Below are 56346 nucleotides of genomic sequence, written 5' to 3' on the forward strand. Positions count from 1 at the left end.
ATGCTGGACCGGCTGGTCCAGCTGCGCTGGCTGCGCCGCGAGGGTCGCGACTACGTCCTCGGCATCCGCCTGGTCGAACTGGGGTCGCTGGCCGTGCACCAGGACCGGCTGCACCGCGCGGCCATGCCGTATCTGCACGAGCTCCATCGCGCGACCGGGTTCCTCGTGCATCTGGCCGTACTCGACGGACCCGACGTGGTGTACCTGGAGAAGATCGGCGGCCGCCTCTCCGCGGCCGTACCCACCCGCATCGGCGGGCGCAGACCCGCGCACTGTACGGGCGTCGGCAAGGCGCTGCTGGCGTACTCGGGCGAGGATCGGCTGGCGGCGCTCGGCACCGATCAGCTCAGCCGCAGCACCAAGTACTCCATCGCCAGCACCGCCCGGCTGCGCAGCGAACTCGACAAGATCCGCTCCTACGGCATCGCGCACGAACGCGAGGAGTCGCTGCCCGGCTTCGGCTGCGTGGCCGCGCCGATCGGTGAGGTCGGCGAGGCCGTCGCCGCGGTGTCGGTGTGCGGACCGGTGGACCGGCTGGCCTTCGACCACCGGCTCACCGCGCCGGTGCGCACCACCGCCCTGGCGATCTGGCGCAATCTCGACGACGGCATGTCACGGGTGCATCCGACGCTGCAGCAGGCGCGGCCACTGCCCGGCGGGGTGGCGCGCGCCGCGATGCCGTCTGCGCGTCCGCTCGAATACGCCTGACCGGCGTCAGCCCCGTCCGGGCCGCTCGTCCTGTTCCTTGACACGCTGCTCGACCTCGCGCCAGCGGCCCGGGGTCGGGCTGGCGTAGCGGCGGCGCTCGTCGTGCTCGGCGCCGCGCAGCACCGCGTCGGCGGCGTCGATGCGGTCGATCAGGTCCAGGGCGAGCTCGCGCTGGGTGGCCCAGTACCGCTCGGCCCACTCCAGCACGATCTGCGAATACGCCCAGCCCGCCTCCATCTTCGCGGCCTCGGCGTCGACGGCGGCGCGCTTCTCGATGGCGTCCACGTAATCGATGTGCTCCCGCAGAATCTCCTTCAGCCGCTCCGGGGAGCTGAGATGGCCGAACATGATCCGCAGCATCACGTGGTTCTTGAGCACCGGCTGATCGACCGGGGTGGTGTTGTGCCAGGCCGTGACGGCCTCGCGCCCGGCGTCGGTGATCCGGTAGAGCCGCCGCCCGCGCATCGCGTTGTCGGCGTCCACGCGGGAGGTGGCCAGTCCGTGCTGCTCGAGCTTCTTCAGCTCCGAGTAGATCTGGCTGTGCGAGGGGCTCCAGTAGAAGTACCGCAGGCTCCAGTCCGCCCACTTCTTCAGGTCGTAGCCGGAGATCTCCTCCTCGTAGGAGAGCATGGCGAGCACGGCCCAACTGGTCGGGGGGAGGTTGACCAAGGCTGGTTCCGGTTCGCTCGTCGGCACCGGGAAATGCTAGCAATCAGGCAATTCACCCGTCCGAGCCCAGCCACTCACCGGGATACGGCACCCGTCCCGGTGACCGGGACGAACCGCCCCGCCGGGGGCCGTACCCGGCTTAGCGTCGCGGTCGAGCATTCGCATGGGAGGACACACAGTGGTGGACTGGAACGACGAGGTCGACGTGGTGGTCGCGGGTTCGGGCGGCGGCCTGGCCGGTGCCTATACCGCGGCCCGTGAGGGATTGTCGGTGGCGGTCGTCGAGGCGACCGACAAGTTCGGCGGCACGACCGCCTACAGCGGTGGCGGCGGCGTGTGGTTCCCGTGCAACCCGGTGCTGCGCAGGGCGGGCACCGACGACACGATCGAGGACGCGCTCACCTACTACCACGCGGTGGTGGGCGACCGCACACCCCGCGAACTGCAGGAAACGTATGTCCGCCGGGGCGCCGACCTCATCGAGTACCTCGAGCAGGACGAGCATTTCGACTTCCAGATGCTGCCCTGGCCGGACTACTTCGGCAAGGCGCCCAAGGCGCGGCTGGACGGGCAGCGCCACATCATGCCCACGCCGCTGCCCGCCGCGGCGCTGGGCGAACTGCGCGAGCAGCTGCGCGGCCCGCTGGACACCGACCGGCTCGGCGCGCCGCTGCCGGATCTGCTGATCGGCGGCCAGGCGCTGATCGGGCGGTTCCTGCTGGCGCTGTCGTCGTTCCCGCACGTGCGGCTCTACCGGGAGACGCCGCTGGTGGAGCTGGTGGTCGAGGACGGTGCGGTGATCGGCGCGATCACCGAACGCGCCGGCGAGCGGTTCGCGATCCGGGCCCGCAAGGGCGTGGTGCTGGCCGCGGGCGGCTTCGAGCAGAACGACGAACTGCGCACGCAGTACGGCGTGCCCGGGCAGGCCCGCGACACGATGGGGCCGTGGGGCAACCTGGGCAAGGCCCATCAAGCGGGTATCGCCGCGGGCGCCGACACCGATCTGATGGACCAGGCGTGGTGGTCGCCGGGCCTGACCCACCCGGACGGACGGTCGGCGTTCGCGCTGTGGTTCACCGGTGGCATCTTCGTCGACCAGCACGGCGAACGGTTCGTCAACGAGTCCGCGCCCTACGACCGGATCGGCCGGGCGATCATCGAGCGGATCGAGTCCGGCGCGATGACGCTGCCCTACTGGATGATCTACGACGACAAAGAGGGCGAGGTGCCCCCGGTCAAGGCCACCAACGTGTCGATGGTGGAGACCGCGAAGTACGTCGAGGCGGGGCTCTGGCACACCGCCGACACCCTGCCCGAACTCGCCGCGAAGATCGGCGTGCCCGCCGACGCCCTCGTCGCCACCGTCGAGCGGTTCAACGGTTTCGCCGCCGAGGGCGTCGACCCCGAGTTCGGCCGCGGCGACGAGGCCTACGACCGCGCCTTCTCCCAGGGCGAATCGCCGCTGGTCGCCATCGACAAGGGCCCCTTCCACGCCGCCGCGTTCGGCCTCTCGGATCTGGGCACCAAGGGCGGCCTGCGCACCGACACCGCCGCCCGGGTGCTCGGCCGCGACGGCACCCCGATCCCCGGCCTGTACGCGGCCGGCAACACCATGGCCGCGGTGAGCGGCACCGTCTATCCCGGCGGTGGCAACCCCATCGGCGCGTCCATGCTCTTCAGCCACCTGGCCGTGCGCGACATCCTCGGCCGCTGACCACCTTTGACCAGTAAGGAGCCACCCATGGCATCCGCAGACGACATCCGTGCCGCGGTCCGCCGCTATCTCGACACCGTCGCCACCGGCACCGCCGCTGAGATCGCCGCCCTCTACGCCGAGGACGCCACGGTCGAGGATCCGGCGGGCACGCCCGCCCACGTCGGCCGCGCCGCCATCGAGAAGTTCTACAGCGCACTCGAATCCACCCGCCGCAGCACCGAACTGCTGACCGTGCGGGTGGCCGGCGACAGCGCCGCCTTCGCCTTCCGCGTGGTCACCGAGACCGGTGACCAGCGCATCACCATCGACCCCATCGACGTCATGACCTTCGACGAGCAGGCCCGCATCACCAGCATGCGCGCCTACTGGTCCCCCGACGACATCACGATGGGCTGAGCACCCCACCGAAGGAGAAGCCATGCATGAGATCCGCTGCGCCACCTGCGCCAACCGCGTCCTCGTCGAGAAGTTCAGCCCGAGCCACACCAGCGTCCAGTGGCTCGACGAGGCCGAAGCCGCCTGCCCGGAGTTCGCCCGGCGGGCGGCGCTGGGCGAATCGAGCAAGTGGATCCCGACCTGCGGGGCGCTGCGCGATTCCATCGACCGGGCGGTGCTGGACGGGGTGTTGTCCACCCGAGAACTGCGCCACGAACCGGTGCCGGGTCGCCTCGGCTGAACCCCGCCGTCGCCTCGGCGGCACCGCACTCCGCGGAGCCGTCGGTGTGTCGGCGGGGTATATCCACCCGCCCGGCGCCGTTCTCGCAACCCGAGACGGGACCGCGCGCACCGCGCCGCTGGTGGTCGCGCCGATCGCCGCGGTGACCGGGCTGCCGGGCCGTCGATCGGCGTGCCGCTGTACATCTACCTCGGCGACCAGGAGTTCTGGCTGCCCGCCGAGGGCGCCTGCACCCGGCATCGGGAACAGTGCGCCCTCGGCGCGGCGTCGGTCCATCGCGGGGTGCCGAAGCACCGCACCGGACGCACGCGGAGCGTGGAGCCGAATACCCGTGTGCGGCGGCGGCTCAGCGCTGGGTGCTGCCCGCGTCGATGGGGAGGGCGACCGCGGTGATGTAGCGGGCCTCGTCGGAGGCCAGGAACAGCGACGCGTTGGCGATGTCGAGCGGATCGACCCAGGGGATCGGCAGCATGTTCATGCTCACCGCGGCTTCGGCGAACTCCGCGCGGGTCGGGTTCTCCCGGTCGGGGCGGAAGACCTTGCGCACCATGTCGTTCTGGATCATCGGCGTGTCCACGTTGGTGGGGTGCACGGAATTGACCCGGACATGGTGCGGCGCGAGCTCTTTCGCCAGCGAACGGGCCAGCCCGACGACGCCGTGTTTGGCGGCGGTGTAGTGCGCCACGCCGACCAGTCCGCGCAGGCCGGCGATGGAACTGGTGAGGATCATGGCACCGCCGCCGCGCTCGATCAGGTGCGGGGTGGCGGCCTTACAGGTCTGCCAGACGCCGGTGAGGTTGACATCCAGCATGGTCTGCCAGGCCTGCTCGCTCAGCTCGAGCGCGGGCGCGCTGGAGGTGATGCCCGCTGTCGCGCAGACGATGTCGAGACCGCCGAGCTCGGCGACCGCCGCGTCGGTGGCCGCGCGCAGGGCCGCGCCGTCACGCACGTCGACGGTCGCCGCGACCACCCGGGCGCCTGTCTTCTCGACCGCGCGCGCCGTCTCGTCCAGATCCGCCCGGGTGGCCGGTGGGATGATCACCGTCTCCACGGGTCCGCACAGGTCGAGGGCGACGATGTCGGCGCCCTCCTGTGCCAGCCGCACCGCCTGGGCCCGACCTATGCCCCGCGCCGCGCCGGTGACCAGCGCGACCTTGCCCGAAACTCGTCCCATCTCACACCTTCTGGGTCAGTCCGGCATCGACGACGAGCTCGGTCCCGGTGACGGTCCTGGCCTCGTCGGATGCGAGAAACAACACGGCATTGGCGACATCGACCGGGTCCACCCAGGGCACCGGCAGCAGGGTGCGCTGGGCCAGCACGGCGGCGGCGTCGTCGATCGTGGGCTGCGCGAGATCGGGGCGCAGCTTGGCGTACACGGTCTCGTTGAGGATCATCGGCGTGGCGACCGAGCCCGGGTGCACGAGATTCACCCGGATGCCCCGCGGGCCGAGTTCGTTGGCCAGGGTGCGGGCCAGACCGACGACGGCGTGCTTGCTGGCCGCGTAATGGGCCGCGTTCGCACCGCCGCGCACACCGTTGGTGGAGCCGACGATCACGATGGCCGCACGCTCGGCCAGGTGCGCCGCGGCGGCTCGGACGGTGTGCCACACACCGGTCAGGTTGACGTCGAGGGTGCGCTGCCAGGCCGCGTCGGTCAGCTCCCAGGAGGGCCCGAGATCGGTGTAGACGCCCGCATTGGCGACAACCACGTCCAGCGTGCCCAGCGCGCGCACGCCCGCGGCGATCGCGGTGTCGAGCGCGGTCTGATCACGGACGTCGGCGACCGCGGTGACACATCGCCGCCCCAGTTCGGTCACCGCCGCGGCGGTGCCGTCGAGGTCGGCGCCCGCGACGTCGAGGGCGATGATGTCGGCGCCCTCCTCGGCCAGCCTGCGGCAGTGCGCGCGGCCCATTCCCCCGGCCGCGCCGGTCACCACCGCGACCTTGTCCTGCATGCGATTCATCGGGTTCTCCCGGTCTGTCGACTGCTCACGCCGTGACGCTAGGGGCGCGCCGGTCCGGGCGGTCCCGGCTCGTCCCGGTGAGTGGACGCCTCCCGCGGGCGTCCCGGCCATCGGGGAGCGGCGGCCGCGGCGGCCCGTCCGTGGCGGTCCGGTCAGTGCGGCCGCGCGCCGAGCAGGTCGAGCGCGAATTCGCCGTATTGCGCGGCGATCTGCTCGGGGGTGGCGGGGCCGCGCTCACGGAACCACTGGGCGATGCCCGTGCACATGGTCGCGATCGCGCGCCCGGCGGCCTTGGGATGCGGAGTGGTGATCAGCCCGGCGGCGCGGCCCGCCTCGATCTCCTCGTCCAGCAGGTGTTGGAGTTCGGTGCGGGAGCGGGCGATGCGGGCGCGGTCGGCGGGCAGCAGACTGCGCATCTCGCTCGCGCCGATGAAGCCGAGTTCCCTGCGGTGACTGTGGAACAGCGCCAGCGCTTCGACGATCAGCCGCACCCGCTCGACCGCGTCGCGCCCCTCGGCCCGGGCGGCGCGCACCCGCCAGTGCAGTTCGCCCATGGTGAGGTCGAGGATGCGCACCAGCAGGTCCTGCTTGTCGCGGTACCGGTGGTAGAGGCCGGGCACGCTGGTGCCCGCGCGATCGGCCAGCGCGCGCACCGTGGTGCCGTGGTAGCCGATGTCGACGAAGGAGGCGATGGCGGCGGTCAGCACCGGGTCGGCGTCGAGCGGACCGAATTCGCGCCACGCGCCGTGCTCGGCGGGCGCAGGCCGGCCCGGCGCGACGGCGGGTGGACCGCCGAGCAGCCGGGCCGGGGACACCCCCAGCGCCTCGGCCAGCCGCGCCAACCGGGCCACCGACAATCCGGTGCGGCCGTTCTCCACGGCGCTGAGGGTGGCCGGGCTGACCTCGATGCGCCGGGCCAGTTCGCGCAACGACAGCCCGGCGGCCCGGCGGGCGGCCCGGATCGCCTCGTGCGGCGGCAGCGTCGGCCGGTCATCCATGTGTTCAGAATATCCGAACACCCGGCGACCTCGGTCGACGGCGTTCGAGGCCGGTCTTCGAGGGCATTTGACACGAAACCGGTACCGGTGGGACTGTTCACTCGGAGCGATCGCTCGGTCTCCGGACAGCGGTCCTCCCTACCGCGAGGAGGAGTTGCGATGCCGATCGACCTGACCTATTCCGCCGACGTCGAAGACCTGGTGGAGCGCACTCGCGCGTTCGTGCGGGAGACGGTGCTGCCGGTCGAGGACGAGCACGGCGGCGACATCACCGCGGCCGGTGGCGACGAACTGCGGGTCCGGTTGCAGGAGCAGGCGCGTCGGGCGGGCGTGTTCGCCCCGCACGCACCGGTCGAGTACGGCGGGCTCGGGCTGTCGATGTCGGATCGCGCGCCGGTGTTCGAGGAGGCCGGATACTCGCTGTTCGGGCCCACCGCGCTCAACATCGCCGCGCCCGACGAGGGCAACGTGCACATGCTCGCCCACATCGCCGATCCGGACCAGAAGGCGCAGTACCTGGAACCGCTGGCGCGCGGCGACCTGCGCTCGGCCTTCGCCATGACCGAACCGGCGCCCGGCGCGGGCTCCGACCCGGCCGCGCTGGCCACCCGCGCCGACAAGGTCGCGGGCGGCTGGCGGATCAACGGCCACAAGCACTTCATCACCGGCGCCGACGGGGCCGGGTTCTTCATCGTCATGGCGCGCACCTCCGGCGAGCCGGGCGTGCGCGGCGGCGCGACCATGTTCCTCGCCCCGGCCGACACCCCCGGCCTGCGGGTCGGCCGCCACATCACCACCCTGGACCGCGCGATGATCGGCGGCCACTGCGAGGTGTTCTTCGAGGATGTGTTCGTCCCCGACGCGGCGGTGCTCGGCGCGGTCGACCGCGGTTTCGAGTACGCGCAGGTGCGGCTGGGCCCCGCCCGGATGACGCACGTGATGCGCTGGCTCGGCGCCGCCCGGCGCGGCCACGACATCGCCGTCGCGCACGTCGCCGAGCGTGCCGGTTTCGGATCGCGGATCGGCGATCTGGGCATGGCGCAGAAGATGATCGCCGACAACGAGATCGACATCGCCGCGACCCGTGCGCTGCTGGTGCGCGCGTGCTGGGAGCTGGACCGGGGCGAGCACGCGGGCAACGCCACCTCGATCGCGAAGACCTATGCGGCCGAGGCGATCTTCCGCATCGTCGACCGCGCCATCCAGCTGTGTGGCGGACTTGGTGTCTCCGACGACCTGCCGCTGGCCCGGCTCTCCCGCGAGGTGCGTCCGTTCCGCATCTACGACGGGCCCTCGGAGGTGCACCGCTGGGCCATCGCCAAGCGCGCCGTCGGGGCTGCCCGCCGCGCCGCCGGCTGACGCCGCGCGCTCACCGGGCCGTCGCGGTCAGATCAGCCCGAGCTTGCTCGCCTCGTAGACCGCACCGGCCCGGGTGGACGCCGAGAGTTTGCGCATGATGTTGCGCACGTGGAACTTCACGGTGGTCTCGGAGATGTAGAGCCGCCCGCCGATCTCGCGGTTGCTCATCCCGCGGGCGAGCAGCTCGAGCACCTTCGTCTCGCGGTCGGTGAGCGTCGGTTCCTCCGGTGCGGTGCGGATGGTGCGCATCATCACCGAGGCCGAGCGCGGGTCGAAGGCGCTCTCGTCGCGGGCGACCGCGCGGATCGAGGACACCAACGCGGTGGTGTCGACGTCCTTGAGCACGTAGCCCTTGGCGCCGCGGTGGATCGCCTCGAGCACCAGCGCGTCGTCGAGGAAGGTGGTGAGCACCAGCACCCCGGCCTGCGGGAAGCGGCGGGTCAGCTCCGAGCACACCTCCAAGCCCTCGATGTCGGAGCCGGTGCTGAGTTTCAGGTCCAGCAGCACGATGTCGGGGTGCTGCTGGGCCACCACGGTCATCGCCTCGGCCGCGCTGGACGCCTCACCGACGACATGCATGTCCTGTTCCCGGTCCAGGATGAACCGCAGGCCCTGCCGCACGATCGCGTGGTCGTCGATGAGCACGATCCGCAGCCGGCGCGTCTGCGGGCGGGTGACGGCCGCCGCCGCACTCACTGCCATGCCTGGCTCCTTCCGTCGGTGGGGATCGGCAACGGGATGTCGAACCGCAGCATGATCCCGCCCAGCGGGGACCGCCGGATCGACATCACCCCGCCGAGTTCCTCGGCCCGCACCCGCATGTTCGCCAGCCCCCGGTGCGCACCGGCCAGGTCCGCGGTCGCGGTGACCCGCAACATCTTCCGCAACTGCGCCGGGTCGCCGTCACCGTCGTCGGAGATGGTGAGCACCAGCCGGTCCGGGTAGTAGCGCAGCCGCACGTCGGAGTGGAAGGCGTCGGTGTGGGCGACGGTGTTGAACAGCGCCTCCCCGGTGATCCGCAGCAGCGAGTGCTCGGCCTCGCCGGGCAGCGGCACCGGGTCACCGACCACACTGACCTGCACTTTCAGATCGCTGGGCAGGTGCACGCCGGACAGCTGCTCGAGCAGCACCGGCAGCGAGCCCGGCTGTTCGTCGGCGGTGCGGTGCAGCGCGTAGATGGCCGCGCGCAGCCGCTCGACCGCGTGCCGGGTGAGATCGCGGGCGGCGGAGAGCTTTTCGACGATCTCGTCGTCCACCCCCGGGGTGCCTGCCAGTTCGGAACGGCAGATCTCGATGGTCATGCCCGCCGACAGCACGTCCTGGGTGACGCTGTCGTGCAGTTCGCGGGCGATGCGGTGGCGCTCGTCGTCGAGGGCCTGCCGCTGGCGGGCGTCCACCAGCCGCTGCTGCACCTCGGCGAGTTCGGCGTCCCGGGCGGCCAGGTCGCGGGCGCGCTGGGCGGCGGCCTCGCTCAGTTCGGCGGTGCGGCCGCGCAGCCGGGTGGTGGCGTGCAGGAGGAAGGCGTTGTGCAGGGCGACCGCGACCTGGTTGGCCAGCACCCGCAGGATCGCCAGGTCGGTGTCGCCGATCTCCACATCGCGGCCGGGCAGTCCGGCGATGCCGCCGATCGGTTCGCCGTCGAGGGTCATCGCGACCCGCACCACGCAGCCGTCGGCCAGGTCCTCGGCCTCCCACGGGCGGGTCCGCAGCACCCGCAGGTGCGGGATCACATCCGGTGGCAGCGCGTGCTCGTCTTCGATGAGGCCGTCGCCGCCCAGCAGCAGGAACCGGGGGCTGGCCGCGCGCAGCGCGCCGTCGGAGACCGCGACCAGCAGCCAGTCGGCCTGCAGATGGTCGGCGGCGGCGCGCAGCACCGCCTCGACCAGGCCGCGCGGGCCCTCGGCGGTGCGCACCAGGGCGCGCGAGATCCGGTCCAGCGCGCGCACCGCGTGCTCGAGCCGTTCGGCCGACCGCACGTAGGCCGGGTAGTAGGTGCGTTTGCCCGAGCGCACACCGGTCAGCACCCCGAGGTCGGCGGAACCGTGCAGCCCCGTCATCGCCGGCCTCACAACGCCTCGCGGAACAGCTCCGCGATGCTCTCGGCGTCGGGCACGCGCGGGTTGGTCGCCAGGCAGGCGTCGTTGAGGGTGGTGCGGGCCATCGTCGGGATGTCGGCTTCGGTCACACCCAACGCGGCCAGCCCGCGCGGCACCCCGATCTCGTCGGCCAGCGCGCGGATCCGCTCGGCCAGCAGCTCGGCCACCTCGGCGGCGGGCTTGCGTGCCACGTCGATCCCGACGGCGGAGGCCAACGGCACGTACGGGGTCGGGTCGGCGGCGGCGTTGAAGCGGATGCAGTGCGGCAGCAGGATGCCGTTGAGCACGCCGTGCGGGGCGTCGAGCAGCCCGCCCACCTGGTGACTCATGGCGTGGGTGATCCCGAGGATGGCGTTGGTGAAGGCCATGCCCGCCTGCAACGCGCCGTGCGCCATCGCGATGCGCGGTTCGGCCAGGCGCGGATGCGTCATGGTGCGGCGCAGGTTGCTGGTGATCAGGTGCGCGGCGTGCAGGGCGTGATGGTCGGTGAGCTGGTTGTGCGCGCGCGAGACGTAGGACTCGATCGCGTCCAGTCCGGTGGCGGCGTTGAGGTCGTCGGGCATGGTGATCAGCAGCCGCGGGTCGACGATCGACACGTCGGGCACGAGTGTCCGGCTGATGATGGTGATCTTGGTGCGCTGGGTGGTGTCGGTGACGATGGCGAACTGCGACACGTCCGCGCCGGTGCCGGAGGTCGAGGGCACCATGACCAGCGGCGGGATCGGCTGGGTCACCCGGTCCACGCCCTCGTAGTCGAGAATCGCGCCGCCGTTGCCGGCCAGGATCGCCACCCCCTTGGCCGCGTCGATGCTGGAACCGCCGCCGACCGCGATCACGACGTCGCTGCCGGTCGCCAGGTAGTGCTCGTAGGCGGCGGTGATCTCGTGGTCCTTCGGATTCGGCGTGATCGTCGACCACACCACCGGATGCAGGCCGACCTGCTGCAGGTGCCCGGTCGCCTCGGCGACCCACCCGGACTCGATGATGCCGGGATCGGTGACCAGGAACGGCCGCCGCGCGCCCACCCGCCGCGCGCAATGCCCCAGTTCACCCATCGCGCCCGGCCCGAACACGACCTCGGGGGTGTGGAATTTCGCCAGCTGCGGGGCGGCGGTGGCGCTCACCGTGTCCGGCTCCCACGGCCCGCTCAGTTCCACCTCGGAGGCCGCCGGATCGGCGGCGGGGAGGTCGGTGCGGGTCCGGGTGCGCAATACCGGATCGGTCGGAACACCCGGTACGGGTCGCGTCAGCTGGGCCACGACAACTCCTCACTCCACTCACCCGGCGTCCCTGCCGGGCGATACCAGGCTAACCCCGATGTGAGAGCGGACACACCGTGCGTCCGTCCAGGCCGCACCTACCCGATCGGACAGGGAGGCCCAGCACCCGGACCCGCGCCCTCCGGTGGGCGGGGCGGCGGCCCCCTACGAACGGGCGGGTTCGCGTGGCGATCGGATGGTTGCGCGCCGAGGCGGTTCTCCCCGGCCCGACCCGGCCCTAGCGTCGTGCTCGTCGTCACATCCAGCGAAGAAGGAGCAACCGTGAACGAGCACGTGAACACCGAGTCGATCGAGCAGGACCTGCTGGTCGAGGACGTGTCGATCGACGGAATGTGCGGTGTCTACTGAGGCCCGCCGCTTCGATCCGGCACAGCCGTACCGCCTCGCGCCGTCGGTGGCGGTACGGCCGGAGCCGTTCGGGGCGCTGCTCTACGACTACACGACCCGGCGCCTGTCGTTCCTGAAGACGCCGACGCTGGTGCGGGTGGTCCAGTCGCTGGCCACCCAGCCCGCGGCCTCGGCGGCGTTGACCGCGGCGGCGATCCCGGTCCCCGAGCGGCCGCGCTATCTGGCCGCACTGGCCGAGCTGGCCGCGGCCGGCACCATTCAGCTCCGCTCTCCGGCGTGAGCGGCACAGGAGGAATGCCATGAGATTGGTCGAGCACTTCAAGCACGGGCTGGCGGCGCCGATCTGCCTGACCTGGGAGCTCACCTACGCCTGCAACCTGGCGTGCGAGCACTGCCTGTCCTCGTCGGGCCGGCGCGACCCGCGCGAGCTGAGCACCGAGGAGTGCAAGGCGGTCATCGACGAGCTGCAGCGGATGCAGGTCTTCTACGTCAACATCGGCGGCGGTGAGCCGACGGTCCGGCCGGACTTCTGGGAGCTGCTCGACTACTCCCTCGACCATCAGGTCGGGGTCAAGTTCTCCACCAACGGTGTGCGGCTGACCCCGCAGCGGGCGCGCATGCTCGCCGCCACCGACTACGTCGACGTGCAGATCTCCATCGACGGCGCCACCGCCGAGGTCAACGACGCCGTCCGCGGGCCGGGCTCGTTCGCGATGGCCTATCGGGCGATGGGCAACCTCGCCGACGCCGGGTTCGAGAACTTCAAGATCTCGGTGGTGATGACCCGCCACAACGTCGGCCAGCTCGACGAGTTCAAGGCCATCGCCGACCGCTTCGGCGCCCAACTGCGCATCACCCGGCTGCGGCCCTCCGGCCGCGGCGCCGACGTCTGGGACGAGCTGCATCCCACCGCCGAGCAGCAGCTGCGCATCTACGACTGGCTCATCGACAACGGCGAGAACGTGCTGACCGGAGACTCGTTCTTCCACCTCAACGCCCTGGGCTCCACTCCCCTGCCCGGATTGAACCTGTGCGGGGCCGGCCGGGTGGTGTGCCTGATCGACCCGGTCGGCGACGTCTACGCCTGCCCCTTCGCCATCCACGACGAATTCCTGGCAGGCAACGTCCGCGACCCCGGCGGCTTCGAGTCGGTGTGGAACACCTCCGAGCTGTTCGAGCGGTTGCGGCAACCGCAGACCGGCGGCGCGTGCACCGCCTGCCCCGCCTACGACTCCTGCCAGGGCGGCTGCATGGCGGCGAAGTTCTTCACCGGCCTGCCGCTGGACGGCCCCGACCCCGAATGTGTGCGCGGCAACGCCGAATTCGCGCTCGCCACGGTCGGCGCCGACAGCGCGCCCAAGCCGGACAAGGACCACTCCCGGCGCGCGCCCGCCCGGCCGCGCGCGGTCGCCCTCGGCCTGCCCGGCCTGCGCGTCCCCGACCGCGCCTGCGACACCAGCCCCATTTCCGGAATCCACTGAACACGAGGACTTTTCATGGCAAGCACCAAGGACTGGTTCGAGACCGTCGCCGAGGCGCAGGAACGCGCGAAGAAGCGCGTGCCCGAGCCGGTGTACCGCGCGCTGCTGGCCGGCTCACAGGCCGGGGTGACGCTGGCCGACAACACCGCCGCCTTCGCCGAACTGGGTTTCCGCCCGCACATCGCCGACCTGCCGCCCGTGCGTTCCCAGGCGACCACGGTGCTGGGGCAGGAGATCTCGCTGCCGGTGATCATCTCCCCCACCGGTGTGCAGGCCGTCGACCCGCACGGCGAGGTCGGCGTGGCGCGGGCCGCCGCGGCCTCCGGTACCGCGATGGGCCTGTCGTCGTTCGCGTCCAAGCCGATCGAGGACGTGATCGCGGCGAACGAGAAGGTCTTCTTCCAGATCTACTGGCTCGGCGACAAGGACGCGATGCTGGCCAGGCTCGACCGCGCCAAGCGGGCCGGGGCCAAGGGCCTCATCGTCACCCTGGACTGGGTGTTCGCCACCGCGCGCGACTGGGGCAGCCCGCCGCTGCCCGAGCGCATCGACGTGCGCACCGCCATCCGGTTCGCCCCGCGGGTGCTCACCCGACCCGGCTGGCTGTGGCGGTTCCTGCGCGCCGGCGCCCTGCCCGACCTGACCACCCCGAACCTGGTCGGCGCGGGCGAGACCGGCCCCACGTTCTTCGGCGCCTACGGCGAGTGGATGGGCACGCCGCCGCCGACCTGGGCCGATCTCGCCTGGCTGCGCGAGCAGTGGAGCGGCCCGCTGCTGATCAAGGGCATCACCCACCCCGACGACGCCCGCCGCGCCGTCGACATCGGCGCCACCGCCATCTCGGTCTCCAATCACGGCGGCAACAACCTCGATTCCACGCCCGCCGCGATCCGCCTGCTGCCCGGGATCGCCGAGGCCGTGGGCGATCAGCTCGAAGTGCTGCTCGACGGCGGCGTGCGGCGCGGCAGCGACGTGGTCAAGGCCGTGGCGCTGGGCGCGCGGGCGGTGATGATCGGCAGGCCGTACCTGTGGGGCATGGCGGCCGGCGGCGAACGCGGTGTGCACAACGTGCTCGAAATCCTGCGCCAGGGCATCGATTCCACGCTGTACGGGCTCGGCCGCGCCGACATCCACGATGTGCGCGCCGAGGACGTGCTCGTGCCGGACGGGTTCCGCCGGGGGCTGTGACGGTGGGAGTTCTCGCGCGGCGGATCGTGCTCGACCGCTCGGTGCATCGCTTCGACCGGGGCCGGGTGCTGCTCGGCGGGTCGCCGATGCGGTTGGTGCGGCTGTCCGCCGCCGGGGCGCGGCTGCTCGCCGGGTGGGTGGACGGCGGGCCGATCGGGGCGGACGAGGGGTCGGCCCGCTTGTTGCGCCGCCTGCTCGACTCCGGGCTGGTGCATCCGGTCGCGGCGCCGGGCAGCCGCTCGCCCGACGAGGTCACGCTCGTCGTGCCCGTCAAGGACAACCCGGCCGGACTGGCGCGGCTGCTCGCCGCCACCACCGAGTTCGCGCATCGGGTGATCGTGGACGACGGGTCGGCCGACGCCGTGCCCACCGCCACGATCCGGCACCCGCGCCCGCTCGGACCCGCCGCCGCGCGCAATGCCGGGTGGCGGCGGGCCACGACCGAGTTCGTCGCCTTCGTCGACTCGGATGTGGTGCCCCGGCCGGGATGGCTGGACTCGGCGCTGGCCCTGTTCGACGATCCGCGGGTCGCGGCGGTGGCGCCCCGGGTGACGAGCCCGCCCGGCACCGCCGCACCCACGAGCGTCGCCGCCTACGAGGCGAGCCATTCCAGCCTGGACATGGGCGCCGAGCCGGCGGTGGTGCGCCCGCTGAGCCGAGTCGGCTACGTGCCCACCGCCGCCCTGATCGTGCGGCGGGCGGCCCTGGCCGAACTGGGCGGCTTCGACGAGCGACTGCGATTCGGCGAGGACGTCGATGTCGTCTGGCGGTTGACCGACGCCGGACATCTCGTCCGCTACCACCCCGCGGCGGTGGTCACCCACCGCCCGCGCGCCACGCTCGGTTCCTGGTTGCGCCAGCGCTACGACTACGGCACCTCCGCCGCCCCGCTGGCCCGCCGCCATCCCGGGCGGCTCGCCTGCGCGCGGGTGAGCGCCTGGCACGCGCTGTCGTGGGGCGCGCTGGTCGTCGCGCTCGGCCCGGCCCGCCCCGACCGTGCCGCCCGCGGATTGCGCCGCGCCGCCCGCTCGCCCGTGCTGCGCGGGTCGGCCGTCGTCGTCCCGGCCCTCGTCGCCACCGCGCTGCCCGCCCGGCGGTTGCGCGGACGCGGCGTGCCCACCGCGGCGGCGCTGGCCGTGGGTGCCGGCGGTCACCTCGCGGCCGGACTCGCCCTGGCCGACGCCGTGCGCCGGACCTGGTGGCCGGTGCTCATGGGCACCCGGCTCGGCCGCCGCCTCGTCCTGCTGAGCCTGCTGCCGTGCCTGGTGGAGGCGCTGCGTGGGCGCCGGGGCCCGGCGTGGTTCGCGATGCGGCTCGCCGACCAGGCCGCCTACTCGCTGGGCGTGTGGGCCGGTTGCCTGCGGGCGCGGACCGCGGCACCGCTGCTGCCCGACCTGCGTGTCGGCACCGGCGCGCGTCCGGGCAGGGCCGCGCCGTCGACCCCGCTGCGCGCGAGCGCATCCCGTCCTCGCGTCGACCGACCGGCACAGGCGGCGTCGTAGCCGCGCGTGGTTCCACCCGGGTCACCGACCGCCGAACTCGTGCTCACCGCGCCGCCGAGGGCGGCACCCCGTAGCGCCGGCGATATGCCGCCGCGAACCGGCTCGGGCTGCTGAAGCCCCACCGCGCGGCGACGTCGGCGACCGTACGGCTCGTCCCGGTGCGCAGCTCGGCGTGCGCGCGGGCGAGCCGGATGTCGCGCAGCGCCGCGGTCGGTGTCGTGCCCAGGTGTTCGGCGAACGCCTCCTGCACCCTGCGCACGCTCGACCCGGCCAGCTCCGCCATCTCGGCGAGTGTCCACGGCCGCGCCGGATCCTCGTGCAGCGCGTCGAGCACCCGTTTGACCGTGCGCGGCCGCATCCGGCCGACCGGATCGTTTTCCTCGGGCATCGCGGCCAGCAGGAATGCGGTCGCCAGGGAGCTGGCGAGCCCGTCGGCCACCAGCGGGTTGGCCAGCAGCTCGGCGGGCTCGTTGAGCTGGGCGGACAGCGTGCGCACCAGACGCAGCCAACTGCGCCGCTCCGGTGTCGCGAAGTCGAGCTGGTGCGGCAGCCGCAGCCGGCCGCGCACGGTCGAGGCGTGGATGCGCTCGGCCTCCCGTTCGAGGAAGTCCGCGGCGAACTTCACCCCCACCACCCGGCAGTCCGCCGACCAGGTCTCGATGAGCGCACGCCGGTCGGCGTGGAAGACGGTCGCCTGCCCGGGCTCCGACCAGATCTGCTCGTCACCGGCGGTGGAGACGAGCCTGCCGGTCACCGGGATGTTGATCTCGTACGCGCCCGGATACTCGCAGTCGATGGCCACCTCGGTTCCCCAGGTCAGCCGCCCCACGGTGACCGGGCCGAGGTCGAGACTGCGCATGGTGAGGCCGAGCCGGTCGGGCCGGGCCAGCGGCTCGAGCCGGTGCGGGAAGTACACCTGCTCCACCGCCGCGTGCGCGAGCTCCCAGTCGTGGGTGGCGGTGATGTGGGTGTGCTGCGGCATTGCTCGATCCTCGGCGTCGATCCACTTCTCGTTGGCTGTGACCTGGAGGACATTGTGACCGAAAGGAGACTGCAATCACAGCCGGTCGCGCAAACCGTCTCGGCGTCGCGCAATCGGTGTCGATCCTGTGCGCCCGCCGCGCCAGTATTCCTCCGCACGCCGGATTCGGCAGCCCACGCCGATCGAATTCGACACCGAGGAGAAACAGATGAGCGCCGCGACGAGTTGGATCGAAGACATCACGATGGAGGAACTCGAGCGAAATCCGTACCCGTTCTACGAGCGGCTGCGCCGGGAGGCGCCGCTGGCGTTCATTCCGATTCTGGGCACCTACGCGGCGACCACCAAGGAATTGTGCCGCACCATCGCCAACAGCCCCGATTTCGAAGCGATCATCACCCCCGCGGGCGGGCGGACCTTCGGTCACCCGGCCGTCATCGGCGTCAACGGTGAGATCCACGAGGATCTGCGCTCGATGGTCGACCCCGCCCTGCAGCCCTCCGAGGTCGACCGCTGGGTGGACGGCTTGGTCCGCCCCATCGCGCGGCGCTACCTCGCCGAATTCGAGAACGACGGCCACGCCGACCTGGTCGCCCAGTTCTGCGAACCGGTGAGTGTCCGCGCGCTCGGTGATCTGCTGGGGTTGCGCGACGTCGGCTCCGACAAGTTGCGGGAATGGTTCCACAAATTGTCGAACTCCTTCACCAATGCCGCGATGAACGAGGACGGCACCTTCGCCAACCCCGCCGGTTTCGACCAGGGTGACGAGGCGAAGGCCGAGATCCGCGCGATCGTCGACCCGCTGATCGACCACTGGATCGCCCACCCCGACGACAGCGCCATCTCGCACTGGCTGCACGACGGCATGCCCGAGGGCCAGGTCCGCGACCGCGACTACATCTACCCGACCCTGTATGTGTTCCTGCTCGGCGCCATGCAGGAACCCGGCCACGCGATGGCCTCGACCGTCGCGGGGCTGTTCACCAGGCCCGATCAGCTGGAGCGGGTGATCGACGACCCGGCGCTGATTCCGCGGGCGGTCGCCGAGTCGCTGCGCTGGACCTCCCCGATCTGGTCGGCGACGGCGCGCACCAACACCGTCGACGTCACCATCGACGGCGTCTTCCTGCCCAAGGGTTCGGTGGTCATGATGGCCTACGGTTCGGCCAATCACGACGAGAACGACTACAACGCGCCCTCCGCCTACGACATGGACCGCCCGCCGCTGCCGCACCTGGCCTTCGGCGCCGGCGACCACGCCTGCGCCGGAACCTATTTCGCCAACAAGGTGTGCCAGATCGGCCTGGAGGAATTGTTCGAGGCGATTCCGAACATCGAGCGCGACGACCGCAAGCCGATCGACTTCTGGGGCTGGGGTTTCCGCGGCCCGACCGAACTGCACGTGACGTGGGAGGTGTGAGGCGATGGCCGAATTCCGGGTCACCGTCCCCACCGCCGGAAATCCGGTGACCTGCCGGGACGACCAGACCATTCTCGACGCGTTCCTCCGCAACGGGGTGTGGTTGCCGAACTCGTGCAATCAGGGCACCTGCGGCACCTGCAAACTCCGCGTCGTGGCCGGCCACGTCGATCACGCGGGCTCGCCGGAATACACCCTCACCGCCGAGGAGCGTGCGCAGGGCCTGGCCCTGGGCTGCCAGAGCCGCCCCCGGTCCGATCTCGTGGTCGAGCCGCTCGCCGACACGACCGACGCGGTGGCGCGCTTCCCCCTGCGCGATCTCACGGCCACGGTGGTGTCGCTGGATCCGATCGCGCGCGACACCCGCCGCCTGGTGCTCGAGGTGGACGGCGCACTGGATTTCCTGCCGGGTCAATACGCGCAGCTGCACGTGCCGGGCACCGAATGCTGGCGGCCGTATTCGATGGCGAACTCACCGGCGCGTCCCCATCGCCTCGAATTCCACATCCGCTACAGCGACGGGGGCGTCGCCACCGGCTGGATCTTCCACGGCCTCACTGTCGGCGACCGGGTGGAGTTGCGCGGCCCGCTGGGCGATTTCGTGCTCGACGACGCCGACCACCCGCTGCTGCTGCTCGCCGGCGGCACCGGTCTTGCCCCGCTCAGCGCGATGCTGCGCGCGGCCCTCGAACGCGGGCACCGCTCGCCCATCCACCTCTACCACGGGGTCCGCGAGGAAGCCGACCTCTACGACGTCGAGTGGCTGAGCGAGCTGTCGCGGTCCCACCCGGATTTCCACTACACCCCCTGCCTGAGCCGCGGCGAGTGGAACGGCCGCACCGGTTACGTCGGCGACGCGGTGCTGGCCGACTTCGACAACCTCCGCGACTACAGCGGCTACCTCTGCGGCCCACCGGCCATGGTGGAGGCGGCAGGCCGAGCACTCAAACGCCGCCGCATGGCTCCCCGCCGCATCTTCCGCGAGAAGTTCACCGACGCGGTCACGGTCGGCCAGGAACTCGCCAGCGCGTAGCCGCGGGGTGGGCGGTGGATTCTCACCGGGTGTCGAGGATCAGCCATCCGCCGTGGTATTCGGCGACGGTGAAGGGGAGACCGGTTTCGATGCCGAGGACCGACAGTTCGCCGGTGTCGAAGGTGCGGATGTGGCCGTAGGAGGGGTCGGGTTCGTCTTCGAAGGGCACCGCGACGATCACGCGTTGGGCGGCGAGCCGGACGGCTTCGGCGAGTACGGCGCGGCCGTGGGCGCGGTCGAGGTGTTCGAGCAGGTGCAGGACGGTGACCGTGTCGACGCACCGGTCGGGCAGGGGCACCGCTGCCGCGTCGCAGGACATGGTGCCGACGGCCGAACCGCGGGCCTGGGCGATGGTGCGCAGCAGGTTCATGCTGCCGGGGACGAGGTCGGTGGCCAGCACCCGATGCTGGCCCGCGTCGGCGAGCAGCAGGGGGAAGAACCCGAAGCACGAGCCCATGTCCAGCACGCGGCCCGGCGGCACCAGGCCGAGTGCGCGGCGGTAGACGGGCGCGATCTGCGCGATGTGGGTGGGCGGCGGGTTCGGGCTGTCCCAACACCGGCGGATCTGGGCGAGGGTGTTGTCGTAGAACAGTCTCCAGGCCGCGGCGGGGTCGTCGGCGCAGGTGCGCACGACCCCGACGAACACCCGCTCGAACATCTCCGGCGCGATCAGCTCCGCGTGGATCAGCTCGTCGACGATCATGCCGCCGAGGTTGTTGTCCAGCCGCTCCGGTGGCAGCCGGTGCACGATCTCCACCCGTCCCTCGGTCTCGCGCACGGTGAAGTGGGCGGTGCGCACGCCGGGCACCCACCAGCCCGCGCTCTGCTGGCTGCGGACCCGGACCGCACCGTCGTCGTAGCGGGTCCCGCCGGCCGGCGCGAGCGGGTTGAGCGGCCGCAGCGTCAGGCCGGTCATCGCCGCACCCCGGGAGCGGTGAATTCCTCGGCCACGGCGCCGAGTTCGCGCAGCCCGCGCACCACCTGCACGCGGTCGCACAGTTCGGCGTAGGCGGGCATGTCGCAGCCGCCCAGCCGCCAGGAGTACCGGGGTTCGGGGGTGAGCCAGATGGTTTCGCGGGCCCGGCGGGTGAGGTCGGCGAAGTCGGCCAGGCCGGGATCGTTGCCGTTGTTGCGGCCGTCGCCGAGGATCAGCAGGGTGGTGCGCCGGTTGACAGTGTGGGCGTGGTCGGCGACGAACTGCCGGAACACCGCACCGTAGTCGGAGTTGGCGTCGAGATCGATCAGGTCTCCGCCGAACAGCAGCCCGAGGGCCGATTCGGCGTGCTGTTCGGCGAACAGCGCGGTGGTCTCCACCACGTCGGCGACGAACGCGAACGACTGCACGCGCGCGAACATGTCCTGCAACGAGTGCACCAGGGTGAGCATGAAATGCGCGGTGGCGCGGACCGACAGGCTCACATCGGCGAGCACCACCACGCGCGGGCGGTCCTCGGCCGAGCGCACCGTCACCGGGGTGAACGGCACGCCGTCGAAGCGCATGCTGCGGCGCATGGTGCGCGCGGCGTCGACACGGCCCGCGGGGGCGACGGTGCGCCGGTGGGTGCGCGCGCCGTGCAGGGAGCGGGCCAGCCGCCGCAGGGTCGCCTCGAGTTCGGCGCGTTCGGCACTGCCGATGTCCTCGACCGGCGCCCGGCGGCGGGCCTGTTGTCCGCTCCGACGTTCCAGCGCCAGCAGTGCCTGCGCGTGCCTGCGCACCGCCTCGGACAGGTCACCGACCACGGTGGCGGCCTGGATCTGCGCGTCGACGTCGTCCTCGGGCGGACCCAGCCAGCGCAGCAGCGCCTCCTGCTCGTCCAGGGTGAGCCCGGCGTCGACGCCGGCCGCGCCCGGCCCGGCCAGTTGCCCGGGGGCGCCGCCGGAACGCAGGCGTTGCGCGTCGAGCTGGATGCGGTAGCCGTCGCTGCCGACGACCTGGTTGCCCTGGGAGAAGGCGATCTCCTCGGTGGGCGCGGACAGGTCGATCATGCCCTCGTCCTCGGTGAGGTTGAACCGCGACGCGAGGTTGTCGGTGTCGAACAGATGCCGCACGTCCTCCGGACGCGCGCCTTGGCTGCCCGCGGTCTGCGACGGCAACCCCGAGAGGGTGAGCTCCTCCCAGTCGCCGGCGTAGGAACCGAGGTCGTCGGGGATGTCCGCCTCGCCGTCGACACCGGTCCGCTGCTGCTCGGCGCTGCCGATGCGGACCAGTCCGAAGAAGGCGTCGAACAATTCGCCGAACACCTCGGCGTCGCGCTGGTCCTTCACCAGCGCGGCCCGCAGTGCCCAGCGCAACCGGCCGCGATCGGTGAGCACACCGGGCTGGCCCGCGCACCGGATCGCGTCGATCGTCTCCGGCACCGACACGCGCACGCCGCGCGCACGCAGCAGGTGCACGAACCACTGCAGGGTCGCCTCCACGACTGCCCCCTACACGCCGCGCCTGCGCGCGAACGATCGCGCGCCCTGGCTGGAGGTCACGGTGGCGCGGGTGAGGGTCGCGGTGTGCGCGCCGTAGTAGCCGTCGTCGAATCGGCCCGCGTCGTCCTTGGCGGCCCGCACCGCGCGGCCGTCGTCCTCGGGCGCCGCCGCGGGCCGGGTGGGCGCGGTGCCGTCGAGCAGGCGCGGCAGTTCCTCGAGCGCGGTCCGCAGATCCTTGTCGTATTTGACGACCACCGACATGGTGTCGGAGAGCACCTGCCGCGACAGCGCCCGCACCTGCAGCACCGCCAGTGTGCGGGCCCAGTCCACGGTCTCGGAGATGCTCGGCGCCTTGCGCAGGTCGAGGCCGCGCAGCCCGCGCACGATCTCCACCAGTTCCGCGGCGAGGGAGTCGTCGAGTCCGGTGTTCTTGGACCGGATGATCTCGAGTTCGCGCTCGGCGTCGGGATAGTCGGCGAACAGGTGCAGGCAGCGCCGCTTGAGCGCGGCGGAGAGGTCGCGGGTGTTGTTGGAGGTCAGGATCACCAGCGGGGCCTGCCGGGCGGTGAAGGTGCCCACCTCGGGCACCGAGATCTGGTACTCGCCAAGGATTTCCAGCAGCACCGCCTCCAATGCCTCGTCGGCGCGGTCGATCTCGTCGATCAGCAGCACGACCGGTTCGGTGGAGCGGATCGCCTCGAGCAGCGGACGCGGGCTCAGGAACCGCTCGGAGTAGAAGACGCTGTCGTGCGCGCCGATGCGGTCCACGGCTTCGCCGAGATCGGCGGTGTCGGCGACGAATTGGCCGATCTTCTCGCGCAGGATCTGGGTGTAGAGCAGCTGCCTGCCGTAGTCCCATTCGTAGAGCGCGCGGGTCTCGTCCTGGCCTTCGTAGCATTGCAGGCGCAACAGCTTGCGTCCGGTGGCCGCGGCCAGCGCTTTGGCCAGTTCGGTCTTGCCGACACCGGCGGGGCCCTCGATCAGCAGCGGCTTCTCCAGCCGCGTCATGAGGAAGACGGTGGTGGCGAGGCGTTCGTCGGGCAGGTAGCCCACGGCGGCCAGTGCGCTGTGCACGTCCTCCGTGCTGGCGAAGTGGTTCATCGGCGGTCCTTCCTGGCACGAGGGAAGCCCGGCTGTGGGACGAGCGGGGCGCACTCGTCCCACAGCCGGGGTCGGGATGGGTCAGCTGAGCAGGTCGTCCAGGCTGCCGTGCATGCAGTGCTCGACGACCGGGCGCACGGTCTCGAAGGTGCATTCCTTCGGGTTGCCCGGGGTGCAGGCGTCACCGAGGACGTGCCGGGTGATCCGGTCGATGTCCTCGTCGTTGCCCTTGATCACCGAGGCGTTCTCGTAGTACTTGGTCGGGCCCTGGCCCAGCCGGTTCTTCGAGTAGGTGTCCTTGGTGATGTCGGTGAACTTCTCCGGGATGCCCACGTCGCGCAGCAGCCGCACGGCCGCGCCCAGTGCCGCGTCGGCGGCCTGCACGTCGGTCATGCCGTAGGTGTCCACGCCCATCGCGCCCGCGATCTCGGCGAACTTCTTGTACGCCACCGGCATGTTGAACGCCCACACGCGCGGCAGCGCGATCGCGTTGTTCAGGCCGTGGTGGGTGTCGTAGAACGCCGACACCGCGTGCGAGATGGAGTGGATGATGCCGAGGCCGCCGGAGTTGAACGCCTGCGCCGCGATGTACTGGGCGTACATCATGCCCTCGCGGCCGGACAGCTCGGTCGGGTTCCAGGTGGCGGTGCGCAGGTTCTCCGCGACCAGCTTGATCGCGTAGAGCGCGTTGCCGATCGACGGGGTGAAGTTCAGCCGCGAGACGAACGGCTCCGAACCGTGCGCGAGCACGTCGAAACCGCACTGCGCGGTGTAGTCGGTCGGGCAGTCGAAGTACAGCACCGGGTCGTCGATGGCCAGGGTGGCGACCGAGGCGTCGTCGAAGGCGACGTACTTGTGCGGGTTGTCGGGATCGGTGGTGGTGTCGGTGATGACGTAGGCCCAGGAGGTCTCCGAGCCGGTGCCCGCGGTGGTCGAGACCGCGATGTGCGGCGGGTTCTTCGGGTTCTCCGACTTGTTGAAGCCCTCGAACTCGTTGATGTTGCGCCCGTCGTGGGCGATCGAGATGCGCGCGCCCTTACAGGCGTCGTGCGAGGAGCCGCCGCCGATGGACACGAAGCTGTCGCAGCCGTGCTGCTGGTACAGCGCGACCGCGTCCATCACGTTGTAGTCCTTGGGGTTCGACTCGACCTTGTCGTAGAGCACGACCTCGAGCCCGTGGTACTCGAGCGAGCCGACGATCTTGGGCACGATGTCGGTGCCGCGCAGGCCGCTGGTCATCACCAGTACCTTCTTGAAGCCGAGCTTCAGCGCCTCCGGCCCGATGATCTCGTGCGAGCCGGGGCCCAGCAGCGCCCGCGGGAAGGGGTGGAACTCCTTGATGGGGAATGGCTTGAGCAGCTCGTCTACCTGCATCGTGCGGTCCTTTCGCCTGATGATCGCGTTCCGGTGATCCGGTGCCAGCGACCGTATGGCGCCCGTCACAGGGGCCGGAAGCGATTCGGGCCGAAACTGCTCGGATGAAACGCGCAGGGTGTACCGATCGGCGGGACGCGCACTGACCGTTCGGACAGGTGTCGCGGACTACGACGGTTGCGCGCCGCCGCGGAGACGCGCACCGCACGGGCGGGGCGGGGACGGTCTCAACCGTCGAGGCGGTCCAGCAGATCGTCGGCGGCCGCGCGTACCGCGCCGAGGGCGTCGTGGTGGCCGAGCAGGTGCAGGATCGCCTCGGGGATCAGTCGTTCGGCGTAGTCCGGCGCGGTCCCTTCGTCGGAGCGCATGTTGATCACGCTCTCCACCATCCGGAACGGCAGCAGTTCGGCGCCCTCGGCGTGGGCGGCCCGGGCGGCGGCCAGCACCTCGGCGGCGAACCGTTCGTAGTGGCCGCGCAGGTCGTCACGCTGGCGACGGAAGGCGGCGAAGCGCGCCGAGCGCAGCTCGGGCAACAGGTACAGGGCGCCGAGATTCCACCGCGCCGAACACAATTGGCGCACGTCGAACCGGGCCAGCGCGTACAGCCGCACCGCGGGGGCGACAGGTTCGGCCCGCAGCCGTTCGGCCAGGGCGAGCGGGCCGCTGACCGTCTCGGCGAGCAGCGCCTCGAGGATGTCGTCCTTGGCGGCGAAGTGGTGGTACAGGGAGGCCTGGCGGATGCCGACGGCGTCGGCGACCGCGCGGGTGGAGGTGCTGGCGTAGCCCTGGGTGGTGAACAGTTCGGCGGCGGCGTCGAGGATCTCCGCGCGTGGGGTGCGGCCCTGGCGGCGCCGCGGCGCGAGACGCGGACGACCGGGTCCGAGGGAGGTCACCTCCCCATTCTGGCGCATCGCCGGCGAGGGCGGCGACGACGGCCCGCGGCGCGTCCGCAATACCTGTCATATGACAGAAACATCGGAAATCCAGAAGTTACCGGGGGCAACGAGACGGAGACGTCGCCGTCACCGGCGATGTCATCGGGGTCGCAAAACTATCAACCGACAGATATTGGCCGCGACGCCGAAGGAAGCCCGCCCATGGCCACCACTCTCACACCCCCGTCGGACACCACCGACAGCACCGACAGCACCGACCTGCAACGGTTCGGTTATCAGCCCGTCCTGCACCGCAAGCTCGGCCGATACGCCTCCTTCGCGGCCGGGTTCTCGTTCGTCTCCATCCTCACCACGATCTTCCAGTTCTTCGGTTTCGGCTACGGATTCGGCGGCGCGGCCTTCTTCTGGACCTGGCCCGTCGTGTTCGCCGGGCAGCTGCTGGTGGCCTTGAACTTCGCGGAACTGGCTGCCCGGTATCCGATTTCGGGCTGCATCTACCAGTGGTCGCGGCGCCTGGCCGGGGAGACGATCGGCTGGTTCGCGGGCTGGATGATGATCATCGCCCAGATCGTCACCGCGGCCGCCGCCGCCATCGCACTACAGGTGGTGCTGCCCTCGATCTGGAGCGGGTTCCAGATCATCGGCGAGGACGCCGCGCTCACCTCGCCGTCGGGCGCGATGAACGCCGTGCTGCTGGGCAGTGTGCTGCTGATCGTCACCACCCTGGTCAACGTCGTCGGCATCGAGTGGATGTCGCGCCTGAACACCATCGGGGTGACGATCGAGATCGTCGGGGTGCTCGCCGTCATCGGCGTGTTCTTCACCCACGTCGAGCGCGGCCCCGGCGTGGTGCTCGACACCACCGCCGCCGCGCCCGGCCCGTACTGGGCGGCGTTCCTGGTGTCCGGTCTGATGGCCGCCTATGTGATGGTCGGATTCGATTCCGCGGGTGAGCTTTCCGAGGAGACCAAGAACCCGCGCCGGGTCGCGCCGCGCACGATTCTGACGGCGCTGAGCGTGTCCGCGCTCGGCGGCGGGCTGATGCTGCTGGGGGCGCTGATGGCCGCGCCGAGCCTGACCGACGGCATGCTGGCCGCCGACGGACTGGCCTACGTGATCTCCGCCAAGCTCGACAGCCCCGCGGGCGCCCTGCTGCTCGGCTGCGTGGCCGTGGCGATCCTGGTGTGCACGTTGGCGATTCAGACCGCGGGCTCACGGCTGATGTTCTCGATGGCCCGCGACGGCAAACTGCCGTTCGCCGCGCAGCTGGCGGCGGTGCATCCGCGCTTCGGCACACCGGTGCTGCCCGCGGTGGTGATCGGCGTCCTCGGGATCACGCTGCTGCTGGTGAATCTCGGCAACGCGGCGATCTTCTCGACGCTGGCCAGCGTCTGCATCGTCACGCTGTATGTCGCCTACCTGCTGGTGACCGTCCCGCTGCTGGTGCGGCGCCTGCGTGGCTGGCCGGCGGACGAGACCGCGCCGGCGGGGCTGTTCCGGCTGGGCCGCTTCGGCATTCCGGTCAACCTGCTCGCGGTGGTGTGGGGGCTGGCGATGGTGGTGAACCTGGCCTGGCCGCGACCGGAGGTCTACACCCCCGAGGGCGGCGGCTGGTGGATGCTCTGGTCCGCGCCGCTGTTCCTGGCCGCGACCGTGGGCGTCGGCATCGCCGTGCAGCGCCTGGTGACCATGAGCGCCGGACGCCGCGCCGTGCCCGCCGTCGCCCCCGCCTGACCCCGCCCATCCGACCCGTCGAGTCGGGCTCGCCGAGTCGGGCTCGTCGAGTCGAGAAGAAGGACTTTCGATGACCGCATCCACCACGCTGGCCAGGGCGCACGCCCGTGCCCAGGAGGCCGCCGCCACCGTCGCCACCCCGGACCTGCCCGCCGACGTGCCCGCCGAGGCGATCACCTTCGCGCGGCGGATTCCGCCGGGTGGCTACGCGAACGTCGTGCTCGGCCGGGGCACCCGGGTGCGCCTGGCCGATCCCGCCGGCAACGCGTGCGCGCACCTGTTGCTGCTGCGGGCCGAGGCGCCGTGGGAGCGGCTGAACGTCGCCGACACGGTGAAGGTGCCCTGGCAGGCCTACCTGGGCCAGGGCCACCCGCTGCTGTCGGACCAGGGCCGCCTGCTCGCCACCGTGCTCGCCGACGGGTCCGGCCACCACGACGCGCTGTGCGGGCCGGGCCCCGCGGCACGGGCGGGGCTGCGGCTGGCGGCGGCCAAGCACGGACTCGGCCCCCGCGACGTCGGCCCGAGCCTGTCGTTCTTCCGCGGCGTGCGGGTCGCGGCCGACGGCGCGCTGACGCCCACCGGCGGCGCAGGCGCGGGCGCGGCGGTGGACCTGCTGATCCATCTGCCGGTCACGCTGCTGGTCGTCGATGCCGAGCATCCGCTCGACCCGGCCCCCGTCACCGATCTCGACGTCGTCGCCTGGGCCGCACCCGAACTGCTCGCCGAAAACCACAGCGACGAACCGGAATACCGCCGCGCCCGCCACAACACCGAGGAGGCGTGGCGGGCCGCCCGTTCGAAGGAGAACCAGCGATGAGCACCCGCGCGCGCACCGTCGTGCTGGACGAGACCGTGCCCGCCCGCGCCCCCTGGTCGGCGGTGGTGGCGGCGGGCGATCAGCTCGAGATCATCGATCTGCACGGCAACCAGGCCGTGGACTGCCTGCTCTACGCCGCCGCCGACCACAGCGACCGCTACAGCGCCCAGGCCACCGTCGCCGCGCAGCGCAACATCTTCCTGACCACCGGCAGCGTGCTGCGCACCGACAACGGCACCGCGCTGATGACCGTCGTCGCCGACGACGTGGGCAACCACGACACCGTCGCGGGCGCCTGCTCCCAGGAATCCAACACCCTGCGCTACGGCCACCACACCCGCGACCAGCACGCCTGCGTGGAGAACTTCCTCACCGCGGCGATGGCGTGGGGGCTGGGCAAGCGCGATCTGGTGTCGAACATCAACTGGTTCATGAACGTGCCGGTGGAGCCCGACGGCACGCTCGGCATCGTCGACGGCCGATCGGCGCCGGGCAAGAAGGTCGTGCTGCGCGCCGAGATCGACACCCTCGTGCTGGTGTCCAACTGCCCGCAGATCAACAACCCCTGCAACGGCTTCGACCCGACGCCGGTGCGGATGGTCGTCACGCGCTGACCGCGCACCGCTCGAACGGAGGTACCCCGATGAACCCTGGCACCGTCCTCGCTCCGGCCCCGGCCGTCCATCCCGCTCCCACCCCGCGGTGCGAGGTGGTGCGCCCCGGCATGCTGACCACCGTGCAGGACTGGCCCGGCCGGGTCGGCTACTGGCATGTCGGGGTGCCGCCCTCGGGTCCGATGGACGACCTGTCGTTCCGGCTCGGCAACCGGGCGCTCGGCAACGCCGAGGGGGCCGCCGGCCTGGAGTGCACACTCGCCGGGCCCGCACTGCGGTTCCCGGTGGCGACCCGGGTCTGCGTCACCGGCGCACCCGCCGACGTGCGCGTCGACGGGGTGCCGGTGCCGCAGTGGCGGCCGGTGGTGGTGCCCGCGGGCGGCGTGCTCGACGTGGGCGCGGTGCGCGGGCCGGGCATGCGGTGCTACGTGCTCGTCGCGGGTGGGTTCGCGGTGCGGCCGTATCTGGGCAGCGCGGCCACGTTCACACTCGGCGGATTCGGGGGCGGCACCGGCGCGGCCGTGCGAGCCGGTGACCTGCTGGATCTGACTCCCGACCACGGCCGCCCTGGCACCGCCGTCCCGACCGAGGCACGGCCGGCGTTCACCCGCCGGTGGGAGCTGGCGGTCACCGAGGGGCCACACGGTGCGCCGGAGTTCTTCACCCGCGCCGACATCGACACGATCCTGAGCACCGACTACGAGGTGCACTTCAACTCCGACCGCACCGGCGTGCGGTTGATCGGACCCAGACCGCGCTGGGCCCGCGCCGACGGCGGCGAGGCGGGCCTGCACCCGTCGAACATCCACGACACCGCGTATTCGATCGGCGCGCTGGACTTCACCGGCGACACCCCGATCCTGCTCGGGCCGGACGGGCCGAGCCTGGGCGGCTTCGTCTGCCCGGTCACCGTGGTCGCCGCCGAGCGCTGGAAGCTCGGCCAGCTGTGCCCCGGCGACCTGGTCCGGTTCGTCCCGGTGCGGGCGGAGCGGGCCGCCGCCCTGCGCGAGCTGGGTCCGGCCCGGCGGGCGGCCTGGCCGGTGGTGCTCTCCGACGGCGGCGACGGCGACGACGGGGTGCTGGGCAGGGCCGACGGCGACGAGCACACCCGCGTCACCTACCGCCGCGCGGGCGACGACGGCGTGCTCGTCGAGTACGGCGAGATGACCCTCGATCTGGGCCTGCGGGCCCGCGTGCACGCCCTGCACCAGCATCTGCTCGCGCGCGCCGAACCCGGCATCACCGAACTCACCCCGGGGGTGCGGTCGCTGCAGGTGCGTACCGACCCGGACCGGCTGCCGACCCCGAAACTGCTGGACCTGCTGACCGAGGCGGAGGCCGCCCTGCCCGCCGCCGACGACCTGGTGGTGCCCAGCCGCACCGTGCACCTGCCGTTGTCCTGGGACGACCCGGCGACCCGTGAGGCCATCACCCGCTACATGCACGGCGTGCGCGCGGACGCGCCGTGGTGCCCGTGGAACATCGAGTTCATCCGCCGGATGAACGGTTTGTCCTCGGTGCGCGAGGTGTTCGACACCGTGTTCGCCGCCGAATATCTCGTGCTCGGGCTGGGCGATGTGTATCTGGGCGCGCCGGTGGCGACGCCGACCGATCCGCGGCACCGGCTGGTCACCACCAAATACAACCCGGCCCGCACCTGGACGCCGCAGAACGCGGTCGGTATCGGCGGCGCCTACCTGTGCATCTACGGCATGGAGGGGCCCGGTGGCTACCAGTTCGTCGGCCGCACCACCCAGGTCTGGAACCACCGCGGCACCGACGGGGCGGACCCGTGGCTGTTGCGCTGGTTCGACCGGATCCGCTGGTATCCGGTGTCGGCGGAGGAACTGCTCGACCTGCGCGCCGACGTCGCCGCCGGGCGCGGGCGGCTGCACGCCGAGGACGGCGAGTTCCGGCTGGCCGACTACCGGCGGTTCCTCGCCGAGAACGCCGAGTCCATCGCGGAGTTCCGTGCGAACCAAGCGAAAGCCTTTGCCGCCGAGCGCCGTTCGTGGCACTCGTCGGGTGAGTTGACGGGAGACCAGCAGTGACCGTGTGGATCCACCGCCGCGCCGACGCCGAGGTGGCGGCCGAGCGCGCCGCCGCGACCGGACCGCTGGCCGGGTTGCGGCTGGCGGTCAAGGACAATGTGGACGTGGCGGGGCTGCCGACCACCGCCGGGTGCCCGGCCTACGCCTACCTGCCCGACACCGACGCCCCCGCCGTCGCCGCTCTGCGCGCGGCGGGCGCCGTGGTGGTCGGCAAGACCAACCTGGACCAGTTCGCGACCGGGCTGGTCGGCACCCGGTCGCCCTACGGCGCGGTACCGGACGCGCGCCGTCCCGAATTCGTCTCCGGCGGTTCGAGTTCCGGCTCGGCGGTGGCCGTGGCGCGCGGGGAGGCCGATCTCGCGATCGGTACCGACACCGCCGGTTCGGGCCGGGTGCCCGCCGCGTTCCAAGGGCTGGTCGGCATCAAACCGACCGTCGGCGTGGTGCGCACCGACGGAGTGGTCCCGGCGTGCCGGTCCTACGACTGCGTCACGATCTTCGCCGCCGATCCGGCGACGGCCGACCGCGCGATGGGGGTACTGGCGGCCGGGGCCGCGGGGCGGCCGTGGCCGGCCGATGCGCGGCTGGCCGCGCCGCCGAACCCGGTCGTGGCGGTATTCGACACGTTGCCCGAACTCGACGAGGTCTGGCGGGCGGCGTTCGCGCGGACCGTCGACGCGTTGCGCGGGCGGGGCGTGACCGTCGTGCCGATCGACCCCGCCCCGTTCCTGGCCGCCGCGCGGCTGCTCTACGACGGCGCACTCGTCGCCGAACGTTATTCGGCGGTGGGCGAATTCGTCGATGCCCACCCCGGGGAGGTCGACCCGACGGTCGGCGCCATCATCGGCGCCGCCCGCACCCATCCGGCCCACCGCCTGGTCTCCGATCTGGCGGAGCTGGACCGGCTGCGCGACCTGGCGATGGCGAGCCTGGCCGGGGCCGACGCCCTGCTGGCCCCGACCGCGCCGGGCCAGCCGACCCTGGCCGAGGTCGCCGCGGACCCGATCGGCGTGAACGCCCGACTCGGCACCTACACCAATTTCGCCAACCTGCTCGATCTGTGCGCGGTGGCCGTCCCCGCGGGCACCGCCGGCGCGGCGCAGTTCGGCGTCACCGTCTTCGCCCGCGCCTTCGAGGACGCGGTGGCGCTCGACATCGCCGCGCTGATCCGGCCGGACGCCGCGCTCGCGCCCGTCAGCTGGCCCGCCCGGGTCGCGCCGACGCAGGAGCTGATCGTCTTCGGCGCCCACCTGCGCGACCAGCCCCTCGCCTCGCAGCTCACCGACCTCGGCGCGCGCTGGGCGGGCGAGGTGCGCACCGCCCCGCGCTACCGCTTGGCCGCGCTGAAGACGACCCCGCCGAAACCCGCGCTGACCCGGGTCGGCGAGGCCGAGACCGGGGTCGCGATCGCCGGGGAACGCTGGCTGCTCTCCCCCGCCGCGCTCGGTCGCTTCCTGGCCGCCCTGCCCGCCCCCATGCACCTGGGCGCGGTGGAACTCGCCGACGGCAGCTGGGCCACCGGCTTCGGCTGCGAAGGCGCCGCCGCGGCCGCGGCCACCGACATCAGCGCGTACGGCGGATGGCGGGCGGCACTGGCGGCGAACGCGGTCTGAGCGCCCGGAAAATGCGTTGAACGCGGCGGCCGCACCGGATACCAAGATCGCGTGAACGAATCGAGCGACGGCACCGCCGCGGTGCACCTGCGCAGGATCACCGCCGACAACGTCTACCGGGTATGCACACTCAGCGACACCCTGTCGGCCGACCAGCGCGGCATGGTGGCCGACAACGGGATCTCCCTCGCGGAGGCGCACTTCGCGGACGCGGCCTGGTACCGCGCCGTCTACCTGGGCGAGGAGCCGATCGGCTTCCTGCTGCTCGACCTCGGCATGGACCCCGACGAGCCCGGCGTCTCGCTGTGGCGGTTCATGATCGCCGGGCCGCACCAGGGCAGAGGCTACGGCCGCCGGGTCCTCGAGACGGTGGTCGAGCACCTGCGCGCCCGCGGCACCACCAGCCTCTACACCAGCTACGGGCAGGGCCCCGGCAGTCCCGAGGGCTTCTACCGTTCCCTCGGCTTCGAGCCCACCGGAGAGCTGGTCGAGGACGAAATCGAGGCCGTGCTGCGCTGGTGATTCGGCGGCGGTGTCACACGGCGGGCGTGGCCGGTGTCTGGATGGGCGAACATCCGTCACCCAAGGAGTACTCGATGAACCTCGCCCTGTGGATCGCCGCCGGACTGCTCGCCTTCGTCGCGCTCGGCGGCGGTGTCGGCAAGACGTTCTTCCCGGTCGAGAAGCTGGCCGCCGCGCCGGGCGGCGGCTGGACCGCGGCCGTGCGTCCCGGCTTCGTCAGGACGCTCGGCGGTGTGGAGCTGCTGGCGGCGGCCGGCCTGATCCTGCCGCCGCTGCTCGGCATCGCCCCGGCGCTGGTGCCGGTCACCGCCGCCTGCTGGGTGGTGCTGATGATCGGTGCGATCATCACCCATGTCCGGCACGACGGGTGGGGCGTGTTCGTCGCCCTGAACGTGACCTACCTCGTCCTGGCGGCGTTCATCGCCTGGGGCCGGTTCGGGCCGCAGCCCTTCGCGGCCTGAGCACCCCGCCGGACAGGAAGGAGACCCACCGTCATGAGCACCGCCGACGCCGCGACCGACGCCTTCGTCGCACACCGCAACCTGCTCTTCACCGTCGCCTACGAGATGCTCGGTTCGGCCGCCGATGCCGAGGACGTGCTCCAGGAGACGTGGTTGCGCTGGCGCACGGTCGATCGTGACCAGGTGCGCGACGACCGCGCCTACCTGGTGCGGATCACCGCCCGCCAGTCGCTCAACCGGCTGCGCACCCTGCAACGACGCAAGGAGTCCTACGTCGGTCCGTGGCTGCCCGAGCCGCTGCTCACCACGCCCGACATCGCCGAGGACGCCGAACTCGCCGAGAGCCTGTCGATGGCGATGATGCTGGTGCTGGAGACGCTGGCGCCGACCGAACGGGCGGTGTTCGTGCTGCGCGAGGTCTTCGACTTCGGCTACGACGAGATCGCCGCCGCCGTCGGCAGGGTGCCGACGGCGGTGCGCCAGATCGCGCACCGGGCGCGCAAGCACGTCGAGGCCCGTCGCCCGCGGGAGGCGGTGTCGGCGAGCCGGACGCGGGAGGTGCTCGAACAGTTCCAGCGGGCGATCGAGACCAGGGACCTGAGCGGCCTGCTCGAACTGCTGGCCCCCGAGGTCGTGCTCGTCGGCGACGGCGGTGGCGTCAAGCAGGCGGTGCTGCGGCCGATTCTCGGCGCGCGCAAGGTCGCCACCCTCTTCCTCGGCGGACTGCGCAAGGTACCGGGGGCGCTGACCCTCGGTCTCACCCACGTCAACGGAAGCCCGGCGCTGGTGGTGTACCTCGACGGCGAGCTCGACGGGGTGATGGCCGTCGACCACGACGGCGCGCACATCACCGGTATGTACTACGTCCGCAATCCGCACAAGCTGACCCATCTCGGCGCGGAGACGCCGCTGACGGTCAGCCGCGGGTGAAGGTGCCCATGCCGTCCTGGTCGTAGTACTCGAGGGTCAACCGGTCGCCGTCGAACCGGGCCTGCGACACCGTGCCCGGGTCGGCGCCCTCGCCGGACGGGGTGAAGGCGAAGGTGTCGCCGTCCCAGTGCCGCAGCGGCACGACGGTGCCGGCCGGGCCGAGGGTGACGGTCAGCTCGTCGCCGCGGACGGCGACGGTGGCGGGGCCGTAGTAGGCGTTGGCGTAGGTGCCCGCGTAGTCGGTCAGGGGACGGGCGGGTGCGGGCGCCTGCGGCGGCTCTTTGCCGACCAGGTCGCCCTTCGGGGCGTCGAGTTGATCGAAGGCTTCGGTGTAGAGTCCGCGCCAGTCCTCACGCACCTCGCCGAACTGCACCAGGTCGGCGAACTCGGCGTTGAGCGTCTCCGGGACACCGCGCGGCGCGGCGTTGGTGAGCGTCACGATGCCGACACCGGCCGAGGGGATCATCGTGAACGCGGTGCCGGCGCCGAGATTGAACGCACCGGAATGGCTGAGCACCACCCGGCCCGCCGGGGAGGTGCCGACGTTGAAGCCGAAGCCGTAGAACCCCGCCCTGGCGTCGGGGTTCGCGGGCGGCGCGGACATCATCTGCGGGGAGACCGCGGGCAGCAGCGCCGCGGGCGGCACGATCTCGCGACCCTCGACGCTGCCGTCGCCCAGCATCATGGTCAGCCACCGCGTCATGTCGCGGGCCGACGAGCTGACCCCGCCCGCGGGCGACTGCGCGTCCGGTCGGCGCGGTGGATCGGCGGGCCGGTAGGCGCCGTCGACGAGAACGTGGCCGACCGCCCGGTCGCCGCGGGCGACGAAATCGGCGTAGCGCGAACTGGTCGCCGTCATCCCGAGCGGTTCGTAGATCTCGCGCTGCGACAGCGTCTCCCAGTCGGTGCCTGCCGCCTGCGCGACCGCGGACGCCGCCGCTGTCAGGCCGAAGTTGGTGTAGGCGTAGGAATCGCGGAACGGCGCCAGCGGCAGCTGCCGCAGCCGCGCCAGGATCGCCGCGCGGTCGTAGCCGAGATCCTCCAGCAGATCACCGGCGTGGTCGGGCAGCCCCGAGCGATGCGCGTACAGATCCCCCACCGTGACGTGGTCGCCGACGTAGGGGTCGGCGAGGGTGAACTCCGGCGACAGTCGCCGCACCGGCGTGTCCCACGCCACCCGGCCCGCGGCCACCTCCCGCGCCACCACCGTCGCGCCGATCGGCTTGGACAGCGAGGCCAGCTGGAACACCGTGTCCGGGCCGACCGGCTCCCCGGTCGTGACGTCCCGGACGCCGAACCCCTTGCTGTAGACCACTTTTCCGTCGTGCACGACGGCCACCGCCATGCCGGGGATCTTCGTGGCGTCCATGAGTTCGCCCGCGATGCGGTCGAGCTCGCCGACCGCCCGGTCCACCTGGCCGTCCGGGATCGCCACCCCCGCGACCTCGTTCGGCGGTAGTTCTCCCGCCGCGGCCGGAGATCGCGGTGCCGAGCTGGTCGTCGCCGCGTCGCCGCCGGAGTCGTCGGCGCAGGCTCCGACGACGAGCCCCAGCGCCAGCAGCCCCACGGCCACGCGTCGACGACCCGGCACGGCCCTCACCTCCTCGGACGAGTTGCACGGCACAGTGCGTCGAGCCTAGCCCCGGCAACCGCCCGGCAACGCCGAATCGAGGAAGACCGGAGGTTGCCGGTCAGTTCCCCTCGAGCCCCGCACCGTGATTCGGATTCGTGCAGATCGTCCCCTCACACGGCACCTGACCGCCGTCCCCGTTCGGGTTCGGCATCTCGGCACCACCGTTCTCCGCCGGATCCGGCCCCGCACCGTGATTCGGATTCGTGCAGATCGTCCCCTCACACGGCACCTGACCGCCGTCCCCGTTCGGGTTCGGCATCTCGGCACCACCGTTCTCCGCCGGATCCGGCCCCGCACCGTGATTCGGATTCGTGCAGATCGTCCCCTCACACGGCACCTGACTGCCGTCCCCGTTGGGGTTGGGCATCATCGGCACGGACGGCGCGGGCGGCGCCGGATTCGATCCCGGATTCGGCCCGGGCGCGGGATTCGGCTGCGACGCGCCGTGCTCGTCGTGCGGCGCCGCCGAGGTCGGGGCGGTCGGCGGCGGTGTGGACACCGATGTCGCGGTGACCGTGGTGCGGCTGGTGCCGGTCGTCGGGGTCGGCGACGAATCGTCCGAACATCCCGCGGCCAACACGCCCGCCAGCGCCACGGCGACGACCAGCTTCTTCATCGGAACCCTCCCCTTCAGGCGGCCGGTCGCCCGGCAGCCAAGCAATTGATCGGCAAATCTCCGGTCAGCGTAACGCCCATCCCGCGCGAATCCGGGGCACTCCGCTCCCGGCGCGCCCGAGCGGCCGAACATCGGCCGCTCGGACTTGTCTTGGAGTGCGCTCCAGGTCTTAGCGTGAAGGCACACGCTGACCGGCAACGAGGAGACCTCATGGAGCTCGGCTTCCATCTTCCGATCTTCGACATCGACGGCGGGACCTCCGCCATCGCGGGCGAACTGGCACGGGCGGGCGCGGCGGCCGAGGCCGCGGGAGCCACCTGGCTGTCGTTCATGGACCACTACTTCCAGATCGAGCCGACCGGCCTGCCCGCGGAGGCCAACATGTTGGAGGGCTACACCGCGCTGGGCTTTCTCGCCGCCCACACCGCCACGGTGGAGCTGGGCCTGCTGGTCACCGGGGTGACCTATCGCCATCCCGGCCTGCTGGCCAAGATCGTCACCACCCTCGACGTGCTCTCCGGCGGACGCGCGGTGCTCGGGCTCGGGGCGGCCTGGTACGAGCGCGAACACCGCGGGCTCGGCGTCGACTACCCGCCGCTGGCCGAGCGTTTCGAGCGCCTGGAGGAGACGCTGCGGATCTGCGCGCAGATGTGGGACCCGCAGAACAACGGCCCGTTCGAGGGCAAGCACTACCGCCTGGCGGAGACACTGTGCGCACCACAACCCCTGCACCGGCCGCGGGTGCTGATCGGCGGCGGCGGCGAGCAGAAGACGTTGCGGCTGGTGGCGCGTTACGGCGACGCCTGCAATCTGTTCGGCACCTCGCCGCAGGACGTCGAACACAAGCTGGACGTGCTGCGCAGGCACTGCGAGGCCGAGGGCCGCGACTACGACCGGATCCGCAAGACCATCCTGGCGAACAATCCCCGCCCCGCCCCGGAGACCCGCGACGAATTCGTCCGGGCGATGGCCGACTACGCGAAACTGGGCATCGACCAGGTGATCGTCACGCCGACGACCGGCTCCCCCGCGGCCTGGATCGAGGGCATGGCGCCGGCCGTGCCGCAGTTGGCCGACCTGGGCTAGTCCGCGCCTGCCTGGTCCACGGTGACCGGCAGCGGTTCGCGGGCCTCGTAGATCCGCTTGTGCCCGGAGATCGCCGCCAGCCGGAAGTGGCGACGGGTCTGGGCGGGGAGGGCGTGATACCGGCCGTCGGTCGGCGTGCCCGCTTCGTGCAGCGCCCGGTACTCGTCGTACCCGAGCGGCTCGCGGGTGGCGATCGCCGCGCGGGTCGCCTCGGTGCGCAGATGCCGCCGATAGCCGGGGACGACGACGCCGCCGAAGAACTCGGCGACGCTCCCGGACCCGTAGCTCACGAAGGCCAGCGGACGGCCGGACAGGTCGTCGGCGTGGTCGAGCAGCGACATCAGCCCGAGGTAGAGGGAGGCGGTGTAGCTGTTGCCGACGGTGCGGTTGTAGTGGGTGGTGTGCGCGACGGCGGACTCGATCGCGTCGGGGTCCGCGCGGTGGCCCTGGCTTTCGAGCAGGTGTCGGTGGGCTTTGTAGGCCATCCTGGTGAACGGCTGGTGGTAGCAGAAGGCCGCGAACTCGCCGAGGTCGCGCCCGCCCCGGCGCCGGTAGTCGCTCCACGCCTCCTGCGCGGCCTTCTGATAGGCGTTGACCGAGGTCTTGCCGTCCACCAGCGCGGCACTGCGGTAGTTGGGCCGCCAGAAGTCCATGATGTCGGCACTATAGAGCCCCGAGGGCATTTCGAACGCCACGATGCCCGGATCCGCGGTGACCAGCATCGCGACCGCGGCGGCGCCCTGGGTCGGCTCGCCGGGGCTGTCCAGGTCGTACTTCGCGACGTCGGCGGCGATGACGAGCACCCGTTGCGCCGGGTCGCGCGCGATCAGGCCGGCGGCGAACTGAAGCCCGGCGGTGCCGCCGTAGCAGGCCTGTTTGAGTTCCACCACCCGCGCGGAATTGGGCAGCCCGATCAGCGGATGCAGGTACAGGCCGGCCGATTTCGACTGGTCCACCCCGCTTTCGGTGGCCAACAGCACGGTCCGGATGTCCTCGGCGCCGTGCCGCTCGAGCACCGGCGCGGCCGCGGCCGCGGCGAGGGTGACGACGTCCTCGTCGGCGGCGGCGACGCTCATCGTCTCCTGGCCGATGCCCAGGCGGAACTTGTCGACGTCGACGCCGAGGCGGTCGGCGAGCAGGACGTGATCCAGGGCGTAATGGGTGGTGGCGAAGCTGAGGTCGTGGATTCCGACCGCGGTGGTGGTCATGGCTGTACTCCAGTGCTCGTGGTCGACCGTTCGAATCGGGTGTGGGAGCGCATCAGTTCGCCGCGGTTGGTCTGCGCGGCCAGCAACGACAATTCCCCGCACAGCACGGCCGCCGCGGCGATCACGGCCAGGCGCCGGGCGTTCTCGCCGTCGGAGCGTTCGTCCCGGCAGCCGAGCCGGGTCAGGACCTCCTCGACGAAACCGTGGTGCTTGCCGTTGCCCACGGTCCCGACGACGAGATTGGGCAGCGTGCAGGAGAAGTAGAGATTCCCGTCGCGGTCCTCGGCGTGGGTGACGCCCTGTGAGCCCTCCACGATGTTGGCCGCGTCCTGACCGGTGGCCAGGTAGAAGGCGAGCAGCATGTTCGCGTAATGGGCGTTCGCCGAACGGATTCCGCCCGCCAGCAGGGTGCCGATCAGGTTCTTGCGGATGTTCAGTTCCACCACCTGCCGGGCGGTGGTGTGCAGCCGTTGTCCGACCACCTCGGCGGGGATCAGGATCTCGGTCACCACGTTCTTGCCCCGGCCGAGGATGCCGTTGACCGCGGTGGCCTTCTTGTCGGTGCAATAGTTGCCCGACACCGAGACGTGGCGCAGGCCGGGCACGGTCGCCACGATGTGGTCCATCAACCGGTCGGCCGCCAGCGTGGCCATGTTGTGGCCCGCGGCGTCACCGGTGCTGAACGCGAACCGCAGGAACAGCAGGTTCCCGGCGATCTGATGGTGCAGGTCGAGCAACCGCGCGTAACGGCTGCTGGCCTCGGTCACCCGCTGGAGTTCGGCGAACCGGCCGGTCAGGCCGCGCACGGCCACGAGCGCGGTGTAGGCGTCGTCGGCTTCGAACAGCACCGAGCGGGTCATCCGGTCGTCGATCACCGTCGCCTGCACGCCGCGCTCGGTGAGGGTGGTGACGCGCGCGCCCCGGCCCACCGAGGGCCACAGCGGTGACTCGTAGGTGGCCAGCGGCACCTCGACGGCATCGTCGACGACGGCGCCGGTGATGCGCACCGGCCCCACCCAGCGCAGTGGGACCGCCGCATACGACAGGTCGTTCACAGGAGACTCCTTCGTTCCGAGGGGTGCCACCAGTGGCTGCGATGGGCGTAGGCGGCGGCGTCGATGCCGCGCAGCCGGCAGAACGCGGCCACCTCGCCGGTGATCAGCAGGTCACAGCGGCGCAGGTCGGCGGGGGTGGCGGCGCCGAGCACGGTGGCGATGCTGCGCAGTTGATCGAGCCAGGCGCGGATGGTCTCGATCAGTCCCTCGGCGCCGCGGTCGAGCAGCGTCGCGAGGAACCGGCCCGCGACACCGGTCGCGTCGGCGCCCAGGGCCAGTGCCTTGGCGACGTCGAGGGGCGAGCGGATGCCGCCGGAGGCGACGAGCGCGATGCCGGTGACCTCCGCGCTGTCGAGCAGGCAGGCGGGCGTGGACTGGCCCCAGGTGTCGAGGAAGGAGAAGTCCGCCGCCGGGCGCCGGTCGTTCTCGATGCGGGCGAAGTTCGTGCCGCCCCGCCCACCGACGTCGGCGACGGCGACCCCGGCATCGCGCAACCAGGCGACGGTCGGGCGGCTGAGCCCGAACCCGACCTCCTTGACGATCACCGGCACCGGCACGCCCGCCGCGAGGTGCTCGATGCGGCGCGGCCAGGACCGGAAGGACCGGTCCCCCTCCGGCATCACGATCTCCTGCACCGCGTTGAGGTGGATCTGCAGGGCGTCGGCCGCGAGCAGGTCGACGGCCCGGCGCGCCTGATCCAGCGTCGCCGTCGCGTTGACGTTGGCGATGACGACACCGTGCGGGTTCTCCTCCCGCAGCACGCGGAAGCTGCCCGCCAGGCCAGGGTCGCGGAAGTAGGCACTCAGTGAGCCGGAGGCGACCGGCAGGCCCGTCTCGCGGGCGGCGATCGCCAGCCCGCGGTTGATGTCCGTGGCCGCCGCGCTGCCGCCGGTCATCGCGTTGATGAACAACGGTGTTTCCCATCGCTTTCCGGCGATGTCGACGCCGAGGTCGACGTCGGCGGCGTCGATGCCCGCCAGGGCGTGGTGCTGGAACCCGATCGCGTCGAAGTCGTTGACCGGGGTCCGGTCGCGGTGCTGGTCGACGGCGTGACGGACGTGGTCGTCCTTGCGGTTGCTGCTCATGTGTCCGCCTCCTGCCGTGGGTGGGGGCGCACCGTCAGCGGCTCGATGCCCGCGGCTCGCCACCGGTCGGCGAGTTCGGCCAGCGCCGCGGTGTCGGCGGGGTCGAGGAAGGCGATGCCGCAGTCGCCGCCACCGGCGCCCGACGGTTTGGCGGCGGCGCCGACCGCGTCCCCCGCGGCGCACAGCGCGCGCAGCCGGGGCGTCATGATGCCCGCGCGGGCGACGCTGTCCAGGTGGACGAGAAGCTCACGGGCACGCAGGATTCCGGCGTGCACGGCGCCCGGCTCGTCCGCCTCGAGCGCCCGGGCCAGGGCGCGCACGCACTCCTCGGTGGCGGCCACGAAGGCGCGGTAGTCCCCGGCGCGGCGGTCGCGGCCCCGGCGCACCGACCGAACCAGTCCCGGCGTGGCAACGGGTGTGCCGGTCCAGCCCACCCGCAGCGCCGATCGCGCGGGCGGCGGCAGCCGGTGCACCGACAGCCCCGGCCACGGCCTGCTCAGCAGCTCGGTCACGCTCCGGGTGGCGAGCGTCTCCGACACCCACCGCCGATCCGGCGAGCCGTAGACGAGCCAACCGCCCCAGGTGCTCGCCGCCACGTCGCCACCGGACGCGGCCGGATCGACCGACAGGGTGGCCAGCATCGCCAGCCGGTACCGGTCCATCCGGCTCAGGCCCAGCCGGTGGAAGCGCCCGAGCGCCGCGACGGTCGCCGCGGTCACCGCCGCGCTGGCCCCGAGCCCGAACTTGCGGCCGGACCGGTCGGCGAGATCGGCGGTGACGGCGACCCGGCAGGGCAGCACCGGATGTCCGCGTTCGATCAGCAGCCGTTCGACGACCGCCGCGGCGGCGAAGACGTACGCCAGCTCCGCGGGCGGGCGCGCCCGCCCGTTCGCCGGAACCAGTCCCGTGCCGGCACGGCGGCAGGCCAGCTGCACCCCCTGCCCGAGGTCGGTGCACAACGTGACGGCCGCGTCGGTGTGGCTCGCGCGCACCGTGGCGGTGGCGTACCGGTCCACCGCGGTCAGGATCGCGTGGCGGCCCGGATCGACGACGGCGTACTCGCCCGCGACGAACAACTTGCCGGGTGCCCGTTCGCTGATCACCGCCCACCCCCGACGGTCACCGCGACACCGGGGCCGGCGTAGCCGATCCGGGTGGTCACGAAATCACCGACCGCCCGCACCGCCGAGGCCACTCGCGCCGCGTCGGCGCGCGCGCACAGGATCTTCACGTTCGGTCCGGCGTCCATGGTTGCGTAGGCGGGCACCCCCTCGGCGCGCAGCGCGAGCACCCGGTCCAGGACCGCGAGCGAATGCGGGGAGAGATAGCGGATCGCGGGCCGGGCGGCCAGCATGGTGGCGTGCATGCCCAGCGCGTTGCGCTCGGCGATCTCGCCGACCTCGGCCAGATCGCCGCGCGCCAGCGCGGCGCGCATCCGGGTCAGGTCGGTCGCCGAGGAGGCCGCCCAGGCCCCGTACAGCGGTGAGGTCGCGCGCGTGCGTCGCATCGCCTCCCGGCTGGACACGGCCTTGGCGGCCGCGTCCACGACGGCGACCACCAACGCCGGGTCGAGCCCGCCGTCCTCGACCGGCTCCGCGTAGGAACCGAGATCCCCGGCTTCGCCGAGCCCCTCGCCCGCGTGCCACACCGCGAAGCCGCCGAAGATCGACCGGCAGGCCGAGCCGGACCCGCGGCGGGCGAGCCGCGAGAGCGAGCGGGCGTCGCGGTCGAGCCCGAACACGGTCGCCGCGGCCGCCGCCAGTGCCGCGAATCCGCTGGCGGAGGAGGCCAATCCGGCGCCGGTCGGTCCGCTGTTGACCGAGATCACCATGACGCGGTCGGCGCGGCCCGCGCGGGCACGCACCAGATCGAGGAACCCCACGACCCGGGCCAGAGCCGGACCGGAGGCCGGTTTCCCGTCGAGGGTCACGATGTCGGCGGGTCCGTCGATGAGCGCGACCGCCGTGGTGGTCGGGAAGATGTTCACGGTCAGCGACAGACTGGCGGTCACCGGCAGGACGGCGGTCTCGTCGCGCTTGCCCCAGTACTTGATCAGCGCGATGTTCGGATGGGCCACGGCGACCGCCTCGTCGGCGCGGGCCGCGGCGAGGTCGGCGTTCAGGTGGGGTGAGAGAGTCATGACCACGTCCTTCGGATCGGGACCGTCCAGGTCCGCACGGCTCCGGCCCGGCGAAGCGCCGCACCGACCGTGGCGGCGGCGCGGCCGGGTTCGGTGAGGGCGAGCACGCAGCCGCCGAGTCCGGCGCCGGTGAGCTTGGCGCCGTGCGCGCCTGCCCCGAGTGCGGCGGCGACGAGGGCGTCGGTGCGCGGGTGACCGACGCCGAGGGCGCCGAGCAGCTCGTGGAACGCCAGCAGCGTGCGGCCCAGCGCGGTACCTCGTCCTTCGCTCAGGGCCGCCATCGCCGTGGCGGCGAGTTCGGTGGCCCGGCCGAGGATGCGTCGAGCACCGATGGTGTCGCCGTTCAAGGTTTTCCCGGCGACGGCCACCGCCTGCTGGGTGGCGCCGGGCACGCCGCTGTCGGCGAGCACCAGCGCCGCGTCGAGTGCGACGGCCAGCGGCTCGGCGGCCCCGGCCTGGAACCGGATCGGCCCGGTCGCCAGGATCGCGCGCGCGTCCACGCCGCTGGCCCGGCCGTGGGCGACCTGTTCGCCGCACTGCACCAGTTCGTACAGGGTGTCGGCGTCGAGGGACCGGCCGTAGAGGTCGGCGACCGCCCGGACCGCGGCGGCGGCGTCGGCGGCGCTGGAGCCGAGGCCGCGGGCCGGTGGAATCGTCCGGTGCAGGACGATGTCGACGGTCTCGTGGTCCAGATCCCACCGGTGCAGTGCCGCACCCACCGCCACCTGCGGACCGCACACCGCAGGCGTTCCGGCGCCGACGGTCAGGCGCGACAGGTGCGCGTCCGGTTGCCCGGGACCGGGAGGGCGGTGCTGCGCGCGAAAGGCACTGGCGCGCACCGGTAATGCCGGTATCGGTACCGCGAGGGCGGGCGTCCCGTGCACCACGGTGTGCTCGCCGAGCAGGATCGCCTTGGCGTGGGCGCGTCCGGCGCCCACCTCGCCGGGGGCACCGGCCCCGGGTTCGCGCGGACCGGTCATGTCGATTCCTCTCCCCCGACGCGCCCCGCACCGCCGGCGAGCCCCGCCCCGAGCGGGCGGGCCCGGCGCAGTCGTGCGCGCGCGGCCGGGCCGAGCGGCGAGGGGAAGAACGCCGGCACCGCGGTCGCGTAGTCCCGGTAGGCGGCACCGAAGCGCGCCGACAGGTCTCGCTCCTCCAAGATCGTGCCCAGCACGATGTAGCCGGTCAGCCCCACCGCCCACAACAGGTGCCCGAGGGTGAGGGTGCTCGCGCACCAGAAACTGAGCAGCAGCCCGGTCATCAGCGGATGACGCACCAGCCGGTAGGGCCCGTGTACCTGCAACCGGTCGGCGGTGGCGTCCGGGACCTGCCGGACGTAGTGCCGGTAGGCCTGACCGAGGCCCAGCAGGTGGAAGTGATCCAACAACAGGGTCGCGACGTAGACCAGCACGAAACCGAGCCAGAACCCGGCGTCGAGCGCCGCGCCGACCGCGCCGTGGGCCGACCAGATCGGCTGCGGCAGCGGCTGCCAGCCCAGGCAGACCACCCACACCACCGCACTGGCCGCGACCACATAGACCGTGCGCTCGAGCGGCTCGGGCACCCAGCGGATGACCACCGCCTTGACCGCGGGCCGGGCCATCGCGGAATGCTGTAGCCCGAACAGGGCGAGCAGCCCCAGGTCGATCGGGACGGCCCACGCGGCCGGCAGGTGCGCGCCGCTGTCGACCGTCTTGGGCAGCCACCAGCCACCGGCGAACAACAGCAGCAGGGGCACGGTGACGCCGGCGAAGGCGTATCCGGCGAAGGCGAGCAGGAGCGGGACGAGCCGTCGGCGGTCGGCGAGCGCGCCCCGAACCTGTTGTGCGAGAGTCAGATCCATGCGAACCAGGGCAGCAGCCGGGAACGGACGCGGCCCTCCTCCATGCGCTTGTCCAGCTTGGCCTTCCACCGCTGCCCGTAGGGCACGTCGAGGAAACCGTCCGGAACCACCAGCCGCCACGCCGAATTCAAGGTCATCCAGTAGGGCACGATGACGCCGGGTTCCACCTGCCGCATGAAATCGAGCTTGTCCGGGATCTGGCTCCAGTGGATGCCGGGGTAGCGGTGGTGCACGCTGTGGTAGCCCTGGTTGAAGATGAAGAAGTTGAGCCAGTTGCCCGCGGTGTTGAGCGATTTGCTCGGGTCGTCCTCGAAGCCGCGTGCCGGCGCGTGCGTCAGCCAGGCGAAGTAGCCGGAGTTGACCTGGGTGACGGCGAACGGAATCCAGTAGAAGAGCGCGAAGCGCGCGCCGCCTGCCGCATACCAGGTGAGCGCCACCAGCGCCAGGACGATGGTGAGGTCGAACACGAACTGGTGACGGCGGATTCGTTGTTTGGCCGTCGCGTCGGCGGCGAAGATCGTCCGGATGGTGTGCCGTTTGACGATGGTGCCGTACCGGATCCAGTACCAGATCGCGCCGAGCCCGCGCTCGCGCCCCTCGGTGGAGGTGACGTCACCGGGGCCGTCGTTGTAGCGGTGGTGGTTGAGGATGTGCACCTCTCGCATCTCGGCGGCGGTGAGCAGTGCGGGCATGCAGCAGAACAGGTCGACCACCCGGTTGAGCCGCTTGGACACGAACAGCGGCCGGTGCGTGTGCATGTGCAGTACGCCGATGGTGAGCGAGAAATTCAGCAGGGTGAGCGTGACGATCAGCGGCACGGCCACATACCAGGTCGTGGCGATGGGAGCGAACAACCCGAAGGCCAGCAACCCGACCCAGGCCACGACATGCAGCAGCGGGCCGAGATTGGCCGGATGCTCGAGTTTGAACACGCGGCGGCTGAACGGGATCGGGGCGGACGGAGACGAGGAGCGCGGGCTGGGGCGCGGGGTGACGGTGCTCATGGGAGGACCTCCTTGGATGGGGTGGTGGCGAGCCGAGCGGGCGGGTGGGTGCTTATGTGCTGCCTCCTCCGGTGTGCTGGGCGGCGAGTTGGAATCGAACGGCCAGCTGGCGCATCGCCTCGACGTCACCGGGGGCGATCCGCTCGAGCGCGCCGAAGGCCAGGTGGTCGGCGATCATCATCCGGCGCGCCTGCGCGGCGGGCACTCCGCCGGTGAGGCGGTCGGGCGGCAGCGCCTCGACCAGGGCGAAGGCGGTGCCGACCACCAGCGGTCCGAGCGTGTGGGCCGTCGGACGATGGTCCAGCGCGGCGAGCATCGGCGGGGCGTCGCCGGCGGGCTCGGTGAGTTCGGGAGCCGCGTCGAGCACCAGGTGGATCGCGCGGTCGACGCTGCCCAGCATCCGGTTCTGCATGCGGTCCCAGTAGCCGGGCGCGGCGGCGGCGAGCACGGCGGCGGGCAGCCGGAGCCGGCGCGGGTAGGGCGGTGCCGCGCCCGCGGCCGAGCACAGGAAGGCCGTGGTGGTGATCGCCAGATAGGCCATACCGGCCCGGGCGCTCAGGCCGGGGGTCCGCGGGCCGAGCGTGCCCAGCAACGCGAGACTGCCCAGCGCGGGCGACAACACCCGCAGCAGCACCGTGCGGGTCAGGTCGGCGCGATCGGCCGCGCCGTAGAGCGCCAGCTCGCCGTCGCGCAGGTCGTTGGCCAACTGCGCGGTGATGCCGACGCACTCGGCCAGCTCGCGCAGCTCATCGTCGGCATAGGCCGCTCCGGCCACCAGCTCGCACGCGTGGTGGATGACGCGGCCGAGCACGCCCGCGCCGTAGGCGGTTCGCGGCAGCGGGGTGGCCAGGTTGCGGGCCATCACGGCGGCGACGTCGTCGAGCAGGGCGGCGACGCGCGCCCGGCCCGGCGCGGGCAACGCGCCGACGAGGAGCCGGATGTCGGGTGCGCGCTCGGCGAGCACGAGGTCGACCGCCTCGCTGTCACGGTCGGCGACGGCGCGCAACGGCGGTGGGGCGGTGTCGGTGCGGCCGCCGAGATAGCCCGCCGCCGCGAGCACGGCCGCGCCCGCGTGCGGACGGTCCATCAGGTCCTCGTAGGCGTCGAGCACCCGGCAGGCCAGCAGCGCGGCGGTCGCTTCGGCGCGCTGGCCCGCGGGCAGCAACCCGACGGCCAGGCCGAGATTCCGGCCGGCCGGAATCAGCGCTCGCGCGGCCAGTTCCGCCGGTGTGGCCGCCGCGCGCAGCGCCGCCAGATCGGGCGCGCGCCGCAGCCGGCGGAGTCCGTGGACCAGGGGGCCGAGCCGTCCGGCGGTCACCGGGTCACCACCCGCACCGCGAGCCGGTCCAGGTGCTCCTTGGCCGGGGAGAGCGGGAACGCCGCCAGCGCCCGCCGCGCCGCCTCGGCGGTGGCGACGGCGTGGGCCCGCGCCCTCGCGATCGCGCCGCTGTCCGCCAGCGCGGATTGCAGGACGCCGGTGGGGGTGGCCGGGTCCAGCCAGAGATCGACCGCCGCCCGTTGCTCGGCCAGCCATTCGATGACCGGCCAGGTGGGCACCCGGCGGTCGAGGTCGCCGCAGGCGTCCTTCCCCAGCCCGGGCCCGCCGTCGACGTCGCGCACGTCGTCCATCACCTGGAAGGCGAAGGCGAGCCGCTCGGCGTAGTCCATCAGATCGCGCAGCCGGTCGTGCTCGAGGGCGCCCGCCGTGCCACCGTAGGCGCAGGCCAGTCGGAACAACGTGCCGGTCTTCGCGGCGGCGACGCGGGCGTAGTGGCCGCGCAGGGCGCGGTGGTCGACGGTGGGCGGGATGGTCTCGACGAGCTGGCCGAGCGACAGGTCCGACAATCGGTCCAGGTAGGTCACTCCGGCGGCCGTGCCGACGGTCCCGAAGGCCGCCGGGTTGTCGGCGATCACCCGTGCCAGCACCTGAAGTGCTTTACCGGCGAGGTGGAATCCCGCGCGGGCCGCCCGCCGGACACCGAACGCGGCGGGCACCGACGGCGCGTCGCGACGCAGCGGCGACCCGTCACAGATGTCGTCGTGCACCAGGGACGATTCATGGAACATCTCCCAGACGCAGGCGATGTCGAGGGCGTCGTGCACCGGCGCCGCGTCCGGCGACGGGATCAGCTGGGCGCAGGCCAGGGCCAGACCGGCCCGTACCCGTTTACCCGGCGCGGTGAGGATGTGGCGATAGATGTCGTCGAATTCGCCTCCGGTGAGCAGGATCTCGCGCATCCGGCGATCCACCTGGCCGATCTGCTCGGCGATCGGCGAGCACGGCCGCAGCAGCGAACCCTCGTTCGCGCGCGTGGGTGCCGGATGGTCGGCGGATCCCTCCGGACGGGGCCGCGCGATGTCGATATCCTGTTGTCGCGCAACGTTTTCCGAGTAGGGAACGACGGCGACACCGCGGGTGCGGGTGGAATGTGGAGTGGGACCAGGTGCTGACGGCAGCGCGGCATTGTCCATGGCAGGATTCCCCTAGCGATGATCACGAGACAACGGATCGGCGACAGCGCGGGACGAGCGGGTGGGGTGTGGTGCGCGAATGTGCGATCGATCCGGATCGGATGACGGCGGCGTCACCCGAGCTGACCTCGAACTTCGGTGGTCGAACGACCGTCCTCAGGTTAACGGTCCAGCGGGCGGGTCCACCAGGGGTCTTGGACGAACTCCGAAGAAGACCGCGGGCGGCTGGCCTATCTCACAGGGCCGTTACGTGGACACCGACCGGCCCTCGGAGTTATTCGGTCGAATCGATGAAAACTACAGTGAGACAGTAATTCTCAAGGCTTCGCAGCATCGGGGGCGACGGACCGTCCGGCCGGGCGAGTCGCCGCGCCGGTGAGCAGCTCCCGCAGGGCGTCCACGATCGGCGTCACCGGAACCTCCGGGTCGAACGCGCGCTGCACGCCGAGGCCGATACCCAGCGAGAGCAGTCGCACGGCGGCGTCGTGAGCCGGAACGGCCAGGGTGACGCCGAATTCCCGGGCCTGCTGATCGATGAGTTCGGCCAGGGTGTCGGTGATCTCCCGCCGCCGCACCGCGAGTTCCTCCCGCAGGTCGTCGAGATGCCGTGTGCCGATGGCGAATTCGACCTCGACGGTGAGCCAGCCCACGTCACCGATGTTCTCCTCGGCCCACCGCCCGAAAGCGGCGATGCGGGCGTCGAGGGTGTCGGCGCCGAGCACGGCGGCGGCCAGGCTGAGCACGCGCGCCAGCCGGATCCGCTCGAGCACCGCGAGACCCAGCTCGTGTTTGGTGGCGAAGTTCGAGTAGACCGCGCCCTTGGAGAAGCCCGCCCGCGCGGCCACCTTGTCCAGCGAGGTCACCGTGTAGCCGTTGGCCAGGAACATCTCCTCGGCGGTCTCGACCAGGCGCTCACGGGTGCGCGCGTGCGCCTCCTTGCGGGTCAGCCTGGTCATGCGCCGATCCTAGCAATGGGCTACCCAAGGAATCCGGATACCGCTAGTATCCGAAATTGTGACGACACGACGAGCTCTGGCCATCGGCTGCGGTGGCACCCTCGGCTTCGCCTGGACGGTGGTCGCGCTGCGCGCCGTCGAGCAGGCCCTGGACTGGGACGCCCGCACCGCCGAGGTGCTGCTCGGCACCTCCGCCGGCGCCGAACTGGTGGCCGCGCTCGGCGCGGGCCGCACGCCACGGGACCTGCTGGCGGCACTGGACGGCACACCCGACGCCGACCCGATGTTGCTGCGCCACTACGCGTTCCATCCCGGTGCGCTGCCGCCCCTGCCCGCACCGGCGCTGCCTGGCCTCGGGCTGATCCGCGGCGCACGCCGCGCCGGGTCACCGTACGGCGCGCTGGCCGGCCTGCTGCCCCGCGGGCGCGGCGACGCCGGCTGGCTGCGCGAGTACGGCGCCGCGCTGGCCGGACCGGACGGCTGGGTGACGCACCCGGACACCTGGCTCGTCGCGGTCGACACCGCCACCGGCGCCCGCACCGCCTTCGGCAGCCCGGACGCGCCGCGGGCCGAGCTGGGGGCGGCGATCGCGGCGTCGTGGGCGATTCCCGGCTGGTTCCCGCCGGTGCGGATCGGCGGGCGCGACTACCTCGACGGCGGCGCGCTGTCGTCGGTGTCGGCGGATCTGCTGGCCTCCCGCGACCTGGACGAAGTCGTCGTGATCGCCCCCATGACCAGCGCGAACGGCGCGCCCGCCCGCGGTGTCGACCGCCTGGAGCGACTGTTGCGCGCACCGATGACCCGCGGCCTGGATGCTGAGATCGCCCGATTGCGGGCGGCGGGCATCCGGGTGGTCCGGGTCGAACCCACCGCCGCGGATCTGGCCGCGATGGGCCCGAACTTCATGGACGTCACCCGCAGGCCCGCCACCCTGGCGGCCGCGCGGCGCACCACCCCCGGCCTGGTCGCCGACGCGATCCTGGCCGCCGACCGAGCGGGAGCAGCCGCATGAGCCGACATCACGAGGTGATCGTCGTCGGCGCGGGCGTGTCCGGCGTCTGCGCGGCGGTCGAGTTACGTCGCGCCGGTGTGTCCGACGTGCTCGTCCTGGAGAAGGCCGAGACCTACGGCGGCACCTGGCGGGCCAACACCTATCCCGGGTGCGCCTGCGACGTGCCCTCCGGCCTGTATTCGTACTCGTTCGCGCCGAATGCCGAATGGTCGCGGCTGTTCGGCACCCAACCGGAAATCCTCGACTACGTCGGGCGGGTCGCGCGCGAGCACGGCCTGGACGCGATCACCCGCTTCGGCGTGGAGATGCTCGACGCGCGATGGGACGCGACGGATCGACGGTGGCGGGTGCGGACGAACGCGGGCGAATTCAGCGCCACCTTCCTGGTGGCGGCGGCCGGTCCGTGGAACGAGCCCAAGATCCCCGGCGTGCCCGGCCTGGACGAATTCCCCGGCGAGGTCTTCCATTCCGCGCGCTGGAACCACGACTACGACCTGCGCGGCAAGCGGGTGGCGGTGATCGGCAGCGGCGCCTCGGCCGTGCAGTTCGTGCCGCAGATCCAGCCGCGGGTGGCCGCGCTGCACCTGTTCCAGCGGACCGCGCACTGGGTACTGCCCAAGCTGGACCATCCGGTGCCCGAACTCGAGAAGCAGCTGATGCGCCGGGTGCCGTTCGCCCACACGGCCCTGCGCGGCCTGGAGTACGCCGTGATGGACGGCGTGGTCGGTACGGCCTTCCACCGGCCCAAGCCGCTCATGCACGGCTTGCAGGCGATCGGACGCGCCTATCTGCGCCTGGCGGTGCCCGATCCGGAGCTGCGCCGCAAGCTCACCCCCGGCTATCTGCTCGGCTGCAAACGAATCCTGTTCTCCAACAACTACCTCCAGTCCCTCACCCGCCCGAACGTGGCGGTGCATGCCACCGCGGTGGACCGGATCGACGGCTCGACCGTCGTCGGCGCCGACGGCAGCGCGGCCGAGGTGGACGCCGTCATCCTCGGCACCGGCTTCCACATCCTCGACATGCCGCTGGCCGATCTGGTGCACGGCGTCGACGGCCGCAGCCTCGCCCAGCACTGGGGCGGCTCCCCCGAGGCCTATCGGGGAACGGTGGTGTCGGGCTTCCCGAACCTGTGCATCATGCTCGGTCCCAGCCTCGGCACCGGGCACTCCTCGGCGTTCACCATCGCCGAAGCACAGGTCGCCTTCCTGGTGCGGGCGGTGACCACCGCCCGGCGGGAAGGCTGGTCCAGTTTCGAGGTGCGGCCGCGGGCGCAGGCGGACTACGTCGACCGGGTGCAGGCCGCACTCGGCGGCACCGCCTACAACGCCGACTCCTGCCGCAGCTACTACATCGACGCCAACGGCCGCAACAGTTTCAGCTGGCCGTGGTCCACCGGCAGGCTGGTGCGCACGGTGAGCCGGTTCGATCCCGCGGACTTCACCGTCACCGTCGCCGACGACATCGAGGTGCCCGCATGAGCCGCTACCCGGCCATCGACGTGCGCGGCGCGCTGGTCGCGGTCACCGGCGCGGGCCGGGGTATCGGGGCCGCGACCGCCCGCGCGTTCGTCGAGGCGGGCGCGCACGTCGCGCTCGGCGACCTGGACGCCGACGCGGCCGCCGCCACCGCCGCCGGTCTCGGCCCGCTCGCCGGCGCGCACCCCCTCGACGTCACCGACAAGTGGTCGTTCGCGGCCTTCCTCGCCCACGCCGAGAGCCGTCACGGCCGCCCGCTCGACATCCTGGTCAACAACGCGGGCGTGATGCCCAACGGCCCGTTCCTGGACCAGGACGAGGACCTCGACCGGCTCACCATGGAGGTCAACGTCTTCGGGCTCGTGCACGGGATGCGCCTGGCGCTGCCCGGCATGGTCGAGCGCGGCCGCGGCCACATCGTCAACGTGTGCTCGCTGGCCGGGAAATTCCCGCTCGCGGGCCTGGCGATGTACAACGCGAGCAAGTACGCCGCCGTCGGGCTCACCGCCGCCACCCGCCTGGAACACGCCGACACCGGCGTCAGCATCACCGCCGTCCTGCCCAGCGCGGTACGCACCGAACTCTCGGCGGGCATCGACTACGGCGTACTGCCCGCCGTCGACCCCGAAGACGTCGCCGCCGCCATCGTCGGCACCGTCGCCAGCCGGGCGGCCGAGGTCGCCGTCCCCGGCTACCTCGGCCCCGCCGCCGACGCCGCCACACTCGTCCCGGAACGCGTGATGCGGGTCCTGCGCAGGCTCGCCGGCGACGACGCGGCGATCACCCGGGTGGACACGGCGATCCGCAGCGCCTACGTCGAGCGGATCAGGCGGAGGTAGCGCGGCGCCTCAGATCGCGCCCAGCGTCTGTTCGAGCGAATCCAGGTTCTGCCGCAGCCGTTCCAGGATCCGGCGGGGCCCGGCCTCGCCCATGGCGTCGGCTTCGGGGTCGATGACCGTACGCACCGCCATCTCGGCCAGCTGGGTGGCGGCCGCCCGCCCGTTCTGGTCACCCGGATGATGCCACCAGGCGATCCAGTTGAGCATGCCGATGATGCCGAGCGCGGCGGTGCGGGAGTCGACGGGGAAGAACTGCCCCGCCCGGATTCCGTCGTCGATGACGCCGACGAACTCCTTGAGCACTCGCCGCCTGCTGCTGCGGTAGGTGTTGGCCAGTGACTCGGGCAATTCGGCCTCGGAACGAATGAGCAGACGGAACCGTTCGGGCGCCTGCATCTGGTGGCGCGCGATGGACAGCGCCATCTCGCGCAGCCGCTGTGCGGGGTCGAGGTCGTCGCGCTCGTTGATGGTGTGCAGCAGTTGCGCCGGTTGCTCGGCGATCTCGGTGACCAGCCGCGCCAGCAACTCGTCCTTGTTGGCGACGTAGTGGTACAGCGCGGGCCGGGTCAGGCCGGTCGCCACGGCGATGTCCTGCAGGGTGGTCCCGGCGAACCCCTTCTCGGCGAACAGCCGAGTGGCCTGCTCCATGATCTCGCGCTCGACGAGCTCACGGCGCGAGGTGCTCTGCGATCCGGCGCGTGCGTTCGTGGTCATCCCCGACAGCGTATGCGCTGCCGGTTCGTCACGCCGACGCACTGTGGACCCGCACCGGTGTCGCCGCCGCCGGGACGCCAGAACTCAGATGCACCAGATGCGTGCGCCCACCGGCGAGCCCGGCCGCCGCGTCGGCCTTGTGCGCCTCGGGCACATCGACCACGACCGTCGCCCCGGACTGCCACCTGACCCGTTCGGCCAGCTCGAGCCGCGTCAGCACGTCGGCACGGTGGGGAGCGCCGGTCAACCAGACGACGCCCGCCTCGGGCACCGTCGCCAGCAACGCATCGGCCGCCTGCTCCCATGCCGACGCGAGATCGACCTCGAGCACCGCGGTGGTCTCGTGCGCACGGAGGTCCGCGGGGGCGAGCCTGGAAGGGTAGGTCCGGCCGCCGTGCCGCAGCGGCTGCGCGCAGACCCAGTCGTCCAATCCGGCCGCGGGCACCGCCGCCGGTGTCACGCCCGCGTAGTCGGCCAGTCCGCGACGCGACACCTCCGGCGCCGAGGCGGCGAACCGGTCCAGGCTCACCTTCCCGGCACGGGTCATGTAGCTGACCATCAGCTGGTCGACCGGGAGCCCGAGCCGGCGCGGGAACGACTCCCACCACAGTTCGCTGCGGCGGGCGATGGACTGTAGGTGCTCCACGTCGGCGCGGCGCACCCGTTCGTACTCGGCGAGCGCCTCGCCCAACGTGGGGGCCGCTCGGATGGCGCGGTCGAGGGCGATGGCGTCCTCCATCGCGAGCTTGGTGCCCGAACCGATGGAATAGTGCGCGGTGTGTGCGGCATCGCCGAGCAGCACCACGTTGCCGGTGTGCCAACGCCGGCAGGTGACGGTGCGGAAGCGCAGCCAGCGGGTGCGGTTGCCGATCAGCCGGTGGCCGGCGAGGGTCTGCGCGAACGCCTTCTCCAGGTAGGCCAGCGACTGCTGATCGGTCTCCGAGGGCGGAGTGTCGGCGGTCGTGCGGTCGAATCCCGCGCGCACCCAGGTGTCTTCGTCGGTCTCGATGAGGAAGGTGCTGCGGTCGGCCGCGTATGGATAGGCGTGCGCGACGAACGTGCCGTGCTCGGTGGTGACCGGGGTGAACACGGCGCTGGGCAGGGCGAAATCGGTGCCGCACCACAGGTACAGCCCGGTGCCGGTGGTGATGCGCGGCGCGAGCGCATCGGCCAGCCGGGTGCGGGCGGCGCTGTTGACGCCGTCGGCGGCGATCACCAGATCCGCGTCGAGTTCGGTGATCTCGCGCCGCTCGCCGAACCGCAGCCGTACGCCGGCGGCCTCCGCGTGCCGCTGGAGTACGGCCAGCAGGGTGGTGCGCGCGATGGCCAGCAGTTCGCCGTGGGACAGCCGGGCCACGGCGTCGCCGAGGCGCATCGACATGTCGTGCGGGTGCGCGCGGTCGACGATCTCCTCGAGCGAGGCGGAATCGGCGGCGCGCAGGTTGCGCTGGGTGCGTGAGGCGAGGCCGACGCCGAAACCGAAGGTGGTGTCGGGCGAGCCCTGTTCGTAGACGGTCACCTCCGCGTCGGGGTGGCTGAGTTTGAGCAGCCGGGCGGCGTAGAGGCCGCCGGGCCCGCCCCCGAGCACGGCCACGGTGCGCAGTTTCATGAGTGCTCCTGATTCCCCGGTCGCGCCGATTCCGACGCGAGCTTCTCGCCGATGTCGGTGCGCAGCCGCTTCTTGTCGACCTTGCCGACGCTGGTCTGCGGTAATTCCTGGACCCATTCCAAACGCTCGGGCCACTTGAACTTGGCCACGCCCAACGCCTCGAGGTGGGCGCGGATGTCATCGAGGCTCGACGCGACGCCGGTCGCCGCGACGAGATACGCGCAGGTCTTCTCCCCCAGCCGCGGATCGGGCATGGCCACCACGGCCGCGTTCGCCACGTTGGGGTGGCGCACCAGCAGCAGTTCCACCTCCTCGGCGTTGATCTTCTCGCCGCCGCGGTTGATGAGATCCTTGATGCGGCCCTCGATGGACACGTAGCGCACGCCGTCGATGACGACGATCCGCGCCAGATCGCCGGTGCGATAGAACCCGTCGGGGGTGAACGCCGACCGATTGTGTTCGGGCGCGTCGAAATAACCGGGGATGGTGTACGGGCCGCGGCAGCACAGTTCTCCCACTGTGCCGTCGGGCAATTCGGTGTCGGCGCCGGGTTCGAGGATGCGGACCTCGTCGTCCGGGGCGATCGGCGTGCCGACCGTGGTGGCACGGGCGAGGGCGGGCGCATCCGGCGGCGTCACCGTGAACAGGCCCTCGGACATGCCGAACAGCTGACCCGCCCAATGTCCCGCGCCGTCGTCGGCGCGGGCGAACAACTCGTCGGTGAGTTTGGCACCCGACAGCACCACCCGCCGCAGGTGCACGCGCGCGGCATCGAAGCCCGGGGAGAGCACCGCCTGGTAGTGGCCGTGCCCGATCAGCACGTCGGTGGCGCGTGCGCGGGCCAGCAGCGGGAACGCGGTCGCGGTGTCGGGGGTCGCCAGCACCAGGCAGGCGCCGACCGAGTGCGCGCCGTGCAGGGCGCAGGTGATGCCCGCGTTGTGGATCAGCGGGATGAGGTGCGCGACCCGGGTGTGCTCGGTCCAGCCGAGCCGCCGCGCGTAGTACAGCGCGTTGTTCCAGTACTCGACGTGCCTGCGCGGGATGACCTTCGGCACTCCGGTGGTGCCACCGGAGAGTTGGAAGGCGACCACGTCGAGCGGGTCGATACCGGCTTGTACTCGCTCGACGTGGGCGCGGGCCTGCTCCGGTGGGATGCCCGCGCCCAGCGATTCGATCGCCACCGCTCCGGCGGGATCGCCGACGGTGAGGATGTGGCGCAGGGTCGGATGCCCCTGCGCCTGGTCGCGGGCGAAGGCGACCAGGTCGAAGGACAGGCCCGTCTCGACCAGGTGCGCGACGGCGCCGACCTTGCGGCTGATGTGGCCGATCTCGTGCGCGCGGTGCGCGGCCAGGGTCGCCACCGGGACCAGACCGGCCTTGAGGCAGCCGTACCAGGCATACACGGTCTCGAGCCGGTTGGTCGCCTGGAACAGCACCGGGTCGCCCGGGCGCAGGCCGAGTGCGTCGAGTCCGACCGCGATGCGGTCGGTGGCGCAGTCGAGTTCGGCATAGGTCACCGACGCGGCGGCGGTCACCACGGCGGGGCGCTCGGGGAAGCGGGCGGCGATCTCGTGCAGCCGCTGGGCCAGCGGCGTGTCCGTCCAGGCGCCCGACCGCCGGTAGCGTTCGGCGCGCTCGGGC

The 56346-nt window shown here is 72.0% G+C and carries 53 protein-coding genes (2 of these 53 running past the window's edge); 24 read left to right on the forward strand and 29 right to left on the reverse strand.

Features of this window, described 5'->3' with window-relative positions; genetic code table 11:
• Positions 1 to 708, forward strand: the 3' portion of a protein-coding gene (locus tag AMO33_RS09005) for an IclR family transcriptional regulator (RefSeq protein WP_060593391.1). It extends 144 nt beyond the left edge of the window; the window shows 708 of its 852 coding nt (coding positions 145-852); its start codon lies off the left edge, out of view; its stop codon occupies positions 706 to 708.
• Positions 709 to 714: 6 nt separating this feature from the next.
• Here AMO33_RS09005 and AMO33_RS09010 read toward each other — a convergent pair whose 3' ends face one another.
• Positions 715 to 1338: a PadR family transcriptional regulator gene (locus AMO33_RS09010; protein ID WP_228808311.1), complete on the reverse strand. Its 624-nt coding sequence runs from the start codon at positions 1336 to 1338 to the stop codon at positions 715 to 717.
• A gap of 202 nt (positions 1339 to 1540) precedes the next feature.
• On the opposite strand from AMO33_RS09010, the gene AMO33_RS09015 reads away from it, so the two are divergent.
• Genes AMO33_RS09015 through AMO33_RS09025 form a run of 3 tightly spaced genes read left to right on the forward strand, consistent with a single transcriptional unit; the run spans position 1541 to position 3770 of the window.
• Positions 1541 to 3091 carry an FAD-binding protein gene (locus tag AMO33_RS09015; protein WP_060591943.1) on the forward strand — a complete coding sequence of 517 codons (1551 nt, stop codon included), beginning with the start codon at positions 1541 to 1543 and terminating at the stop codon, positions 3089 to 3091.
• Between the two features lie 27 nt (positions 3092 to 3118).
• On the forward strand, positions 3119 to 3490 hold the full coding sequence (locus AMO33_RS09020) for a nuclear transport factor 2 family protein (protein WP_011208775.1): 372 nt from the start codon (positions 3119 to 3121) through the stop codon (positions 3488 to 3490).
• Between the two features lie 22 nt (positions 3491 to 3512).
• Positions 3513 to 3770: a hypothetical protein gene (locus AMO33_RS09025; protein WP_060591944.1), complete on the forward strand. Its 258-nt coding sequence runs from the start codon at positions 3513 to 3515 to the stop codon at positions 3768 to 3770.
• Positions 3771 to 4116: 346 nt separating this feature from the next.
• Here the strand turns inward: AMO33_RS09025 and AMO33_RS09030 are convergent, their stop codons facing one another.
• The 3 genes from AMO33_RS09030 to AMO33_RS09040 form a co-directional block, all read right to left on the reverse strand.
• Positions 4117 to 4944 (reverse strand): mycofactocin-coupled SDR family oxidoreductase, encoded by an 828-nt coding sequence (locus tag AMO33_RS09030; RefSeq protein ID WP_011208773.1) that lies wholly within the window; start codon positions 4942 to 4944, stop codon positions 4117 to 4119.
• 1 nt (position 4945) lies between these two features.
• Entirely contained in the window at positions 4946 to 5737 is a 792-nt protein-coding gene (locus tag AMO33_RS09035; protein WP_060591946.1) for a mycofactocin-coupled SDR family oxidoreductase, read from the reverse strand.
• A gap of 152 nt (positions 5738 to 5889) precedes the next feature.
• Positions 5890 to 6735 carry a helix-turn-helix domain-containing protein gene (locus AMO33_RS09040; RefSeq protein ID WP_060591948.1) on the reverse strand — a complete coding sequence of 282 codons (846 nt, stop codon included), beginning with the start codon at positions 6733 to 6735 and terminating at the stop codon, positions 5890 to 5892.
• Between the two features lie 159 nt (positions 6736 to 6894).
• Here AMO33_RS09040 and AMO33_RS09045 point away from each other — a divergent pair, with 159 nt between their 5' ends.
• On the forward strand, positions 6895 to 8094 hold the full coding sequence (locus tag AMO33_RS09045) for an acyl-CoA dehydrogenase family protein (protein ID WP_060591950.1): 1200 nt from the start codon (positions 6895 to 6897) through the stop codon (positions 8092 to 8094).
• A gap of 27 nt (positions 8095 to 8121) precedes the next feature.
• On the opposite strand, the gene AMO33_RS09050 is transcribed toward AMO33_RS09045, so the two are convergent.
• The 3 genes from AMO33_RS09050 to AMO33_RS09060 are packed head-to-tail and all read right to left on the reverse strand — an operon-like array spanning position 8122 to position 11347.
• Positions 8122 to 8796 carry a MadR family response regulator transcription factor gene (locus AMO33_RS09050; RefSeq protein ID WP_050768003.1) on the reverse strand — a complete coding sequence of 225 codons (675 nt, stop codon included), beginning with the start codon at positions 8794 to 8796 and terminating at the stop codon, positions 8122 to 8124.
• Complete coding sequence (locus AMO33_RS09055) at positions 8787 to 10151, reverse strand: MadS family sensor histidine kinase (protein ID WP_060591952.1); 1365 nt, start codon at positions 10149 to 10151, stop codon at positions 8787 to 8789. Before AMO33_RS09055 ends, AMO33_RS09050 begins: the two co-directional genes overlap by 10 nt.
• A gap of 8 nt (positions 10152 to 10159) precedes the next feature.
• A complete protein-coding gene (locus AMO33_RS09060) occupies positions 10160 to 11347 on the reverse strand; it encodes an iron-containing alcohol dehydrogenase (protein WP_060593392.1) in 1188 nt (395 codons plus the stop codon).
• 348 nt (positions 11348 to 11695) lie between these two features.
• On the opposite strand from AMO33_RS09060, the gene mftA reads away from it, so the two are divergent.
• The 5 genes from mftA to mftF are packed head-to-tail and all read left to right on the forward strand — an operon-like array spanning position 11696 to position 15989.
• Positions 11696 to 11818: a mycofactocin precursor MftA gene (gene mftA, locus AMO33_RS30980; RefSeq protein WP_099421860.1), complete on the forward strand. Its 123-nt coding sequence runs from the start codon at positions 11696 to 11698 to the stop codon at positions 11816 to 11818.
• Entirely contained in the window at positions 11808 to 12098 is a 291-nt protein-coding gene (gene mftB / locus AMO33_RS09065) for a mycofactocin biosynthesis chaperone MftB (RefSeq protein ID WP_011208766.1), read from the forward strand. Before mftA ends, mftB begins: the two co-directional genes overlap by 11 nt.
• A 19-nt stretch (positions 12099 to 12117) precedes the next feature.
• Positions 12118 to 13299, forward strand: coding sequence for a mycofactocin radical SAM maturase (gene mftC, locus AMO33_RS09070; RefSeq protein ID WP_011208765.1), 1182 nt, complete (start codon positions 12118 to 12120; stop codon positions 13297 to 13299).
• 15 nt (positions 13300 to 13314) lie between these two features.
• Positions 13315 to 14487, forward strand: a complete 1173-nt coding sequence (gene mftD / locus AMO33_RS09075) for a pre-mycofactocin synthase MftD (protein WP_011208764.1) — start codon at positions 13315 to 13317, stop codon at positions 14485 to 14487.
• Positions 14488 to 14489: 2 nt separating this feature from the next.
• The gene (gene mftF / locus AMO33_RS09080; protein ID WP_240327455.1) at positions 14490 to 15989 is read left to right on the forward strand and encodes a mycofactocin biosynthesis glycosyltransferase MftF; all 1500 of its coding nucleotides are present in this window, start codon (positions 14490 to 14492) and stop codon (positions 15987 to 15989) included.
• 43 nt (positions 15990 to 16032) lie between these two features.
• Here the strand turns inward: mftF and AMO33_RS09085 are convergent, their stop codons facing one another.
• On the reverse strand, positions 16033 to 16971 hold the full coding sequence (locus AMO33_RS09085; protein ID WP_060591956.1) for an AraC family transcriptional regulator: 939 nt from the start codon (positions 16969 to 16971) through the stop codon (positions 16033 to 16035).
• 208 nt (positions 16972 to 17179) lie between these two features.
• Between AMO33_RS09085 and AMO33_RS09090 the strand changes: the two genes are divergently transcribed.
• Positions 17180 to 18391 (forward strand): cytochrome P450, encoded by a 1212-nt coding sequence (locus AMO33_RS09090; protein WP_011208761.1) that lies wholly within the window; start codon positions 17180 to 17182, stop codon positions 18389 to 18391.
• A gap of 4 nt (positions 18392 to 18395) precedes the next feature.
• Positions 18396 to 19424: a 2Fe-2S iron-sulfur cluster-binding protein gene (locus AMO33_RS09095; protein ID WP_011208760.1), complete on the forward strand. Its 1029-nt coding sequence runs from the start codon at positions 18396 to 18398 to the stop codon at positions 19422 to 19424.
• Positions 19425 to 19446: 22 nt separating this feature from the next.
• Here the strand turns inward: AMO33_RS09095 and mftM are convergent, their stop codons facing one another.
• The 5 genes from mftM to AMO33_RS09120 all read right to left on the reverse strand — a co-directional run bounded on the left by mftM (position 19447) and on the right by AMO33_RS09120 (position 25210).
• Entirely contained in the window at positions 19447 to 20340 is an 894-nt protein-coding gene (gene mftM / locus AMO33_RS09100) for a mycofactocin oligosaccharide methyltransferase MftM (protein WP_060591958.1), read from the reverse strand.
• Complete coding sequence (locus tag AMO33_RS09105; RefSeq protein WP_011208758.1) at positions 20337 to 21842, reverse strand: VWA domain-containing protein; 1506 nt, start codon at positions 21840 to 21842, stop codon at positions 20337 to 20339. The genes mftM and AMO33_RS09105 overlap by 4 nt, the downstream gene beginning before the upstream one ends.
• Before the next feature lie 9 nt (positions 21843 to 21851).
• Positions 21852 to 22943, reverse strand: a complete 1092-nt coding sequence (locus tag AMO33_RS09110) for an AAA family ATPase (RefSeq protein WP_011208757.1) — start codon at positions 22941 to 22943, stop codon at positions 21852 to 21854.
• Between the two features lie 81 nt (positions 22944 to 23024).
• On the reverse strand, positions 23025 to 24317 hold the full coding sequence (gene mdo, locus AMO33_RS09115; protein WP_011208756.1) for an NDMA-dependent methanol dehydrogenase: 1293 nt from the start codon (positions 24315 to 24317) through the stop codon (positions 23025 to 23027).
• Positions 24318 to 24544: 227 nt separating this feature from the next.
• Positions 24545 to 25210 carry a TetR/AcrR family transcriptional regulator gene (locus AMO33_RS09120; protein ID WP_041560891.1) on the reverse strand — a complete coding sequence of 222 codons (666 nt, stop codon included), beginning with the start codon at positions 25208 to 25210 and terminating at the stop codon, positions 24545 to 24547.
• A 204-nt stretch (positions 25211 to 25414) separates the two neighbouring features.
• On the opposite strand from AMO33_RS09120, the gene AMO33_RS09125 reads away from it, so the two are divergent.
• From AMO33_RS09125 to AMO33_RS09160, 8 genes are all read left to right on the forward strand, one after another.
• Positions 25415 to 26947 (forward strand): amino acid permease, encoded by a 1533-nt coding sequence (locus AMO33_RS09125; protein WP_060591960.1) that lies wholly within the window; start codon positions 25415 to 25417, stop codon positions 26945 to 26947.
• Positions 26948 to 27017: 70 nt separating this feature from the next.
• Entirely contained in the window at positions 27018 to 27764 is a 747-nt protein-coding gene (locus AMO33_RS09130; protein WP_060591962.1) for a DUF1989 domain-containing protein, read from the forward strand.
• The gene (locus AMO33_RS09135) at positions 27761 to 28378 is read left to right on the forward strand and encodes an urea amidolyase associated protein UAAP2 (protein WP_011208752.1); all 618 of its coding nucleotides are present in this window, start codon (positions 27761 to 27763) and stop codon (positions 28376 to 28378) included. The genes AMO33_RS09130 and AMO33_RS09135 overlap by 4 nt, the downstream gene beginning before the upstream one ends.
• Before the next feature lie 110 nt (positions 28379 to 28488).
• Entirely contained in the window at positions 28489 to 30429 is a 1941-nt protein-coding gene (locus tag AMO33_RS09140; RefSeq protein WP_060593393.1) for a 5-oxoprolinase/urea amidolyase family protein, read from the forward strand.
• The gene (atzF, locus tag AMO33_RS09145) at positions 30426 to 32042 is read left to right on the forward strand and encodes an allophanate hydrolase (protein WP_060591964.1); all 1617 of its coding nucleotides are present in this window, start codon (positions 30426 to 30428) and stop codon (positions 32040 to 32042) included. The genes AMO33_RS09140 and atzF overlap by 4 nt, the downstream gene beginning before the upstream one ends.
• Positions 32043 to 32093: 51 nt before the next feature.
• Complete coding sequence (locus AMO33_RS09150) at positions 32094 to 32564, forward strand: GNAT family N-acetyltransferase (protein ID WP_060591966.1); 471 nt, start codon at positions 32094 to 32096, stop codon at positions 32562 to 32564.
• Between the two features lie 74 nt (positions 32565 to 32638).
• On the forward strand, positions 32639 to 33025 hold the full coding sequence (locus AMO33_RS09155; RefSeq protein ID WP_060593394.1) for a DoxX family protein: 387 nt from the start codon (positions 32639 to 32641) through the stop codon (positions 33023 to 33025).
• A gap of 33 nt (positions 33026 to 33058) precedes the next feature.
• Positions 33059 to 33955 (forward strand): RNA polymerase sigma-70 factor, encoded by an 897-nt coding sequence (locus tag AMO33_RS09160; RefSeq protein WP_060591967.1) that lies wholly within the window; start codon positions 33059 to 33061, stop codon positions 33953 to 33955.
• Here AMO33_RS09160 and AMO33_RS09165 read toward each other — a convergent pair.
• Both AMO33_RS09165 and AMO33_RS32535 read right to left on the reverse strand, forming a co-directional pair.
• Entirely contained in the window at positions 33942 to 35555 is a 1614-nt protein-coding gene (locus AMO33_RS09165) for a serine hydrolase (protein WP_060593395.1), read from the reverse strand. The two genes, AMO33_RS09160 and AMO33_RS09165, sit on opposite strands and share 14 nt — an antisense overlap.
• 91 nt (positions 35556 to 35646) lie before the next feature.
• Positions 35647 to 36432: a hypothetical protein gene (locus AMO33_RS32535; protein ID WP_228788240.1), complete on the reverse strand. Its 786-nt coding sequence runs from the start codon at positions 36430 to 36432 to the stop codon at positions 35647 to 35649.
• Between AMO33_RS32535 and AMO33_RS09180 the strand changes: the two genes are divergently transcribed.
• Positions 36415 to 37290, forward strand: coding sequence for an LLM class F420-dependent oxidoreductase (locus AMO33_RS09180; protein ID WP_060591973.1), 876 nt, complete (start codon positions 36415 to 36417; stop codon positions 37288 to 37290). The genes AMO33_RS32535 and AMO33_RS09180 overlap by 18 nt on opposite strands.
• Here the strand turns inward: AMO33_RS09180 and AMO33_RS09185 are convergent.
• The 11 genes from AMO33_RS09185 to AMO33_RS09235 form a co-directional block, all read right to left on the reverse strand.
• Positions 37287 to 38498 (reverse strand): hydroxymethylglutaryl-CoA synthase, encoded by a 1212-nt coding sequence (locus AMO33_RS09185; protein WP_060591974.1) that lies wholly within the window; start codon positions 38496 to 38498, stop codon positions 37287 to 37289. The two genes, AMO33_RS09180 and AMO33_RS09185, sit on opposite strands and share 4 nt — an antisense overlap.
• Positions 38495 to 39553: a hydroxymethylglutaryl-CoA reductase gene (locus AMO33_RS09190; RefSeq protein ID WP_082668627.1), complete on the reverse strand. Its 1059-nt coding sequence runs from the start codon at positions 39551 to 39553 to the stop codon at positions 38495 to 38497. The genes AMO33_RS09185 and AMO33_RS09190 overlap by 4 nt, the downstream gene beginning before the upstream one ends.
• On the reverse strand, positions 39550 to 40638 hold the full coding sequence (fni, locus tag AMO33_RS09195) for a type 2 isopentenyl-diphosphate Delta-isomerase (RefSeq protein ID WP_060591976.1): 1089 nt from the start codon (positions 40636 to 40638) through the stop codon (positions 39550 to 39552). Before fni ends, AMO33_RS09190 begins: the two co-directional genes overlap by 4 nt.
• Positions 40635 to 41741: a phosphomevalonate kinase gene (locus tag AMO33_RS09200; RefSeq protein WP_060591978.1), complete on the reverse strand. Its 1107-nt coding sequence runs from the start codon at positions 41739 to 41741 to the stop codon at positions 40635 to 40637. Before AMO33_RS09200 ends, fni begins: the two co-directional genes overlap by 4 nt.
• The gene (mvaD, locus tag AMO33_RS09205) at positions 41738 to 42778 is read right to left on the reverse strand and encodes a diphosphomevalonate decarboxylase (protein ID WP_060591979.1); all 1041 of its coding nucleotides are present in this window, start codon (positions 42776 to 42778) and stop codon (positions 41738 to 41740) included. Before mvaD ends, AMO33_RS09200 begins: the two co-directional genes overlap by 4 nt.
• Positions 42775 to 43758 carry a mevalonate kinase gene (gene mvk, locus AMO33_RS09210; RefSeq protein ID WP_060591981.1) on the reverse strand — a complete coding sequence of 328 codons (984 nt, stop codon included), beginning with the start codon at positions 43756 to 43758 and terminating at the stop codon, positions 42775 to 42777. Before mvk ends, mvaD begins: the two co-directional genes overlap by 4 nt.
• Positions 43755 to 44621, reverse strand: a complete 867-nt coding sequence (locus AMO33_RS09215; RefSeq protein ID WP_060591984.1) for a methyltransferase family protein — start codon at positions 44619 to 44621, stop codon at positions 43755 to 43757. The genes mvk and AMO33_RS09215 overlap by 4 nt, the downstream gene beginning before the upstream one ends.
• Positions 44612 to 45625, reverse strand: coding sequence for a fatty acid desaturase (locus tag AMO33_RS09220; protein ID WP_060591986.1), 1014 nt, complete (start codon positions 45623 to 45625; stop codon positions 44612 to 44614). The genes AMO33_RS09215 and AMO33_RS09220 overlap by 10 nt, the downstream gene beginning before the upstream one ends.
• 52 nt (positions 45626 to 45677) lie before the next feature.
• Complete coding sequence (locus AMO33_RS09225) at positions 45678 to 46943, reverse strand: hypothetical protein (RefSeq protein WP_060591988.1); 1266 nt, start codon at positions 46941 to 46943, stop codon at positions 45678 to 45680.
• Positions 46940 to 47863, reverse strand: a complete 924-nt coding sequence (locus tag AMO33_RS09230) for a polyprenyl synthetase family protein (RefSeq protein WP_195006511.1) — start codon at positions 47861 to 47863, stop codon at positions 46940 to 46942. Before AMO33_RS09230 ends, AMO33_RS09225 begins: the two co-directional genes overlap by 4 nt.
• 551 nt (positions 47864 to 48414) lie before the next feature.
• Positions 48415 to 49053 (reverse strand): TetR/AcrR family transcriptional regulator, encoded by a 639-nt coding sequence (locus AMO33_RS09235; protein ID WP_060591992.1) that lies wholly within the window; start codon positions 49051 to 49053, stop codon positions 48415 to 48417.
• Positions 49054 to 49111: 58 nt separating this feature from the next.
• Between AMO33_RS09235 and AMO33_RS09240 the strand changes: the two genes are divergently transcribed.
• From AMO33_RS09240 to AMO33_RS09250, 3 genes are read left to right on the forward strand one after another with little or no spacing between them, the layout of a single operon-like run.
• Positions 49112 to 50065 (forward strand): patatin-like phospholipase family protein, encoded by a 954-nt coding sequence (locus AMO33_RS09240; protein WP_060591995.1) that lies wholly within the window; start codon positions 49112 to 49114, stop codon positions 50063 to 50065.
• Complete coding sequence (locus tag AMO33_RS09245) at positions 50062 to 51546, forward strand: flavin-containing monooxygenase (RefSeq protein ID WP_060591997.1); 1485 nt, start codon at positions 50062 to 50064, stop codon at positions 51544 to 51546. Before AMO33_RS09240 ends, AMO33_RS09245 begins: the two co-directional genes overlap by 4 nt.
• Entirely contained in the window at positions 51543 to 52382 is an 840-nt protein-coding gene (locus AMO33_RS09250; protein WP_060591998.1) for an SDR family oxidoreductase, read from the forward strand. Before AMO33_RS09245 ends, AMO33_RS09250 begins: the two co-directional genes overlap by 4 nt.
• A gap of 9 nt (positions 52383 to 52391) precedes the next feature.
• Here AMO33_RS09250 and AMO33_RS09255 read toward each other — a convergent pair whose 3' ends face one another.
• The 3 genes in view from AMO33_RS09255 to AMO33_RS09265 are tightly spaced (at most 28 nt apart) and all read right to left on the reverse strand, a layout consistent with a single transcriptional unit that may run on beyond the window.
• Positions 52392 to 53096: a TetR/AcrR family transcriptional regulator gene (locus tag AMO33_RS09255; protein ID WP_011208730.1), complete on the reverse strand. Its 705-nt coding sequence runs from the start codon at positions 53094 to 53096 to the stop codon at positions 52392 to 52394.
• 28 nt (positions 53097 to 53124) lie between these two features.
• Positions 53125 to 54705, reverse strand: a complete 1581-nt coding sequence (locus tag AMO33_RS09260; RefSeq protein WP_060592000.1) for an FAD-dependent monooxygenase — start codon at positions 54703 to 54705, stop codon at positions 53125 to 53127.
• Positions 54702 to 56346 carry the 3' portion of a (2,3-dihydroxybenzoyl)adenylate synthase gene (locus AMO33_RS09265; protein WP_060592004.1) on the reverse strand. 59 nt of this gene lie beyond the right edge of the window, so only the last 1645 of its 1704 coding nucleotides appear in the window; the start codon falls outside the window, past its right edge; the stop codon is at positions 54702 to 54704. Before AMO33_RS09265 ends, AMO33_RS09260 begins: the two co-directional genes overlap by 4 nt.

Origin of the sequence: Nocardia farcinica, assembly GCF_001182745.1 — a bacterium.
GTDB lineage: Bacteria > Actinomycetota > Actinomycetes > Mycobacteriales > Mycobacteriaceae > Nocardia > Nocardia farcinica.

Excerpts from the sequence above, each read along its gene's own strand:
- AMO33_RS09010 (WP_228808311.1), bottom strand. The coding sequence starts at position 1,338 with ATGCTCTCCTACGAGGAGGAGATCTCCGGCTACGACCTGAAGAAGTGG.
- AMO33_RS09015 (WP_060591943.1), top strand. The coding sequence starts at position 1,541 with ATGGGAGGACACACAGTGGTGGACTGGAACGACGAGGTCGACGTGGTG.
- AMO33_RS09020 (WP_011208775.1), top strand. The coding sequence starts at position 3,119 with ATGGCATCCGCAGACGACATCCGTGCCGCGGTCCGCCGCTATCTCGAC.
- AMO33_RS09025 (WP_060591944.1), top strand. The coding sequence starts at position 3,513 with ATGCATGAGATCCGCTGCGCCACCTGCGCCAACCGCGTCCTCGTCGAG.
- AMO33_RS09030 (WP_011208773.1), bottom strand. The coding sequence starts at position 4,944 with ATGGGACGAGTTTCGGGCAAGGTCGCGCTGGTCACCGGCGCGGCGCGG.
- AMO33_RS09035 (WP_060591946.1), bottom strand. The coding sequence starts at position 5,737 with ATGAATCGCATGCAGGACAAGGTCGCGGTGGTGACCGGCGCGGCCGGG.
- AMO33_RS09040 (WP_060591948.1), bottom strand. The coding sequence starts at position 6,735 with ATGGATGACCGGCCGACGCTGCCGCCGCACGAGGCGATCCGGGCCGCC.
- AMO33_RS09045 (WP_060591950.1), top strand. The coding sequence starts at position 6,895 with ATGCCGATCGACCTGACCTATTCCGCCGACGTCGAAGACCTGGTGGAG.
- AMO33_RS09050 (WP_050768003.1), bottom strand. The coding sequence starts at position 8,796 with ATGGCAGTGAGTGCGGCGGCGGCCGTCACCCGCCCGCAGACGCGCCGG.
- AMO33_RS09055 (WP_060591952.1), bottom strand. The coding sequence starts at position 10,151 with ATGACGGGGCTGCACGGTTCCGCCGACCTCGGGGTGCTGACCGGTGTG.
- mftC (WP_011208765.1), top strand. The coding sequence starts at position 12,118 with ATGAGATTGGTCGAGCACTTCAAGCACGGGCTGGCGGCGCCGATCTGC.
- mftD (WP_011208764.1), top strand. The coding sequence starts at position 13,315 with ATGGCAAGCACCAAGGACTGGTTCGAGACCGTCGCCGAGGCGCAGGAA.
- AMO33_RS09085 (WP_060591956.1), bottom strand. The coding sequence starts at position 16,971 with ATGCCGCAGCACACCCACATCACCGCCACCCACGACTGGGAGCTCGCG.
- AMO33_RS09090 (WP_011208761.1), top strand. The coding sequence starts at position 17,180 with ATGAGCGCCGCGACGAGTTGGATCGAAGACATCACGATGGAGGAACTC.
- AMO33_RS09095 (WP_011208760.1), top strand. The coding sequence starts at position 18,396 with ATGGCCGAATTCCGGGTCACCGTCCCCACCGCCGGAAATCCGGTGACC.
- mftM (WP_060591958.1), bottom strand. The coding sequence starts at position 20,340 with ATGACCGGCCTGACGCTGCGGCCGCTCAACCCGCTCGCGCCGGCCGGC.
- AMO33_RS09110 (WP_011208757.1), bottom strand. The coding sequence starts at position 22,943 with ATGAACCACTTCGCCAGCACGGAGGACGTGCACAGCGCACTGGCCGCC.
- mdo (WP_011208756.1), bottom strand. The coding sequence starts at position 24,317 with ATGCAGGTAGACGAGCTGCTCAAGCCATTCCCCATCAAGGAGTTCCAC.
- AMO33_RS09125 (WP_060591960.1), top strand. The coding sequence starts at position 25,415 with ATGGCCACCACTCTCACACCCCCGTCGGACACCACCGACAGCACCGAC.
- AMO33_RS09130 (WP_060591962.1), top strand. The coding sequence starts at position 27,018 with ATGACCGCATCCACCACGCTGGCCAGGGCGCACGCCCGTGCCCAGGAG.
- AMO33_RS09135 (WP_011208752.1), top strand. The coding sequence starts at position 27,761 with ATGAGCACCCGCGCGCGCACCGTCGTGCTGGACGAGACCGTGCCCGCC.
- AMO33_RS09140 (WP_060593393.1), top strand. The coding sequence starts at position 28,489 with ATGCTGACCACCGTGCAGGACTGGCCCGGCCGGGTCGGCTACTGGCAT.
- AMO33_RS09155 (WP_060593394.1), top strand. The coding sequence starts at position 32,639 with ATGAACCTCGCCCTGTGGATCGCCGCCGGACTGCTCGCCTTCGTCGCG.
- AMO33_RS09160 (WP_060591967.1), top strand. The coding sequence starts at position 33,059 with ATGAGCACCGCCGACGCCGCGACCGACGCCTTCGTCGCACACCGCAAC.
- AMO33_RS09180 (WP_060591973.1), top strand. The coding sequence starts at position 36,415 with ATGGAGCTCGGCTTCCATCTTCCGATCTTCGACATCGACGGCGGGACC.
- AMO33_RS32535 (WP_228788240.1), bottom strand. The coding sequence starts at position 36,432 with ATGGAAGCCGAGCTCCATGAGGTCTCCTCGTTGCCGGTCAGCGTGTGC.
- AMO33_RS09185 (WP_060591974.1), bottom strand. The coding sequence starts at position 38,498 with ATGACCACCACCGCGGTCGGAATCCACGACCTCAGCTTCGCCACCACC.
- fni (WP_060591976.1), bottom strand. The coding sequence starts at position 40,638 with ATGAGCAGCAACCGCAAGGACGACCACGTCCGTCACGCCGTCGACCAG.
- mvaD (WP_060591979.1), bottom strand. The coding sequence starts at position 42,778 with ATGACTCTCTCACCCCACCTGAACGCCGACCTCGCCGCGGCCCGCGCC.
- mvk (WP_060591981.1), bottom strand. The coding sequence starts at position 43,758 with ATGACCGGTCCGCGCGAACCCGGGGCCGGTGCCCCCGGCGAGGTGGGC.
- AMO33_RS09215 (WP_060591984.1), bottom strand. The coding sequence starts at position 44,621 with ATGGATCTGACTCTCGCACAACAGGTTCGGGGCGCGCTCGCCGACCGC.
- AMO33_RS09220 (WP_060591986.1), bottom strand. The coding sequence starts at position 45,625 with ATGAGCACCGTCACCCCGCGCCCCAGCCCGCGCTCCTCGTCTCCGTCC.
- AMO33_RS09230 (WP_195006511.1), bottom strand. The coding sequence starts at position 47,863 with ATGCGCGAGATCCTGCTCACCGGAGGCGAATTCGACGACATCTATCGC.
- AMO33_RS09235 (WP_060591992.1), bottom strand. The coding sequence starts at position 49,053 with ATGACCAGGCTGACCCGCAAGGAGGCGCACGCGCGCACCCGTGAGCGC.
- AMO33_RS09245 (WP_060591997.1), top strand. The coding sequence starts at position 50,062 with ATGAGCCGACATCACGAGGTGATCGTCGTCGGCGCGGGCGTGTCCGGC.
- AMO33_RS09250 (WP_060591998.1), top strand. The coding sequence starts at position 51,543 with ATGAGCCGCTACCCGGCCATCGACGTGCGCGGCGCGCTGGTCGCGGTC.
- AMO33_RS09255 (WP_011208730.1), bottom strand. The coding sequence starts at position 53,096 with ATGACCACGAACGCACGCGCCGGATCGCAGAGCACCTCGCGCCGTGAG.
- AMO33_RS09260 (WP_060592000.1), bottom strand. The coding sequence starts at position 54,705 with ATGAAACTGCGCACCGTGGCCGTGCTCGGGGGCGGGCCCGGCGGCCTC.